Below are 57,671 nucleotides of genomic sequence, written 5' to 3'. Positions count from 1 at the left end.
TTGTTGGATTACGCACAAGTGGGTTCTGATTTGGTGTTGGTGTGTAACTTGAGCAAAGTAGAGTTGTGGTCTAAAGCGAAGTACGACGAGAAGATGAATGCTATTTCTGAGGAAGACTTCTCGGATTTAGCGGAATCAGTAATGGGAGATTTTGATCTAGAAGGAGGTTTTAATGTCTAATGAACAAGTGTATCACGTGCCAGTAATGCTTCATGAATGCATGGAAGCTTTGGATATTAAGCCGGATGGGGTTTATGTAGATGTGACTTTCGGTGGTGGAGGTCATTCTCGTGAGATTTTAAAGCGATTAGGTCCTAAAGGAAAATTGATTGCTTTTGATCAAGATCCTGATGCGATAAATAATGCTATCGATGACGAACGTTTTGTGTTGGTTCATCAAAACTTTCGTTTCTTGAAAAACTACCTGCGCCTTGAAGGTGTGAAAGAAGTTGACGGGATCTTGGGTGATCTTGGGGTTTCTTCTCATCAATTTGATGATGCAGAACGAGGTTTTTCAATTCGCTTTGATGCGGATTTGGATATGCGTATGGATCAGGTGTCTGATTGGGATGCGCGAAAAGTATTGAAAACTTATGCTGAAGAAGATTTGCATCGCATTTTCGGAATGTACGGAGAGGTACAAAATGCAAAATCTTTAGCCAAAACTATAGTTACTGCGCGATTAGCAAATGAAATCAATACGGTAGCGGAACTGAAAGAGGTGATAAAAAAGATGGTTCCGAAAGGAAAAGAACATAAATATCATGCTCAGGTTTTTCAAGCGTTGCGTATCGAGGTGAATAAGGAATTGGAAGCTTTGCAAGAGTTTTTGCTGCAAAGTATTTCTGTTCTTAAAGAAGGTGGTCGTTTGGTAATTATGTCTTACCATTCCTTGGAGGATCGTTTGGTGAAAAATTTCATGTTGAAGGGGAAGTTTAAAGGTGAGGTGGAAAAAGACTTTTTTGGCAATGAGATAAAACCATTCCGTGTAATTACACGCAAGGCGATTACAGCTTCTGAAGAAGAGTTGCAGAGAAATAACCGTTCGCGAAGTGCAAAATTGCGCGTTGCGGAAAAGATTAATAACTAGCTGGAAGCGTTATGTCGAGAAGAAATACGTTGCGTAACGAAGAGCTGAGTGAAGATGTTCAAGAGGAAATCTCGGAGTCGGTAGAGGAGAAGGTAGAGGAAACGCGTAGTTTTCTACGCAATCTATTTTCGCCGGCAAAATTGTCTACTTATTTAGTGACAAAGAATTTGCCTTTTGGTGCTTTCTTAGCATTGTTAGCGTTGTTGTATATTTCGAATCGCCATTTAGCGGAGCGTACGGTGAGACAGATTGATCGTTTGGGTAGAGAGGTGAAAGAGTTGAGTTGGGATTATAAGTCGTTGTCTGCGGAGTTGATGAAATTGACTACGCAGTCGGAGATAGCCAAAAGAGCGGATACGCTTGGTTTGAAAGAGCGTACTGAACCGCCAATTAAACTTGAAATTGTAAAAGAGGAAGAATAAGTAGTCTATTACTTAGGATGAATATAAGGAAGTCCATATTGGTGCGTGTATACCTGGCCTTTGGCTTGATGGTATTTGGAGCTTTGGCAGTTTTTGCTAAGCTTTTGCACTTGCAGTATGTGGATGGAAATAAATGGAGAACGATAGCGGATAGTTTAACTATTCAAGAGCGCGTAGTTGAGGCGGCAAGGGGAAATATTTATTCGGTAGATGGTAGTCTGTTGGCTACTTCGGTTCCGGAATATGAAATTCGTTTTGATGCGATGTCGATTCCTGTAGAATACAATGAAGTTTTCAATAATAAAGTGGATTCGTTGGCATCAAAACTAGCGGGCTTCTTTAAAGATAAATCTTCTCGTCAGTATTTGACGATTTTAAAACAGGCGAGAAGTAAAAAACAACGTTATGTGTTGTTGAAGCGTGCTGTTTCGCATCAAGATTTGAAGGTCTTAAAGACCTTTCCTTTGTTTAAAACGTTTAGAGAAGGGAAAAGAAGATACTCCAGCAGTTTGGTTTCGGTGCGACAAAACAAAAGAATTTTGCCTTTTACAAATCTTGCTGCTCGGACAATTGGTTACAAGAATGATGAGTTTAGAGTGGGGTTAGAAGGTGCTTACGGAGATTATATCGAAGGTACAAGTGGGGCGCAAATGATGCAACGTATTGCGGGCGGTGTTTGGGTTCCATTGAATAGAGAGGTGGAGGTTGCGCCAGTTGATGGGTCGGATATTATTTCGACTATCGATGTGAATATGCAGGATATGGCACAACGCGCACTGGGTAAACAAATGGTTATCAGTAATGCGGATGAGGGTTGTGTGGTGCTGATGGAAGTGCAAACTGGTGAAATTAGAGCTATAGCCAACTTTACCAAAGATAAAGACGGGGAGTATCGTGAGAAATTTAATTATGCGATAGCTCAACGTGCTGATCCAGGATCGACATTTAAATTGGCTTCGTATTTAGCCTTGCTTGATGATAGGTATGTAGACACGACGACTAAGGTTGATATTGGAAATGGAACATATAAAGTTCCTTCGCACACCATTCGTGACTCACATGCTCCTAAGAAGTCTATAGTTACGGTAAAAGAAGCTTTTGAGGAATCTTCTAACGTAGGGATTACCAAGTTGGTGAACCAGCATTACGGCGATAATCCATCGAAGTATACTTCGAAATTACATAGTTGGGGCTTACATGAGCCATTGCATTTGCAAATACCAGGAGAGGGAATTCCGGTTGTGAAAACTCCACAAAGTAAGTCCTGGAGTAAATTGTCTTTAATACAAATGGCTTACGGCTACGAACTTTTGTTGACACCATTACAGACGTTGACATTGTACAACGGGGTGGCAAATAATGGTAAAATGATTGCGCCGTTGTTTGTGAAAGAAATTAGACACTTGGGAAATACAGTTGAGCGTTTTGAAGCTCGCGTAATCAATAAGCAAATGGCGTCTCCGGAAGCTATTAGCAAAATGAAAGGAATGCTTGAAGGGGTGATGATTGAAGGTACGGGCAAGAAATTGACAAGTCCTTGGTATACAGCGGCCGGAAAAACGGGAACTGCGCAGATGGCGGATAATTCTCGTGGATACGGTGCTAGACGTTATCAATCCTCTTTTGCAGGGTATTTTCCAGCAGAGAATCCAAGGTACTCCATGATTGTGGTGATTCGTAATCCACGCAATGGATACTATGGTGGTTCGGTAGCTGGTCCGGTGTTCAAAGAATTAGCGGATATGGTGTATGCTAATGATATGAAATTGCATGGCACATTTGCGAATAAAGCTGTTAATACAGCTGGTTCACGTACGCCATTAACATTGAATGGTTCGAAAGAATCATCATTAAAGGTGTATCAAGCTTTAGGATTTAATCCTCAAAATTGGAATGTTATCAGTCAGGGCGACTCTGCGGTAGCTCATCAAGGTGTTCCATTTATGGAGGTAAATATAAAAGAAGGTTTAGTTCCAAATGTAAAAGGTATGGGCTTAGTCGATGCAATTTTTACAATGGAAAATGCAGGTTTTAAAACGAAAGTAGTTGGCAAAGGTAAAGTCATTGCGCAATCTTTAACGCCTGGACAAAGATTGAAAATAGGTTCTAATGTATCACTAGAATTGAATTGATATGATATTAAAAGAGTTGTTGCACGCTATTCCTGTTTTGCAGGTGATTGGTTCACTTGACGTGGAGGTGAATGCTATTACGTTTGACACTAGACAAGTGCAGCAAGGTTCTCTTTTTGTAGCGGTGCGTGGTGTGCATACAGACGGTCATTTGTATTTAGCGAAAGCTATTGAGAGTAATGCGGCTGTAGTTGTGCTGGAAGATTTGCCAGAAGATATTAATTCAGAAGTTACCTACATTAAAGTAAGTGATAGCGCTTATGCTTTGGGAATTATTGCAGGTAATTTTTACGGTAATCCTTCTCAAAACTTGAAACTTGTTGGTGTGACAGGTACAAATGGTAAAACTACGGTAGCAACCTTATTATTCAATCTTTTTAAACAAATGGGCTATCATGTAGGATTGCTTTCAACTGTTGAAAATAGAATTGGTTCGACTGTAGTGCCAGCGACACATACCACTCCAGACCCGGTGGCTTTGAATAAGCTATTGTGTCAAATGGTGGATGATGGATGTGACTATTGTTTTATGGAGGTGAGTTCTCATGCAATTGTGCAGCAACGAATTGTAGGTTTGCGTTTTGCTGGTGGGATTTTCACCAACATTACACACGACCATTTAGATTTCCACGGCACATTTGATAACTATATCAAAGCGAAGAAAAAATTCTTTGATGATTTGGATGGTTTTGCATTTGCCTTGACGAATGTGGATGATAAAAACGGAAACGTAATGCTTCAGAATACATTTGCGCACCGTAAAACCTATGGTCTTCAAAATATGGCTGACTTTAAAGCGAAAGTATTGGAGTCACATTTTGATGGCATGTTGTTGCAAATTGATGCGCATGATTTGTGGGTGAAATTAGTAGGGGGATTTAATGCTTATAATCTATTAGCGGTATACGCTTCTGCTATTCTGTTGGAACAGGAAACACAAAAAGTATTAGTTGCTTTAAGTGAAATTTCAGGTGCGGAAGGAAGATTCGAAACGGTTCGTTCGAAATCGGGAATTGTTGGAATTGTGGATTATGCACATACGCCTGACGCGGTGGAAAATGTGTTAGAAACAGTAAAGGATTTACGTAACGCAGGTCAGCAAATCATCACGGTATTAGGTTGTGGTGGTGACAGAGATAAAACAAAACGTCCAGAAATGGCGAATGTGGCATTGAAATACAGTGATAAATTGATTATCACGTCTGATAATCCGCGTACTGAAGATCCTGTACAGATTATCAAAGATATGGAAGTGGGAATTTCGCCAGAGAAGAAGAAAAATACGTTTAGCATTACAGATCGTCGTGAAGCTATCCGTGCTGCGGTTCATTTGGCTAATCCTGGTGATATTGTGTTGGTAGCAGGAAAAGGACACGAAAAATATCAAGAAATAAATGGGGTGCGTCATCATTTTGATGATAGAGAGGAGTTGGAAAATACATTTAACGAACAATAAGGGGAACGATGTTATATTATTTATTTGATTGGCTACAAGAAAATTGGAAGATCCCAGGATCGGGATTGTTTCAATATATTTCGTTTCGTACTGCGATGGCGGTTATTTTATCGCTTATCATTACGACAGTTTATGGTAGCCGATTGATCCGATTATTGCACAAAAAACAAGTAGGTGAAACTATTCGCGATTTAGGTTTAGAGGGGGAGAAAACGAAACAAGGTACGCCAACGATGGGTGGTTTGATTATCATCGCTGGTATTTTGATTCCCACTTTACTGTTTGCAAAAATAGACAACATTTATATCATCATTATGATTGTTACCACTCTTTGGATGGGGGCAATTGGTTTCTTAGATGATTATATCAAAGTATTTAAAAAGAATAAAGAAGGTTTAGCAGGTCGTTTTAAGGTAGTTGGTCAAGTTGGCTTAGGAATTCTAATTGCTATTACAATGTATTTCCATCCGGATATTGTAGTTCGTGAGCAAGTTTTGAATCCTACTTCGGATAAACCTGTTGAAGTGGTGGTGAATCCTAGCACGGGCGAGACAACCTATGCGGATAATGTGAAGTCTACAAAAACAAATATTCCTTTTTACAAGGATAATGAGTTCGATTATTCTAAAGTATTGACTGTGATTGGTATAGATAATCCTTGGGCAACATTTGGGTTGTTCTTGGTTGTCGTTGTTTTCATTGTTACAGCCGTTTCCAATGGTGCAAACATTACCGATGGTATTGATGGTCTTGCGACGGGTACTTCCGCCATTATTGGTATAACCATAGCGATTTTGGCGTATGTTTCGGGTAACATTATTTTCTCTGACTACCTGAATATTATGTATATCCCTAATTCGGGTGAGCTGGTGATTTTTGCGGGAGCATTTGTGGGAGCGTGTACTGGATTTTTGTGGTACAATGCTTTTCCTGCGCAAGTCTTCATGGGAGATACAGGGTCATTAGCTATCGGTGGTATTATTGCGGCATTTGCGATTTTGATTCGTAAAGAATTGTTGATTCCAATCTTATGTGGTGTGTTTTTGATCGAAAATCTTTCTGTGATTTTACAAGTATCGTACTTCAAATACACCAAGAAAAGATTTGGTGAAGGCAGACGAATCTTTTTGATGTCGCCATTACATCACCATTATCAAAAGAAAGGTTATCACGAGGCTAAAATCGTTACGCGTTTTGTAATTGTGGGGGTGATCTTAGCGATTTTGACAATAGTAACATTAAAAGTTAGATAATATGGGAAATATAGCAAATACCTATTATCCGCAGTCGGGACGTTTGGTAATCCTTGGGGCAGGTGAAAGCGGAGTTGGAGCTGCCATATTGGGTAAAGACAAAGGCTTTGATGTTTTTGTATCGGATATGGGGAGTATTGCTGATTCATATCAAGCAATATTAGAAGAAGAAGGAATTGCTTTTGAATCTGGACAGCATACAGAAGATTTGATTTTGAATGCTGCTGTTATTGTCAAAAGTCCCGGTATTCCTGAAAAGGCGCCTTTGATTAAGAAGCTTCGTTCTTTGAATATACCTGTGATCTCAGAAATTGAGTATGCAGCACAATATACAGATGCAAAATTAATTTGTATCACAGGGTCAAATGGTAAGTCGACGACGACAATGTTGACCTATTACATGCTCCAAAAAGCGGGACAAAATGTAGGTCTTGCGGGTAACATTGGCAAAAGCTTCGCTTTGCAGGTGGCTCGTGAATCTTATGATACGTATGTGTTAGAAATTTCCAGTTTTATGTTGGATGATATGTATCATTTCCGTGCGGATGTAGCCGTGATATTAAATATTACACCGGACCATTTGGACCGCTATGAATACAAGATGGAGAATTATGTGAATTCTAAATTCCGCATGATTCAAAATCAACGTCCTGAAGACTATTTCATCTACTGTTTGGATGATGAAGAAACGGTAAAAGCGTTGCCAAGATTTGAAATAAAAGCACAGCAATTGCCTATGACACAAGAGCAGATTGTTGAAATCGGTGCTTATTTGGACGAAAATAAAAATGTGAAAATTAACTTACCTAATAGAGACGAGTTTGAGATGAATATTGAAGAGTTATCATTACAAGGAAAGCACAATGTCTATAATAATATGGCATCTGGCTTAATTGCCAAAGTGCAAGAATTACGCAACCAAAGCATGAAAGAAAGCATGGGATCGTATGTGAATATTGAGCATAGATTAGAACATGTCGCGCTGATTGGTGGTGTAAATTACATTAACGATTCTAAGGCTACGAATGTGAATTCCGTGTGGTACGCTTTGGAAAGCTTCTCTACAAACATCGTTCTGTTATTAGGTGGAGTAGATAAAGGAAACGATTACGATATGCTTCGTGATTTGGTAAAACAAAAAGTAAAAGCAATTATCTGTATCGGTAAAGACACTTCTCGTATTCACGATGCTTTCGAAGATGAAGTTGAGGTAATTGTAAACAGTTCTTCGATGGATGATGCTGTAAACATTGCATCGCATATTGCAGAAAAAGGTGATACTGTATTGTTGTCTCCAGCTTGTGCAAGTTTCGATTGGTTCAAAAATTACGAAGAAAGAGGCGATAAATTTAAGGAAGCTGTAATGGCATTATAGTTTAGTTATGGAGCAAATCTTTTCAAAACTAAAAGGCGATAAATGGATCTGGATTATCGTGATAATCTTATCAGGATGGTCTTTGCTTGCTGTATATAGTTCGGTAGGTACTTTGGCTTATAAAGAAGGCAAAGGAACAGAATTGTATTTGGTGAAGCACTTCTCCATTATTGCTGTGGGTTTAGTTTTGATGTATTTGTCTCATAAACTCGATTACAGATGGTACGCTGGTATATCGAAAATCTTAATGGTAATTACTATTCCATTGTTGTTTTATACGTTGATTTTCGGTAACAATGTGAACGACGCTTCACGTTGGGTTACCATTCCAGTAATTAATCAGACCTTTCAAACATCCGATTTAGCAAAATTGGCTTTGATTACGTTTTTGGCGCGAATGCTTTCACGTAAAGCGCACGAAATTAAGGATTTGAAAAAATCATTTATCCCAATCATGGGAACTGTTTGTGCGGTTTTTGTTTTGATTGCATGGGCCAATTTATCGACAGCATTGATGTTGTTTGGAACGAGTGTATTGTTGCTGTTGATAGGTCGTGTAAGTGCAAAGCAAATTGGAATTGTATGTGTGGGCGGAGGAGTGCTTTTGGCGCTAGTTATTCTATTAGGTCCTCGCCGTGCTACATATATGAGCCGTATTGAAGGTTTCTTCAAAACAGAAAAAGTGGATGGTGTTGCTGCGACAGTGCCATTTCAAGAAGATAAAAACTTCCAAGCTAATAATGCAAAAATTGCGATAGCAACAGGCGGTTTGTTTGGAAAAGGACCAGGAAATAGTATTCAACGTAATGTGTTGCCGCACCCATATTCGGATTTCATCTTTGCAATCATTATCGAAGAATATGGAACTATTGGTGGAGTCATTTTGATCATGCTGTATTTGGCTTTGATGTATCGTGTGATTCGTATTGTGACATTAAGTCCGCGAGCGTTCGGTGCTTTTTTGGCGGCAGGATTAGGATTTAGTCTAACTATTCAGGCCTTAGCAAATATGGCGGTAGCTGTTGGTTTAGGACCAGTAACAGGGGTGCCATTGCCATTGGTAAGTATGGGTGGTACGTCGATATTATTTACAAGTGTTGCATTAGGTATTATTCTTTCGGTAAGTAGAAGTATCGAGGAATTAAAAAATAAAGAGGAGTTGCAGGAAGGTAATATTACTGCTCCAAAAACAGCTTCTCCTAAAAAAGTGGTAGTAGGTACAGTATAAAGAAAATTGATTATGGCGCATAAAGTAATCATAAGTGGTGGTGGAACTGGAGGGCATATCTTTCCGGCAATTGCAATAGCGAATGCCTTGCGCCGTATCGAACCTGATATTGAGATCTTATTTGTAGGTGCAAACGGTAAGATGGAAATGGAGAAAGTACCTGCTGCTGGATATACAATCGTTGGGTTAGATATTCAAGGTTTTAATCGTTCTTCATTATTGAAGAACATTTCTCTTCCTTTCAAAATGATTAATAGTCTGTTGAAAGCGAGAAAAATAATAAAGGATTTCAAAGCCGATGTTGCAGTAGGTGTTGGTGGATATGCTTCAGGTCCATTGTTGATGATGGCAAACATGATGGGCTTGCCTACGTTGATCCAGGAGCAAAATTCTTTTGCAGGTAAGACGAATAAGAGTTTAGGAGGTAAGGCAAAGAAAGTTTGCGTAGCCTATGAAGGTATGGACAAGTTTTTTCCTGCGGAAAAAGTGTTGTTGACAGGAAATCCCATTCGTCGTCCTTCGGTAGATATCGAAGGCAAAAAAGGCGAAGCATTGGTTTTCTTTGAGTTGGAAGCAGGAAAGAAAACAATTCTGGTAACAGGAGGAAGTCTTGGGGCTGGAACATTGAATGACTGTGTTAAGCAAGCATTTGAAAAATTCAAAGACGCAGATGTGCAAGTCATTTGGCAGTGTGGAAGCTATTATCATGAAACATTGAATAAAGAAATTCAAGATTTACCTTACAATGTGAAAATGATGCCGTTTTTACAACGTATGGATTATGCATATGCCGCTGCCGATTTGATTATCGCGAGAGCGGGTGCTGGTACAATTTCAGAATTGTGCGTAGTAGGCAAACCCGTGATTTTGGTGCCATCACCGAATGTTGCCGAAGATCACCAAACTAAAAATGCAATGGCATTAGTGAATAAAAATGCCGCATTGATAGTGAAAGATGTAGAAGCTCGTCATCATTTAGTAGACAAAGCTTTAGCATTATTGAAGGATGAAAGTAAAATGAACGACTTAGCAGATAACATCAAAAGGCTAGCCTTATTGGATGCAGATGATGTAATTGCTCATGAGGTTTTAAAAATAATAAAATAAGGGAATGATAAATATTGATCAAGTAAAGCAAGTTTATCTTATCGGTATCGGTGGTATTGGTATGAGTGGTTTGGCACGTTACTTCCAACATTTGGGATGTAAAGTGTCGGGTTATGATCGTACAGAGACAGATTTAACTATTGCCTTAGTAGAAGAAGGTATTGATATTATTTATCAAGATGACGCGAGTTTAATTCCTTCGGGATTTGCTCAACCTTCGGAAGAAAGTTTAGTGATTTTCACACCTGCTATTCCAAAGGATTCGAAAATCAAGCATTATTTTATTGATAAAGGATTTGAGCTTTTTAAGCGTTCGCAAGTTTTAGGTTTTATCAGTGCGAGCCGTTTCACTATTGGTGTAGCAGGTACGCATGGTAAGACGACGACTTCGACTATGATTGCCCATATCTTGAAAGATTCTGGATATGATTGTTCGGCTTTCTTAGGTGGTATTAGTTCTAATTATAATACGAATGTATTGTACGGAAATAATAATGTAGTCGTAGTTGAAGCGGATGAGTACGATCGTTCATTCTTGACGTTGCATCCAAATATTGCAGTTGTGACTTCTGCCGATGCTGATCACTTGGATATTTACGGAGATGAATCGCATTTGATCGAGTCATTTCAAATGTATTTAGACAGAGTGGTAGAAGGTGGTCATCGTATCGTGAAAAAAGGATTGCCATTCTCTGGAGATATTTCTTATTCAAAAGACGAGCAAGCGGATGCGCATGCAGAGAATATTAAAGTAGTGGATGGCGAATTCTATTTTGATTATGTGAAAGGGGATTTTCGTATCGAGCATATCAAAATGGGAATTGCGGGGCTTCACAATATTGAAAATGCTGTGGCAGCTATTACAGTTGCTTTGTTACTTAAGATTGAACAAGATAAAATTGTTGCAGCATTAGCGAATTTTAGAGGAGCTAAAAGACGTTTTGAATATATCGTTCGTAACGAAAAGTCAATTTATATAGATGATTATGCACACCATCCAGAAGAGTTGCGCGCATTTTTATCATCCTTGCATAAGTTGTACCCTAATAAAAAACTAACAGTGGTATTCCAGCCACACTTATTCTCACGTACGCGTGATTTCGTGGATGGATTTGCAGAAGTTTTGGGTATGGCGGACGAATTATTGTTGATGGAAATTTACCCAGCGCGTGAATTACCCATTGAAGGTGTTACTTCTTCTTGGTTATTGGATAAAGTAAAATCAGACAACAAGCGCGTGGTATCTCCAGAGGAAGTGTTGGGTTTCATCAAAAATGAAAAGCCAGAATTAGTAGTAACGGTAGGAGCAGGAGATATTGATAGATTAATAAAACCATTGAAAGCAATTTTAGAACAATAATATGAAGAATATCAGATGGGGGCTAGTTTTCTATACTTTCCTTGGCATTGCGGCCTTGGCTGGTTTGATCGTGCTCATGAGTCTGATTAATCATAAAGATGCTGCTCAGGTTTGCAAATCTTTGAAAGTAAATGTGGAAGGTAAAGAAACTTTTATTGACCAACATGATATTTCAAAAATGATTAACAATCAATTCGGTACCATTACAGGTAAAGAATTGAAAACTATAAAGTTTGAAGAAATAGAACAAGCTATTGAAAAGTTACCATATGTGTCAAATGCCGAGATTCATACCGACATGGATGGGACAGTCAATGTCAATGTTCAACAGCGTGAAGTCGTTTTGCGTGTGATTAACCAGGATGGACGCGAGTTTTATGTGGATACAAAGGGACATAAAATTCCAGTAACATTGAAATATGTGCCCCATGTGTTGGTGGCTAATGGTAAAATCCGTGAAAGTTACACGAAGCCGTTGGAGCAAGTAGAAACCAAAATGGTGAAAGACCTAGTCCACATCGTGGACCATGTGAAGGGCAATGATTTGTGGGAAAATCAGATTGTTCAGATTTATGTTAATGAACAGAATGATATTGAATTAATTCCACGTGTAGGCAAAGAAGTGTTGGTTATCGGCTCAGCAGATTCTTTGGATTACAAACTCAAAAGATTGGAAATGTATTATAAAAATATATTGCCAAAAGTAGGAACAGAAGCGTACGCTAAAGTGAATGTGAAGTACGGCGGACAAATCATCTGTGAACGGAGAGAAGGATGGTACATGGATAGCTTGCAGATGAAAATTAACATGAAAAATTAAAAATACAGCATATGAAACCAAGAATTACAGACAATGAAAAAGAAAATCCGATCATCGTTGGTTTAGATATCGGTACGACAAAGATTTGTGTTACTGTAGGACGACGCAGTGGTACAAACAAAATTGAATTATTAGGTGTGGGTAAGGCAGAATCTGCTGGTGTGAACCGTGGGGTGGTTGCTAATATTCAAAAGACTGTATTTAGTATCCGTGAAGCTGTTTCTTTGGCAGAAGGACAGTCCAATGTGGATATTAAAGTAGTTAATGTTGGTATCGCCGGTCAACATATCAAAAGTATTCAACATCGTGGTATTTTAACTAAGAACGATGATGATGAAATCAACCGTATGGATGTAGAGCGTTTGATTTCTGATATGTATAAATTGGTTTTGCCTCCGGGTGAAGAAATTATTCATGTGTTGCCTCAAGAGTTTACGATTGATAATGAACCAGGTATCAAAGAACCAATTGGGATGGCTGGTCGTCGCATGGAAGCTAATTTCCATATCATCTCAGGTCGTGTAACTGATATTAAAAACATCAAGAAATGTGTGGATAACTCTGATTTAGAGGTATCTTCATTAGTACTTGAGCCGTTAGCATCATCCGAAGCTGTATTGGATGAAGAAGAAAAAATGGCTGGTGTAGTTCTTGTTGATATTGGTGGTGGTACTACTGATGTGGCAATTTTCCACGAAGGTATTATCCGTCATACTGCTGTAATTCCATTAGGAGGTAATATTGTCACAGAAGATATTCGTCAAGGTTGTGCTGTCCTTAGAAATCAAGCTGAGCAATTAAAAGTAAGATACGGATCAGCTTTAGCTGATGAAAATAAAGAAAACGAAGTTATCTGCGTTCCAGGTATTCGTGGTCGTGATTCGAAAGAAATCTCCGTTAAAAATTTAGCTTACATCATACAAGCTAGAATGGAAGAGATCATTGAGCACGTGTATTACGAAATTAAATCTTCTGGTTATGAGGATAAATTAATTGCCGGTATCGTGATTACAGGTGGTGGTGCGCAATTGAAACACTTGGTTCAATTGGTAGAGTACATCACAGGTATCGATTGTCGTATTGGTTATCCAAATGAATATTTGGCGAAAACTGACATGTTGAACAAACAAACATTGGAAGAGATGAAATCCCCAATGTATGCGACAAGTATTGGTTTGTTGATTAAAGGTATTCAAGCTGTCGAAGACGAGCAAGAAATGGCTTTTGAAGAGCGTGAACTTAAAAAACCACGTAAAGAGCAAGTGAAAGAAATTGCCGACAAACAAAGCAAAAAAGAGAGTTGGTTTACAAAAATTATCTCAGAATTTATCAAGGATAATCAAGAAATAGACGACGAAACTTTTATCGGGAAAAAATAATTTTTCCACAACGGAATGAGTTTTCCACAATTTCACAAATGTGGAAAACTCTTGTTAAGATTTTGGTATTATTACATTCGAATTGTTGAGTTTGGTTTGATAGGTAAGCTTGGCAGTTCTTTAAAAATAGGATATTATTATGTCGATACAATTTGAAATGTTAAAGGAGCAATCATCTATAATCAAGGTTATAGGTGTTGGTGGTGGCGGTGGTAATGCCGTTAATCACATGTACAAGCAAGGGATCAGTGGAGTTGATTTTATAGTGTGTAATACCGATGCGCAAGCATTGGAATTAAGTCCTATTCCTAACAAAGTACAATTGGGAGCTAGTCTTACTGAAGGTATGGGTGCTGGTGCCGATCCTGATGTAGGTGAAAACTCTGCTATCGAAAGTATTGATGATATCAAAAGAATGCTAGGTACCAATACCAAAATGTTATTTATAACTGCTGGTATGGGTGGTGGTACAGGTACCGGAGCAAGTCCCGTGTTAGCTAAAGCAGCTAAAGAAATGGGTATCCTTACTGTAGCGATTATCACAACTCCTTTCACATTCGAAGGTAAAAAACGTCGTTCTCAAGCTGAAGAAGGTTTGAATGAATTGCGCAAATATGTGGATTCATACTTAGTAATCTCGAATGATAGATTGCGTGAGATCTTCGGAAACTTAACTATGACTGCTGCTTTTGCTAAAGCAGATGATATATTGACTACTGCTGCGAAAGGTATTGCCGAAATTATTACTATTCCTGGTTACGTAAACGTCGATTTCAAAGATGTACGTACAGTGATGAATGATAGTGGTGTCGCTATTATGGGTAACCATATCGCTACAGGCGATGATCGTGCTATTAAAGCGGTAACAGGTGCATTAGCTTCTCCATTATTGAAAGATAATGAGATTGAAGGTGCTCGTTACATTTTATTAAATATTACTTCTGGTAGAAAAGAAGTAACTATGGATGAGGTGGCTATTATTACTGACTATATTCAAGAGAAAGCTGGTTTAACAGCGGACTTAATCTGGGGTAACTGTATCGACGAAAACCTAGAAGAAGACTTGTCTGTAACCATTATTGCTACTGGTTTCCAAACTGCCGAAGAACGTCAAAAAGAAAGAGAAAACGAAAAAGTTGCTTTGCCTTTGACTCCTGAAACAGTTCATTCTTTTGTGAAACCTGTTTCTCAAAATCAATTTGCTGAAAAGTCTGCAGCTCCAGTAACATCGACTTATGTAACTCCTGTTACTCCTACGAATGTTGCTCAGCCTGCAACTGCTCCTCAAGTTGATTTATTCAATCCTATTAAATCAAATAATGTTTCTAATGTTGCCGTACAAGAGTCAAATGTAGTACGTCATACGTTAGATGTTCAAGAAGAAATTACTGCAGAGGAAAATACGGAAGATAACGGTGGTTTTGAATTGAAAACTTCACCTTCTGTATTTGAATTTAAATTACCTACAGTATTCGATGCTTATGATGAAAAGGTGAACGAAGAAGTAGAAGAAGAGGTTAATAATATTGTTGAAACAAATCATACTTCTACATTTACACACAATACTGTGAAGGTAGAAGAAGAAGTAAATTTCGAAGACCAACTTTTGAAAACTAAAGAGCGTATCCTACGTCTTAAAGAGTTGAGTATGAAATTAAAATCTTCCAACGGTTTACAAGAATTAGAAAACGAGCCGGCTTATAAAAGAAAACAAAAGTCTTTGGATGATGTACCTCATTCATCTGATTCACAAGTTTCACGTTTCACGTTATCATTCGATGATGGTGTGACAGAGATTCGTTCCAATAATTCATTCTTACATGACAATGTAGATTAATATACCCCAAAATATATTATAATAGAAAGGCTCAACATATGTTGAGCCTTTCCTATTTTTATAAAAAGTAATATTATTTTATTATGTGTTTTGTGCGTGTAGTTTAAATAATTCTATTAATTCAGGGATATTAGTAACACCTAATTTTTCGAAAATACGGCTCTTGTACGTACTCACAGTAGACGAACTCAAATCTAGTAGGTTTGACACTTCTAATATTCCATGACCTTCAATGAGATGTTTAGCTACATCCATTTCGCGGTTAGATAATTTATTAAGAGGATTAACCTTGTCGATGCTTGATTTGGTGCTTGTCAATTTTTGTATGTACAAATCACGTACAGCGGGAGACATATAATTTCCTCTTTCTTGAATGCTTGTAATGGCGTTATTCAGCTCCTCCATGGCTGTGTTTTTATTCAAATACCCAGCAGCTCCTGCTTCAATATAACGAAGGGCGTAAATGTTCTCATCATAGGAGGAGAAAACTAATATTTTGATATCAGATTGTAAATCTAAAATTTCTTTAATTACGTTAATATTGTTTCCACCAGGCATATTGATATCCAAAAGAAGAAGATCAAAGCGTTTGAAATTCAGATGCGAATACACTTCCTTGATAGTGGAGGCATGCGTAATTTGCGCGTCTTTGAAAGACTCGTTTATGGCTACAGCAGTACCGAAACGTACTATACTGTGGTCGTCTGCAATAAGTATACTGTTCATATGGTGATTTGGTGTGTTGTTTTTTATTTATACTTTTCTTAAAATAGGAAAAATTTTATTATTTTAAAATAATAATAACGAGTAAATGTAACCATTTTAAGTGATATAAATTTACGGTTATAATTGTATTATCAAATTTAGAACTTTTATAGTTATTTTTGTTTCATTAAAATAAAAAATTTATGGGATTTATAAAGGAATTTAAGGAATTTGCAATGCGCGGCAATGTCATTGATTTGGCTGTCGGTGTAGTAATTGGTGGTGCATTTGGTAAGATTGTAACATCATTAGTGGATGATTTGATCATGCCCGTGATTGGAGTAATTACAGGAGGAGTAGATTTTTCAGAAAAAGTTATCACTTTAAAAGAGGCAGTTCTCAATCCAGATGGGTCAGTGTTGAATCCGGCAGTTACGTTGAATTATGGTAACTTTATTAATGTAGTAATTCAATTTTTAATTATTGCATTTTGTATTTTTGTGGTTATAAAAGCCTTAAATTCTTTGAAGAAAAAAGATGAAGCACCAGCAGATGCTCCTGCTCCAGCTCCTTCAAATGAAGAAGTACTTCTTACGGAAATTAGAGATTTATTAAAAAATAAATAGTTTTTACTGTTACTAAGAAAGAAAAAAGTTCACAATATGCTGTGAACTTTTTTCTTTGATATACTTGTATATATTGAAATTATACAGTACTTTTGCATTCCTCTTAGAGGGTAATATTGGTTAATAGAGAAAAATAAATAAAGATAATAGAGCGTCATGAAAAGAACATTTCAGCCTTCGCAAAGAAAAAGAAGAAATAAACACGGTTTTAGAGAGCGTATGAGCACAGCTAATGGTAGAAGAGTATTAGCTTCTCGTAGAGCAAAAGGTAGAAAACGTCTAACAGTTTCTGACGAATACCGTCACAAAGGCTAATTCTTTTCTTTAGCGCCGGTGACTTTTACTGTGGCTATATTCCGGCCAAACTAGTCATCTAATGAAAAAAACATTTACGAAAGAAGAACGACTGTGTAGTAGGAGAAAAATTGATTCTCTTTTCCATAGTGGTTCTTCTTTTATCGTTTACCCTTTCCGGGTGGTATATTTAGTTGGTGCTTTACAGCCTTCATCTACTCCTGTTGAGGTAATTCTTTCTGTTTCCAAACGTCGATTCAAAAGAGCACATGATCGTAATCGTATCAAAAGATTGATGCGTGAAGTGTATCGTCTGCAAAAAAATGAAATCTTATATGAGGAAGTGAATAAACTCTCCTTACATTTGGATATGGCAATTCAATATGTTGGTAAAGAAGAATTGAGTTATGAATTGTTATTTGTCAAAATGAATAAGACATTAAAACAGTTGGTGCATGAAATTTCTTCTTAGCATATGGAATTTTTTACTGTGGTGTTTGAAACACCTTTTTTTGTTTATAATAAAAGTTTATCAGCTTTTTATTTCACCGTTGTTGGGAGCTAATTGTCGTTATACACCGACTTGTTCGCAATATGGCAAAGAGTCGATAACGAAGTACGGTCCTTTTAAAGGAGGCTGGCTCACAATTAAACGTATAGCTAGTTGTAATCCCTGGGGTGGACATGGACATGATCCTGTTCCTTAATTGATTAAGTTATAATGAGTACGTATATTTTGCAAATAGATACAGCAACAGAAGTTTGCTCGATATCATTAAGTCTGGATGGACAAGTAATAGATCAAATAGATGCGGCAGAACCAAATTTGCATGCCACTAAATTGACCTTGTTTATCGACGAGCTTTTGCAAAGAACAAATATTACTTATGCACAACTTGCAGCTGTTGCAGTAAGTAAAGGTCCAGGTTCCTACACAGGCTTACGAATTGGAGTGTCTACTGCAAAAGGATTATGTTATGCATTAGATATTCCCTTGTTGGCTATTAATACTTTAGAAAGTATGTATAGAGGCTTTACGAAATCATCTATACAGTCTGAAGTAATATATGTTCCGATGCTGGATGCGCGTCGTATGGAAGTGTACATGATGGTTTTTAATGGTCAAGGAAAGGTAGTAGAGGAGACAAAGGCAGAGATTATTGATGCGGATACTTTTTCTGATTATTCTAATTATCAGCTGCGTTTATTTGGTTCTGGTGCTGCGAAATTGAAAGATTTATTATCGGATCAGGCTAATATCGCGATTGACACAACTTATAAACATTCATCAGCATATCTATCTGCTGCTGCGTTTGAGAAGTATACGAATCAAGAATTCGAAGATTTGATTTACTTCGAGCCTTATTACTTAAAAGAATTTATAGCGACTACACCTAAAGCGAATAAGCTATAACCACTTCTTTCTTTTGAACCAAAGGTAAATTATTAGGCTTAATCCCAACATAGAACAAAGTACTATAGGGTAACCATATTCCCAATGCAACTCGGGCATGATGTCAAAATTCATCCCGTACACGCCTACAATAAATGTCAATGGCATAAAGAATACCGAGATAATGGTCAGTATGCGCATTATCTCATTAGTATGATTGGATTCTATATTGAAATAAATAGATAAGAGTTGTGCTGTATTTTCGGAAGCGTTGCGATACAAAGTACTCGTTCTCGAAAATAAATCACGAAGGTCTTGGGTGTAAATATTTCTGTATTCTGGTAAATGAAAATAATCCACTATATCTTTATACAAAACCAAAATAGAACGAATTACATCAATCTGTCGCTTGATATAATATAGTTTTTTGAGGAAAGGCTTGCGCTTCTGATGTAGAAATACAATCTCCTCGTACTCATCCAATTTTGTCGCCATTTCTCCTAATACCATTGTCTCAAATGATTTCAAGGCTTCAGAAACTAACGTATTAACAAGTGATTTACTGGAGGACAGCACCTTGCTCTTGCTGTCTAGACGTTGAATGTGCTCTAAAAAGGGAATTTGACTTCTATGGGTGGTGATTACGAAATTCTGTCCATAGAAAATGGAAATTCTATCCGTAATTTCAGTCAATGAATCGGACGCTTCTTCCAATTTGGGAGGTGTGGAGCGGATAATCAAAAAATGATAATTCTCAAATTCTTCTATTTTGGGAAGATGACCAATTTCCAAGCAGTCTTTTATGGAAGCTTCTCGCAGATTGAATTTTTCTTTCAACTCTTTGAAATCTTCTAAAGTAGGATTGGTGATATCTATCCATTCAAAAGGATGCGATTCAGCAGACAAGATGTGAACTATCATAATTGTTGTTTATAATTTAAAAATAAAACAAAAAGGGATTTAATCCATCGATTAAATCCCTTTTTGTTTTATAGCTGTAAGCTATATTATTTTTTGTCTGTTTTTTTAGCTTTATATTCTTTGTTTAAAGCGGCAACAACTTCTTTTGTGATGTCTAATTTTTCATCCGCGTAAATTACTGCAGGATTCGTTTTAGAGTAAGTTAACACATATTGGTAACCATTATCTTTTGCGTGTTTAGTCAAGTACTCTGTGATAGAGTTGTACACTGCAGTCATTTCAGATTGCTCATCTTGTGCTAAAGATGCAGAAGCATTTTGATTTAATTGCGCTAATTCTTGTTGTTTACGGGCTAATCTTTCTTCTGTTGCTTGACGCTCCGAAGCACTCATTGTCGCAGCTTTTTGTTCTGCCTCAGCTAATTCTCTTTGAAAAGCTTGACCTTTAGACTGTAAATTTTCTTGCGCTTTTTTTGCTTTACCTTCTAATTTCGCTTTAGCATCTTTGAAATATTCGTATTGAGCAGATAAAGTGTCCGCGTTTACGTAAACAATTTTATCAGCAGTTTTAGTTGCAGGTGCAGTAGATGAAGTGCTATCACCTTTTGCTGCTGTAGTATTTGATGTATTTTGACCACATGATGCAGCTCCAGCTACAATAGCGATACCTAAAGTGATTTTCGATAAGTTTGATAAAAATCTATTCATTTGATGTCTATTTTCAGTTTAAGGAACAAACCTACTATAAAAAAATTAAAATTCCATTTTTTGTTATTTTTTTCATTCTAGTCCGACTAAAATACCTGTTTTTCATCGTGTGAAATGGTTGTTTAAGTCCCTTATTTTTATTAACTTTGAATGTTAAATTAATCAGATTTTTTTTAATTCATGAGCGAAGAAAAAAACAATCCTACGACGTATTCAGCGGATAATATTCAGGTTTTAGAAGGTTTAGAAGCGGTACGTAAGAGACCTTCCATGTATATTGGTGATACAGGACCCAAAGGTTTGCACCACTTAGTATATGAGGTAGTCGATAACTCTATCGATGAGGCAGTTGCAGGATATTGTAATGATATTGTTGTTACTATTTTAGAAGATAATTCGATCTCCGTAAAAGATAATGGTCGTGGTATTCCGACAGGAATCAACAAAAAAGAAAATAAATCAGCTTTGGAGTTGGTTATGACTGTTCTTCACGCCGGAGGTAAATTCGATAAAGATACATACAAAGTTTCAGGTGGTTTGCACGGTGTAGGTGTTTCCTGTGTGAATGCATTATCTACGCACTTGAAAGCAGAAGTTCACCGCGATGGTAAAATATATAACCAAGAATATGAGCGCGGTAAACCTATGTATGAGGTGAAAGAAGTAGGTGTTTCTGACAAAACAGGAACTATTGTTACTTTCTCGCCAGATCCAGAGATTTTCACACAAACTACTATTTACAACTACGATACATTAGCGAATCGTCTTCGTGAGCTATCATTCTTAAATAAAGGTGTTACATTAACCCTAATTGATAAGCGTGAGCAAAATGAAGACGGTACAGATCGTACGGATGTATTCCATTCTGAAGGTGGTTTGCAAGAATTTGTTAAATTCTTAGACGGAACACGTTCAGCGTTGATTCCTGAACCCATTTATTTGGAAGGTATCAAACAAGGAATTCCAGTAGAGTTATCTTTCCAATATAATGATACATATTCAGAAAACGTTCACTCTTACGTAAACAATATCAATACCATTGAAGGTGGTACCCATGTTGCTGGTTTCCGTAGAGGTTTGACACGTATTTTGAAAAAATATGCTGATGATTCTGGCTTATTGAAAAACTCTAAAGTAGAGGTAACAGGTGATGACTTCCGTGAAGGTCTTACTGCTGTAATTTCGGTTAAAGTTGCTGAACCTCAATTCGAAGGTCAGACAAAAACGAAATTAGGTAATACCGAAGTAATGGGCGCGGTAGATGTTGCTGTTGGAGAGATTCTAGGTCAATATTTGGAAGAAAATCCGAAAGAAGCTAAGACTATTGTTCAGAAAGTAATTATTGCGGCACAAGCTAGAGCGGCGGCACGTAAAGCACGTGAGTTAGTTCAGCGTAAGACGGTAATGAGCGGTTCGGGTTTGCCTGGTAAATTAGCTGACTGTTCGAGCAATGACCCTGCATTATGTGAGATATTCTTCGTCGAGGGAGATTCGGCGGGTGGTACGGCTAAGCAAGGTCGTGATCGTAATTATCAAGCGATTATGCCTCTTCGTGGTAAAATCTTGAACGTAGAAAAGGCTATGGAGCACAAAATCTACGAAAACGAAGAGATCAAAAATATGTTTACAGCTTTGGGTGTTTCGGTAGGAACCGAAGATGATCCAAAGGCTTTGAACTTGGCAAAACTTCGTTATCACAAGATTATCATCATGACCGATGCCGATGTCGATGGTAGCCACATTGCTACGTTGATTTTGACATTCTATTTCAGATACATGCGTGAGCTAATTGAGAGAGGCTATATTTACATTGCTACACCTCCGTTATATTTGGTGAAGAAAGGTAAAGAGCACGAATATGCTTGGACAGAAGATCAACGTTTGGCAGCTATCCAACGTTTGAAAGGTTCTGGTAAAGAAGATTCTGTAAGTGTACAACGTTACAAAGGTCTTGGTGAGATGAACGCTGAACAATTGTGGGATACAACTATGAATCCTGAACACCGTACGTTGAGACAAGTTACAATTGAAAACGCGGCAGAGTGTGATCGTGTATTCTCAATGTTGATGGGAGATGAGGTAGCTCCGCGTCGTGAGTTTATTGAGAAAAATGCCAGATACGCACGAATTGATGCATAATTCGCAGAAAATATAATAGGAAAGACCAGTCAATGACTGGTCTTTTTTGCTAAAGTATATTTTCTTTTAAATTAATTATATTTCAATATTTGGTTTTTCTTTATTAAATTTAATATAACCTCAAAGCCTAATAAATGATCACACGTATACTATTTATCTTATTGTTACCAGTGCAACTGTGTGCCCAAACTTTTAATGCGGCACCTTTTCATGGAATGGGAAATACGGGGTTAGCGAGTGAATCCCTTTATAGTATTACGTGTAATGCAGCAGGCTTGGCTGATCTTAGTTCTACGCACTTAGCTACAACATATCAACCACATTTCATGACCAAAGATCTTCGAACACAGGCGGCATATTTGGGAGTGCCTTTAAAGCATATCGGGGCGATTGGGCTGGGGATAAGGAATTACGGGATAGCTCAAGTTTCATCCTTCCTTACAGGAAATCTTGTTTATGCTAGAAGTTTTGGTGGCGTTTTTTCAACTTCGGTTTCTGCCAACTATCATCGTTTTCATGTTCAGGATTATGTGAATGATAATGCTTTCTCTCTTGATTTGGGAGCCTTGATCAAGCTAGGAGAGAAAGTTAATGTTGGGTTGCTATTTAGAAATACCACACTCACAAAATTCAAAGACGATACTGAACAATATTTACCAACGGAAGCAGCAGCAGGATTTCTTTATAAAATTTCGAATATATTGTCTTTGACAACAGATGTGTATTACGAATTTGATCAGGGGATAAATATCAGGTCTGGCATAGCGTATTCCACTGCAGATATAGTAATTCTTCGAGCGGGAGCCAGCTCTAACCCCATGCAATATTTTGGAGGGATTGGATTGAAATGGAATAGGTTTCAGTTTGATGTTTCTTCTGCTTTCCATACCAGATTAGGCTCTTCACCACAAATTGCTTTGGCTAATGCGTTTTAGTATTTTCTTTTGGACTTTTCTATTCTTTTTCGTAAATCCGATATTATTTGCGCAAGAATTGGAGTCTAATTTTGAAGAACTTTTACTGGAGCAGATTAGCGAAGATTTGGGTGAAAATGTTGATGTCAGTGAGGTAATGGAGCGCTTGTATAGTATTATGAAAAATCCTCTGGATTTGAATAAAGTAACCAATGAGGAATTATCATCGATTTTATTTCTCTCTCCGCAGCAAGTCAACAATATTATCCTTCATCGTGAATTATCGGGAGATTTTATCAATGTGTTGGAACTGCAAGGTATTGTAGGTCTGGATTTGCAGACCATTACTTTACTCAGACAGTTTGTGTTTGTCGGGCAAAAATCTTCTTTGAAAGATTTGTCTTGGAGAAGCATTGGAAAAGAAGACGAGCATAGTTTGATGCTACGCTTTGGTCGGACTTTGGAAAAGCTACAAGGGTATTCCATTACAGATGAAAATCGTTCCAGATATTTGGGTGACCCTAACGCATATTCGTTGCGATACCGATGGAATTATCAACAAAAAATTAAGATTGGTCTGAATGCAGAGAAAGATGCAGGTGAACCTTTCTTTACCTTGGCTCAAAAGCGAGGTTTTGATTTTTATTCAGGCTATCTCGAAATCAATGATGTAAATAAAACTATACGTAAAGTTGTAATAGGCGATTTCGCTATACAAAGTGGACAAGGATTGGTGATTTGGAATGGGTTGAGTTTTGACAAAGGCGCGTGGATAGGTGCAGTCGCAAAGCAAGGTATTGGTTTGAGGTCTTATTCTTCGATGAATGAAAATAACTTTCATCGAGGCATTGCTACACAACTCGCTTTTAAACGATTCACAGTAATACCATTCATGGCTTACAATCACTTGAGTGGAAATATAGAAAAGACTGATCATACGAACCTGATAAAGACCATAAATAGTTCTGGTTTGCATCGTACTCCAACAGAACAATCTTATCGAGATGCTATCAAACAATTCGTCGTGGGCTCGGATATAACTTATCAATATAAGCGTTTGAAATTAGGAATTACAGGATTATATACAAGGTATAAAGGGGAAATTATTAGAGGCAATGAAGTTAGAAATCAATATGATTTTGAAGGGAAAGATTTGCTCCAGGTCGGAATAAATTATAAATACAACTTCCGTAATTTTTATCTATTTGGTGAAACAGCACACAGTATAGATGCAGGTTTAGCAACCGTAAATGGCATTATTGCCAGTCTTCATCCCAAAGTTTCAGCTTTTGTAAACTATAGAAACTTTCAGCGAAATTACCATAGTTTTTTTGCTCAAAATGTTTCAGAAGGTTCTAATATTTCGAATGAAAAAGGGTTGTATACTGGCGTGGTTTATCATGTTACTAGAAAGTTTGAATGGGTTAATTATGTGGATATGTTTAAGTTTCCGTGGCTTCGATTCCGTGTGGATGGTCCAAATCAAGGGTGGATTTTTTGTCGCAGGCGACTTACTCTTGGTACAAGCGAGGAAAGTTTTGGTTCGCTATCGCTATAGAATTAAACAAGAAAATCTAGCATTGCCTAAAGCAAATGAAAATATCTTAGCAGATGTGGTTCGAAATCAAGTTCGATTGGAATATCAGTACAAGCTAAATGAAATTTGGAATATCAAGACTCGCGCAGAGTTGTCCCTCTTTGAAAAAGAATTAGACAATCGAAGTGAAGGTTATATGATCTTTCAAGATATGTCTTGGAAAGGACTTCGTAACAAGTTGAATTTGAATGTTCGGGCTTCCTATTTTAATACTAGGGATTATGATTCTAGGATCTATTCTTATGAAAGCGATGTGCTTTATGCTTCTAGTTTTCCGATGTATTATGATAAGGGAATTCGGACCTATTTGAATGCGCGGTACAGATTATTCAAGTCCACGGATATTTGGTTTCGATATGCTTTGACACAGTATTTTAATCGAGAAAATGTTGGGTCTGGCTTAGATTTAATTGAAGGTAATAAGAAGACGGACATTAAATTGCAAGTGAGATGGCAATGGTAAAAGCCGATATTTTAGATTTGACTATCGGCAAAGTTCCTATGCTGAAAGCCTTATTGCTATATATAACGGGCATTCTTATTGCTGTTGGCTCAAATTCCGGTCTGTCACCGAAAATTCTATTAATTGGAATAGGATTGCTATTGTTCCTCTTTGTTGTGCTATCTTATTTCAAAAGCTTTTCTCAAAAGTATCTATTCAGCATTTGCTTTAGTGGGATAGTTATTTTTTATGGTTATTATCAGTATGCGAGTACTCAGTCCAAGCACATCAAAAACTATCATTCTTCCTATCCTGCGTTACAATATGTCGGAATTGTGGATGACGAACCTATTTATAAAGAGAAAACGATTAGGTTTCCTGTGAAACTGCAAGTAGCTTCGGATTCAGCGCAATCCAGCGTGGTTTCTGGAAAACTGATGTTGACAATTCTTCGGGATTCTCTAAAAGACCAACAATTTAACTACGGTGATAAGATGGCTTTCGTAAATAAACTTAATGCGGTTAATCCACCTTTTAATCCCAAAGAATTTGATTATAAAGCCTATTTAGCTAACAAAGGCATTGAAGCACAATGTCTCTTGAATTCGGAAGAAGTTGAAATCTTGGATAAAGGATTCGGGAATAAGTTGATAGCGTATTCTTTAGATTTGCGAACTCAACTTATTGCTAAATTTCGAAATTACATAAAGGAGGATGAAGCCTTTAATGTGGCTGTTGCTTTGATATTCGGATATCGTTCCCAAATCGATCAAAGTACCATTTCGGCATTCACCAGTACGGGTACCATTCATGTATTGAGTGTATCGGGATTGCACGTGAGTTTGGTTTTTGCTTTATTGAATTTTGTGTTTCGTTGGATGGACCGATTTCCGTATGGAAGATTGCTAAAATCAATTATCATTCTTTTGGCGATATGGGCTTATGTAATCTTGACAGGTATGAGTCCACCTATATTGAGAGCAGGAATTATGATTTCGTTTTTTGTGAGTTCCATCCTTATTAATCGAAAGCAAATCCCTTTGAATACCTTGGCGGCTTCGGCTTTGTTTATTTTGTTGTTCTCGCCAAATTATTTATTTGATGTAGGTTTTCAGTTGTCGTATATGGCAATTTTGGGAATAATTTTGCTATATCCAATTCTCAAGAACTATTATCTCACACAAAATAAATGGTTCAACTATGTGCTTGAATATGTCTATGTTTCCATTGCAGCACAGTTATTTACTTTGCCATTGACACTTTATTATTTTGGGCAATTTCCGAACTACTTTTTGTTAGCAAATCTGTTTATTGCGATTCCAAGTACATTGATAATGTATGTAGGGATAGGCTTGGTAATGATTCCATTGGAATGGACTAATCAACTTTTGGGGAAAATTGTGGAGTGGTTGCTCAATTTTATGATGAGTGGGTTGAAAGGGATTGAACAGCTACCTGCTGCGGTAGTGCATGGTGTGGATTGGCACTGGAGCCAGGTTTTCATTCTGGGAATAGGAATTTTGGCATTGGTCGTTGCTTTAAATTCAAAAGTTGCCAAAGGTTTTATAGTACTGATGAGTGCTCTCTTTGTCTTAACGATGTTTAATAGTTACAACTTCTATCAAAAATCTAATTACTCAGCATTAAAATTTTATAATACACGTTCGGAGATCGGCATTTCTCTCATAAAGGACAACAAGGTTATGCTGTATTCTACGTTGGATTCATTGCAGCATAGTACCTTACAATTTAGTGTCTTGCCAGATTTAAGACTTTATTCTTCGGAAGATAAAATGGGATTTACATCTATCGCCGCTAACGAAAGACAAAATAGATTGATCGAGTTAGGTAAATATAAAATCTTAATTCTGGAGATTAAAACATTAGAGCTTCCTTCAGAAGTTGATTTTGTGTTGTGGCGTAAAAACAATTACACCGACATAAATAACTTACATTCCCTAAATCCCAAAGCTATCATCATCGTTGATGGCAGCAACAGCGATAAAACAATAACACGATTAAAAAATGCGTTGGAAAGTAATTCAGACAGACTTTATATTCTAAAAAATAATTTTGCTTATGTTTGGCAAGAGGAATAAACATGAGCACTACGATTCATTCCATACTAAAACAATATTGGGGTTATGACGAGTTCAGGCCTTTGCAAGAGGATATTATACAGTCCGTATTGCAAGGTAAAGATACTTTGGCGCTGATGCCTACGGGCGGTGGTAAATCCATTTGTTTTCAAGTACCTGCTATGGTGAATGAAGGAATTTGTATTGTTATTTCGCCTTTGATTGCATTGATGAAAGACCAAATCGAAAATTTGCGAAGCAAAGGTATCGAAGCTATTGCGATTTATTCGGGTATGAATTATCGCGAAGTGGATATCGCTTTGGATAATTGCATTTTTGGGAAAATTAAATTTCTATATATCGCACCCGAACGGTTTTATTCTGATTTGGTGCGCGAGCGCATTAAGTATATGAAGGTCAATTTGTTTGCTATTGATGAGGCGCATTGTATTTCCCAATGGGGATATGATTTTCGTCCTTCCTATTTGCAATTGGCTGATTTGCGTGAAGCACATCCAAATATTCCAATTTTGGCTTTAACTGCTTCTGCTACGCCGAGAGTAGTTGAAGATATGCAGAAAAGGCTCAATTTCCGACAAAAGAATGTGTTCTCCAAGAGCTTTGCCCGACCCAATTTGGGTTATATGGCCTTGAACGAGGAAAACAAAATGAACCGTATGTTGCGAATTGTAAAGAAGATTGGTGGTTCGGGTGTGGTTTATGTGCGTAATCGACGAGAAACGCAGGAAGTTGCTCGTTTTTTGTTGAATCATGGGGTACCTTCTGATTTTTATCATGCAGGCTTGACAATGAAGGAACGAGAGTCCAAACAGAATGCTTGGACTTCTAATAAAACTCGGGTTATTGTGGCAACAAATGCTTTTGGAATGGGCATTGATAAGCCAGATGTCCGTTTTGTGATTCATATCGATATTCCAGATTCGTTGGAAGCTTATTACCAAGAAGCGGGTCGAGCAGGTCGAGATGGAAAAAGGGCTTTCCCAGTATTACTTTATCAGCAGGAGGATAGGGATAAGTTGTGGAAAAATTTTCAGGATAGTTTTCCTTCGGTTCAACTTATACAGCAAACCTATCATTATTTAGCCAATCATTACCAGATTGCCTATGGCGCAGGAAAAAATATCACTGTAGATTTTGACTTGGTAGAATTTGTTAAAAAATACAAATTAGAAGTGGTTCCGACGATGAGTGCGCTGAAATTTCTAGAGCGCGATGGTTGGTTGAGTTTATCGGAAGCTGTATTTATTCCATCACGATTCAAATTTGAAATTGATTTTCAAGATTTGTATAAATTTCAGGTGCAGGCAGCGAAATATGATCCTTTGATCAAAGCGATATTACGCACTTACGGTGGTGTTTTTGATTTTTATGTGCCTATCAATGAATTTGAGTTTGCGAAAAAATTGGGTGTTCCTTATGAAACCATCGTGCAAATGCTCGATGGTTTAGAAAAACAACAAGTTGGTTCATACTTAAAGAGCACCGATAAGCCTCAATTGACCTTTCTGCAGCCTCGGGTGGATTATAAAAATCTGTTTATTGATACGGAATTTATTCGAGAACGTAAAGATGTTAAAGAAGAGCAGATTAAAGCTATTTATCATTTTCTGGACACCAAAGAATGCAGAAGTAACGCAATTCTAGCATATTTTGGAGAAAGGAATACGAAACCTTGCGGAGAATGTGATTTATGTCTAAAACGTAAACACGTAGAAGGAATAGATGCAAAGATTGAACAAGAAATTCGAGTTCTTTTATTAGAAAAGCCGATGTCATTGCATGAACTCATCGATGCATTGACAGTAGGTGATGATGCTAAAAAATTGTCTGTATTGCGGGAATTGATTGATGAAGGTAAAGTATCCTTATTAACTGATAACTACCATTGGAAGGCCAATTAGGTTTATTGTAATTCAATCACAACTCCTTTAAAATTAATAGATTAAAGTTTCTTGTTTTCCAAAAAAAATGATAGCTTTATTATAACCAAAATAAACTTTTTTTATGGAAAACTTAATGATTTACTTGCCAGCAGCGCTCGCTGTTTTGGGGTTACTATTCATGGTTTCAAAAGCTAGTTGGGTCAATAAACAAGACTCAGGAGAAAGTAAGATGCAATTTATTTCCAAAAGTATCAAGGAAGGCGCAATGGCATTCTTACAAGCGGAGTACCGTATTCTATTAATTTTTGTGGTTATTGCAGCGATTGCATTATTTTTTGTCTCTACAATGGTGGAGACCACACATTGGATTATTGTAGTTGCCTTTGTGTTTGGCGCATTTTTCTCTGCTTTGGCAGGAAATATAGGGATGCGCATTGCTACGAGTGCCAATGTACGCACGACACAGGCGGCCCGTACAAGTCTTCCGCAGGCGTTAAAAGTTTCTTTTTCGGGTGGAACGGTAATGGGTTTAGGTGTTGCAGGCTTGGCTGTTTTAGGGTTAAGTGTATTTTTTCTACTCTTCCTAAAAATGTTTGTAACAGGCAATGGTAGTTTTTATAACGAAATGACCATTGTTTTAGAAGCTTTAGCTGGATTCTCTTTAGGAGCAGAATCTATTGCTTTATTTGCACGTGTAGGTGGTGGAATTTACACCAAAGCCGCTGACGTAGGAGCAGATTTAGTAGGTAAGGTAGAAGCTGGAATTCCAGAAGATGATCCGCGTAATCCAGCAACAATTGCGGATAATGTGGGTGATAATGTAGGAGATGTAGCTGGAATGGGTGCCGATTTATTTGGTTCGTATGTGGCTACGGTTTTAGCTTCTATGGTATTGGGAAATTATATTATCAAAGATATGGCGGAAGCCAATGGTGGCGTTTTTACAGATGCTTTCAATGGTATGGGCCCCATTTTATTACCTATCGTCATCGCTGGAGTAGGTATTTTGGCTTCTATTATTGGGACTTTCTTCGTAAAAGTTTCTTCTAATGATGCGAAAGAAAATCAAGTGCAAGGCGCTTTGAATTTAGGTAATTGGATTTCTATAATCCTTACCGTAATCGCTTGTTTCTTTTTAATTAGATATATGCTTCCTGAAGTTATTCAAATGAAATTTTTTGGAGAAGGCTATAAGGATATTGATCGAATGAATGTGTTTTATTCCACAATTGTTGGCTTGGCAGTAGGTGGATTGATTTCTGCATTTACAGAATATTATACTGGATTGGGTAAAAAACCGGTATTGAATATTGTTCGAAATTCTTCAACTGGAGCGGCCACCAATATTATTGCAGGCTTGGCGAATGGTATGATTTCGACTTTTTCGTCGGTACTATTATTTGCATTAGCCATTTGGGGTTCGTATTCTTTAGCAGGTTTCTATGGGGTCGCTATTGCGGCTTCGGCAATGATGGCGACAACAGCGATGCAATTGGCCATTGATGCTTTTGGACCAATAGCAGATAATGCAGGAGGAATTGCAGAAATGAGCGAATTGCCAAAAGAGGTACGCCAACGTACGGATGTGTTGGATTCTGTAGGAAATACCACTGCTGCGGTAGGTAAGGGATTTGCTATAGCTTCTGCGGCGTTGACAGCCTTGGCTTTATTTGCTGCATATGTGACTTTCACGGGTATAGACGGAATTAATATTTTCAAAGCGGATGTATTGGCTGCTTTATTTATCGGAGGTATGATTCCTGTCGTTTTCTCCGCTTTAGCGATGCAATCTGTGGGTAAGGCGGCAATGGATATGGTAAACGAAGTCCGTCGCCAATTCCGTGAGATACCAGGCATTTTGGAAGGAACGGGCAAGCCAGAATATGGAAAATGTGTGGATATATCTACAAAAGCTGCCTTACGCGAAATGATGCTGCCAGGCGCAATTACGATTGTGACTCCAATTATTGTAGGTTTTGTAATGGGGGCAGAGGCATTAGGTGCTTATATGGCTGGTGTTGCCGTATCTGGTGTCATGTGGGCTATTTTCCAAAATAATGCGGGTGGATCTTGGGATAATGCCAAAAAATCTTTTGAAGCTGGTGTAGAAATAAATGGCGAAATGACGTTCAAAGGTTCGGATGCACATAAAGCTGCTGTTACTGGTGATACTGTAGGTGATCCTTTCAAAGATACTTCTGGTCCTTCTATGAATATCTTGATTAAATTAACATGTTTGGTAGGGTTGGTGATTGCACCAATATTAGGAGGTCATACACTGAGCAACGCTAAAAAAGATAAGGTGGTAGATTCAAAAGAAAAGATTGTTCGAGTAGAACAGAAAAGATAAGAAGATGAAAATTCCCTTTGTTTATTCAAAGGGACTTTTCTTTTAACCAACCTAACTTATAGCACTATCGTTAATACTTTATTTTCAGAACGTGCACTTACCGAAGGTTCGTACATACATTCTACGGTTGTAATTCCTGAATTGAATACACCGACATTGTTTGCTTTGATTTCATATTCTAATTCTGTCAATCCTTTTTTCAAATTGTCATAGAAATAATTCGTAGAAGCATCTTTGCTCATGAAATAATAACCTTGCCACCATTTGTAACCTGACGGTTGATAGATATGTTCTACACCTGATGGTCTAGCATCCTTGATATGCACATATTGTAAAGGATTGTCGTTTACGACCGTTATTTTAACTTTGATGCGTTCGCCCAATTTCGCTTCCGAAGTTTCTACCCATTTGCCATTTCTTTCGACCAAGTATTGCTTGTTTACTGAAATATCTTTTAGTGTTTTTTGAATGACTTCTAATGGACTGAAATACTGATGAACAATATTTCCAAAAATTGTTCTTTCGTTATTGTTTTGAATTTTGACTTGTTTGTCTGTAGTTAATTCTGCTTTGCTTAGCGATTTTGTGAACTGACCTAGAACAGATTTATTTTGTTCAATTGGAGTATTATCTACCCAAACATTTACGGTATTTTCTACACTAAAATCTTTTTGATTGTTAGCCAATAATAGCGCATAAACTGCATCTACTGTCATCCATGTTGTTTGCCAATGATTGGCTTGTTTGCTGTAGAATAACCATTGTGAGATATCGAGCAATTTGCTTGGATCATGCAATTTATATGCTTCGACCATGTACGATTGTAGGCTGCTGCTATTGAAATAAGAATTGTTGGATTCCCAATACATGCCTTTTTCCGAATCGAAAATAGCTTCTTGTGTGATACGGTTTTTAAGTTCATTGGATGTTTTACCCGTTCCAAACAATTGACTCGAAACCCAAGATTTGGCGGCTAAACCTGCTGGTTGATTGGCTGTGGTTAAGGATGATTTTTGCAATACAGCTTGTATTTTTTCTACTTTTTGTTTATCCAAAGGATTAGTTCCATTCCAATAATGACGCGCGTACAGATAATCTAAAGCATTATGGTAATTGTATTTTGGATTAAAAATCGTGGAGTCGCTATCCAAATACGTAACTAACTTTTGTGCAATTGCCTTCATGTTAGCATTAATCAATGTGTGGTCAAGTAATAACGCTTTACCCATCACTTCCAAGATACGTGTAGAAATGTAGATGTTTTCTTTACCGCCATCAAACCATGCATAGCCTCCCGAAGGCATCTGATTTTTGCTGATTTTTTGTTCTATGCTTTTTAATTCTTGTTGCATGCTGGAACTAAATAACTGCGCTATGGCTTTTAGTTTAGCTTCATCATGTTGTATATCCCGAAGCCAAGGCATTTCCTCTAATTTCAATAGAGACAAAGTCGCATTATCTTCTAATCTTCCATTTGCTTCAGTGGTATTTAAAGATTTGAAATAGGTTGCAATCGCTGGAAAATTTTTTCCAATGTATTCCACCATTTTTAACCCAAACCATTTACTAACGATTTGCTCATTGCATTCGTAAGGATAGTTTTTCAAATAATCCAATGCCGAAATAATCTCTAGTATTGGATTGCTTTGTACCTGAATACGTGCTTGCAAATTGTCTTTATTGGCAGCTCCAATATTATATTCATGCGTCTGATTTGGTTTTAATACAATTTTTTCGGTTTCCGAAACTAAAATTCTATTTGGAAGGATTGCTAATTCTTGTTGTTCTCCATCAGAAAATTCTTCGCCAGCTGCAACCATTTTGATATGTACGGTAGGGTAGTCTTTTGGAACAATGACATCCCATTCTACTAGGGTATTTTTCGAAGCGTCAGCTTCAAAAGATTTGGTGCTATTTTCGGTAATAAATTGTGTGGTAATATCGTCGTTTGTCTCCGGATTGATGATTTGAATACGTGCATTACCCTTTTGTACTTGTTTACTTAGGTTTTGGATTTGAGTTTTCAGCGTGATTTTATCGCCTTCACGGAAGTAGCGCGGAAGATTCGGTCTGACCATCAACTGCTTTTGTGTCTGCGTGAAAAATGTAGCCGAACCTGATTGTAATGTTTTGCTGTGCGCAAATAAAAGCAATTTCCACTTCGTCAAAGCTTCTGGTGAATCAAATTCAAAAGATACATTTCCCTCCGCATCGGTATAAAGCGTCGGGTAGAAGAAAGCTGTTTCTCGTAAGTTTGTTCGAGCTTGTACGTTGTTGAGTTGTTTTTGATTGTCTTTATTTTTTAATGCTTCTACTTCAGCTCTTAGATTAGGGTCTTTTAATTCGTCATATAGTGCAACGCTTTGGAATACGGCTTCTCCTTCGACTCCATTTGTGGAACCAGTTGCGAAGCCAGAAACATCACTTGATAATGTAACTGAGCCAGTCATCGCTACTTTATTTTGAATTCCATAACCACGAACTACCACTTCCTCTATTGTATTGCTATCATCATCGAAATTTCTTCTTAAATAATTGTATTCTTGCGGAATCCATAAGTTATAGGTGCGTGGAATTGATATTGAATTTCCTGTTTCAGAGTAATTAGATGGTTTATTAAATAAAGTATGGCTGACACCTTGCTGATTGAATTCTCTTAAGATATAGTAATATTGAATTCTGAAATAATCATAATACAGTGAGAATTGCGATGGAAAAGAATTACTGGCGAAAGCATCCAAGGAACTGTCGTACATGCTGGCTAAGAATTCAGCGGAAAGGTTATTATCTTTAGCTTTCAACGTAAAACGCCATTTTTCTTTTTGCCCTGGGCTTATTTTATCTCTGAATGTATGTGCTGTAATCTTTATATTTTTATCGTTCTCCAAAACAGGCACATAGATATCATAATGTTGTAACTGGTTATTCTTAACGAAAAGTGCGGTAATAGAGACCGTCGGAGACACCATTTTATCGGTAAGTTTAAAATTATACGTAACTTCTCTATTTTTCCATTTCAAAACTTGAGTAGGTTGTTTTTTACTTCCAAAGCTTTCAAATAAAAATAGATTTGCTGGATTTTCTACATCCGTCTGGAAAGTAATTTTTACGTTGTCGCCAACGGTATATGTATTCTTATCCAATTTGAAGGAAAAGAAATTAGCATTATTTACTTTTTTTGTCTGTGCATCATAAATCGCTATATCTGCAAAATTTCGGATAGTATCGGTGCCTTGAATACTGTAAGCTTCCACCTCATAAATCCCTTTTTTAAATAAGTTGGAATCTATTTTGACCAAAGATGTGTCCTTGGTGTCAAAATCATACGAAGCAATAAGCGTTCTAGATTTTTCTTTAATCGTTTGTTCATCAAAATACAAGGGGAAGTATTTTTCATATTCCTGATTTTGAAGCAGGTGATAATTGACATCTTTAAAATATTGACTAAACTTATAAGTAATAGGTTTTTTTTGCCTGTCTATTTTAAAAATTCTGACTTTGCCGGCAAACTTTAACGGATGTCCATGTTGATTCAAGGTAACGATATTGATTTTAGACCATTTTCCTTCTTCTAGTTTTTGCTCGGTGTTTATTGTTAATCTCCATGCTTTGGTTGTAAAATTGTACCCATCCGAAGCTTGTTGCATTTCTCCCGACTGATTGGTTACTTCTACGGAATAGTTTAATCTAAAATCATTGAGTCGACTAAAGACAGTATCCGATAAAGGAATTTTAATGTAAAATTTTCCTTCATCGTTGGTTTGAATTAAGGAGTCTATGTAATTAATATTTTTGTAAGTTTTGTTATTATAAAAATTTACCTTATATCTCACTGAGGCATCGGATAATTTAGCTCCTGCTAAGGATTCTACTTTACCAACAAAAACGGCGGTATCTGTGTGCGTATAGGTTTCTTTATTTTGCTCAAATTCTACTTTGAAAGTTGGACGTTTATATTCTTCTACACGAAAATAGTGACTTCCTGATTCATTATTTCTTGTTTTTAACTCAAGACGAAATGAACCCGATAATTTCTGCGCAGGAATTTTGAATTTTCCATTGATAGAACCAAATTCATTCGTTGTCAATGATAATGAATCAATTTTTTGGTGATTAGCGTCTAACAATGACACATTAATTTTTTCATTCGTAAGTACACGACCTTTAATTTTATGATTGTTGTACAAAATTGATTTAAAATAAATTTCTTGTCCAGGTCGGTAAATTGCTCGATCAGACATAGTTTGAAATTGTGTACTCCCATCTGAATCGTCGTCCTCATCCAAATGCTCTGGAACTTCATTTAAATCCATTAAATCAATAAGTTGATTCTCTTCAGGAAGAAATATTTCTAAGTCATCTAAATCATTATGTTTTGTACTGGAATAAGATTTATAGAAAAATTCACCTTTTTTATCTGTTTTAAGCTTTGTAATTAGCTCAATATTTTTATTTATGATTTTGTATAAATTCAGCGATTTATTGGCATAAGGAGCACCTGTTTTTCGATTAATCAACAAGGCTTTGTACATGTCATAATCATCTGTTTCCGTGTCTAAGGAAGCAGATAAAAAAATATCAGAAACGATAAGGTTCGAAGTGACTACTTTTTTTTTTTCTCCGTCATTTTTGAATTCGGCATTGTTTGATGCTATAATCTTGTAATGGCCGTATGGAAGCGGATTCAACTTATAAATCGTAATATGATTCTCGAAATCGTCAAATGATTTTAAATTCTTTGATTCTTCATACATCAATGGGGCATCGATACTAGTCAAATAGGTAAGTGAATCATAGTTTACCTTCCAATCTTTATAATCTTTTGGTGTGTTCGTGGTTTTGTACACGCGTATATAGAGATTATCTGCATTTCTAGCTGTTAGTTTTATAGGGATATAGGTATTTGATGGCTCAAAAACATTATGTTGTATTTCTAATTCCGTTTGTTTTATTCTTTTTTCAAGTGTCAAACAGTTTTCAATCCATGGGGAATTGGGATAGTTTGATTTGGCTTTTTGAATGTACTGATATGCTTTTGCTTTGTCTTTATTATAATAGCTATTGGCAATTTGGTATAGCAAATAGGCATTGTAATCAGAGGAATGGTTGTTGATGATTTGTTCAACTTGCGGAATCCAGTCTTGTCTCCAATTATTAATTTGGATTGTTCTTGTCAAAAGATAACCAGTGGCATCATTAAAATTATGTTTTTTATTTAGAGCCAAAATATTTTGTCGTAGTATATCATACTCCTTTGTTTTGGATATCTGCTTCAGAAAATCCAAATACTGATAAGACAAGAAATGATAAATAGTTGGTGTAAGCGAAAGATTTTGTACTTCACTAAATAGGTCAATGAACTTGTCAGATTTATGGGGAATAATTAACGTCTCATTTTTGATGGATTCTTTGAAAACGGAATCAATGATTTGAAGTTTTTGAGCTGCTGTTGCCATTAGATAATTATCAGCACTTTTGGTTTTGTAAGTGTTGGCATTTGACCAAAGGAACATAGCGTAATAATTATTTATAATACCTTTTTCTATAGTGTTACTCTGAGCAATTGATTCTTTAAAATATTTATTGATACTAATGAATGCTTGTTCTCCTGTTTGATTTATGGTTTTAACTTGATTTTCGGCTAGTATGGCTCGTATCCACTCTGCAGAATTTCCTTGTTTCTTCGCATGAGTTTTTATGAGTGCAAGATAAGGAAGCGTTTGCTCATAGTTTTTGATGGTTAGAAGACTTTCCACCTCATCCCATTTTTCTGCAATGAATTTGTTGTCAAACTCTTGTCCAAATAATCTGATGGGCAATAAAAGAATAAATAACCAAAATATTTTTTTCATAATTAGGTCTTAAAAATTGTACATCTGAATGTTTAACAGATGGATGCAAAATATCTTACTATTCCATAAGATATGGATAATTATTTTTTTATATCCTTTAATATGTCAATAAACAATTGAATTCCAGGGTTTCTGTTTTCTTGACTCCAGGCCAAATAAAGAGTGGTTCGCTGTGGAATGTGTGTGAGTTCAATAAAATCCACATCCGCATTATATCCTTTCTTTAAGGAAGAAGGCACAATAGCAATCCCTAAACCTTGTGAGACAAGATTAAAAATAGACAAAGCATTTACCGTGCGAAGGGCAACTTTTGGCTCAAATTGATGATCTCTAAAAATACTCATGACGAGGTCGTAATATGAAGCGCTGTACTGTTTTGAAAATAGAATAAAGGATTCTTCTTTAAAATCAAGTAAGTTAATTTTCTTCTTATTGCTTAGTAGATGATTTTTCGGAACTACTAAGGCAAAGTTTTCGGTTAAGATAGGTAATGTCGCAATATCGAGTGGATAGCTTTCCGTACGAACAAAACCAAAGTCAAGCTCATTTTTGAGCAACATCTCCATTTGTATTTCGTTGCTCAGTTCGTTTAGCGTTACATCGATTAGAGGTTGTTTTGCTTTCAATTTTACCAACAATTCTGGAAGAATGGTTTGTACGGCAGAACCAATAAAACCCAATTTGAGCGTGGTTATTTTTCCCTCGCCAATTTTTTGCACCTGCGTGTGCATATTATTCAGCTGATTAAACAGCATTTCCACTTCTTGCTTTAGATATTGTCCAGCCTCGGTCAGTTTGACGGTGCGTTTTCCACGTTCAAACAAGGTCGTTTTATAAATTTCTTCCATTTGTTTGATTTGCCGGGTCAAACCCGGTTGGGAAATAAATAATCTTTCTGCTGCTTTTCTGAAGTGTAATTCTTCTGCCAATACATGAAAATAATGTAAATGACGGAGTTCTATTTGATAATTCATAGTTATCAATTATTGATGTAATTAGTATTACTAGTTATCAAAAGTAGCAAGTAATTTTGATATAGTAAGCTTAAAGACTATGAAAACTTTCAAATACGGTGACGATTATTTAAAAAGCTCTATCGCAATTGCGATTGCAAGGGGCGAAATACAAGGTAATTTATCAACAGAAACGATTGAAAATATCAATCGCAGTGCGGCATATGTGCAAAAGATTGTGGATAAAGGTGATGTCGTGTATGGTATCAACACAGGATTTGGTCCCTTGTGCACGACCTTAATTGATGCCGATGATACCCGAAAACTGCAAGAGAATATATTGAAAAGTCACGCCGTAGGATTAGGAGAACCTATTGATAAAGAGCTTTCGAAATTAATGCTTATTCTGAAAGTTCATGCTCTAGCCAAAGGATTTTCAGGCGTACAATTAACAACGGTTCAGCGTATAATCTGGCATATTGAGCAAGATGTTATTCCCGTAGTTCCGAAACAAGGTTCGGTAGGGGCTTCGGGAGATTTGGCTCCGTTGTCACATTTATTTTTACCCTTGATTGGATTAGGTAAAGTTTATTATAAGAATGACATACGAAATACGGTAGATGTATTGAATGAATTCGAATTGCAACCAGTTCAACTCGGTGCAAAAGAAGGTTTAGCTTTAATAAATGGGACACAATTTATGGCGGCTCATGCAGTCAAAGCTGTGGTCGAAATGAGTCGTGTGTTGGATACCGCGGATTTAGTTGCTACGCTGATGATTGAAGGTTTGAATGGTTCGATTAAACCTTTTTTTAAAGAGTTACACCAATTGCGTGATTATAAAGGAAACTCGTATGTGGCTTCAAAGATTTTTAATCTGCTATCGGGGTCATCTATTTTAGAATCACATAAAAATTGTTCGCGGGTGCAGGACCCTTATTCGTTACGTTGTATTCCACAAGTACATGGTGCGTCTCGAAATGCTTGGTTGCATCTGAAGGATATTATTGAAACGGAAATCAATGCCGTGACGGATAATCCCATTATTATCAATGATGAATTGACCATTAGTGGAGGCTCGTTTCATGGCCAACCAATTGCTTTGCCTATGGATTATGCGACGTTGGCAGTTTCGGAGATAGGAAATATTTCTGACAGAAGAGTATATCTCTCATTGGAAGGAGAAACCAATGGTGTACCGAAATTGTTGATGAAAGTGACTGGGTTAAACTCAGGTTTTATGATTTTACAATACACGACCGCAGCAATTGCTAGTGAAAATAAGGGTTTGTGTTTTCCATCAAGTGCCGATAGTATTCCAACTTCGTTGGGGCAGGAAGACCATGTGAGTATGGGCTCGATTTCTGGAAGAAGGCTATTACAAGTTATCGACAATGTGGATAAGATCTTGAGTATAGAGCTGCTTTGTGCGGCGCAGGCCAAAGATTTCCACTATCCATTAGTTTCTACACCAATTATTGAGCAGATTCATCAACATATACGGACCCGAATTCCACATTTGGAAGAAGACCAACCGATGCAGGATATTTTGGATGCGGGATTAAATATGTTGAAATCAGGCGAATTGTTGGCGATAGCCAAGAAAGTAGCAACCCAAGAAGGAGCACCTTATAAAGAAATCTACGGGGATTATTTTGATAATTATTAAGATGAAAAAACTAATTGGTCCTATCTCACAGCTTTTGACCATGCGCGCTTTACCCTTGAAAGGGGCGTTAGCTGATAATCAATTGGAAATTATTTCCCATGCGGGACTTTATATTGAAAATGAATATATCGTGGAGGTGGGGGATTATCAACTGCTGGAAGAAAAATATAAACATGTAGAACAAGTCATATTGGAGGCCGATATGGTTTGTCTTCCCTCATATGTAGATTGTCATACGCATATTGCTTTTGCAGGTAATCGTGCGAACGATTTTGCCTTGCGGAATGCAGGAAGTTCCTATTTAGAAATAGCCGCAGCAGGTGGTGGAATTTGGAGTACGGTACAACATACTAGAGCTTGTGATGAGGAACTCCTCACGCAATTAATCGTCATGCGTGCAAACAGTCTTTTGCAACAAGGTATTACAACAGTTGAAGTCAAAAGTGGATATGGCTTGAATGTAGAACAGGAAGTGAAAACACTACGGGCGATTAAGGAAGCTAACAAACAAACTGCAGTAGATTTAATTCCGACTTGTTTGGCAGCACATATGACACCGAGAGATTTCGAAGGAACTTCGGAAGAATATTTAAAATATATTCAAGAATTATTCCCAATAATAAAAGCGGAAAATCTGACCAATAGAATTGATGCTTTTATCGAACAATCTGCTTTTTCAGCTGAAGAAATACGAAACTATTTAGCGAAAGCTAATGAATGGGTTTTTGATATTACATTACATGCAGATCAGTTTACGACTTCGGGTTCAGCTTTGGCGGTAGAAGTTGGAGCCGTTTCGGCTGATCACTTGGAAGCTTCCACAGAAAGGGAAATTCAATTATTAGCGGCTTCGGACGTTGTTGCGGTGGCTTTGCCAGCAGCTTCCATAGGATTGGGCTGTGCTTTTACACCTGCAAGGGCTTTACTGGATGCAGGTGCTTCGTTGGCTATCGCAACAGATTGGAATCCCGGTTCTGCACCGATGGGGCAGTTAGTGGCGTCGGCTAGCATTTTGGCTACGATGCAAAAATTAAGTAATGCTGAGGTTTTAGCTGCGCTTACTTATCGAGCAGCTCATGCTTTACGATTGTCGGACAGAGGTCGATTAGTAGAAGGGCAATTAGCCGATTTTACCCTTTATTCGACCAATAATTATCAAAACATTACCTATCTACAAGGTGCTTTGCAACCTTCTTCCGTATGGAAAAATGGACAAGAAGTGTATTCTCAACAAGCTTAATTTGTTCTTATGACAACATTTCAACAACAGATATTACAAGGAATTCCAACTATTTTACCTCCTAAAAAGGAACGTGATGAAAGTGTAAGTCATGCGCCAAAACGTAAGGCTATCCTTTCTTTGGAAGAAGAAAAATTAGCCGTTCAAAATGCGTTGCGTTATTTCAAAAAGGAATGGCACGAAGAGCTGGGCGCTGAGTTTTTAGCCGAATTAAGAACATATGGACGAATTTATATGTATCGTTTTCGTCCAGAATATGAAATGTACGCGCGGCCTATTTCGGAATATCCTGCCAAATGCCAACAAGCAGCGGCTATTATGCTAATGATTCAAAATAATCTAGATCCAGCTGTAGCCCAGCACCCCCACGAATTGATTACCTACGGGGGAAATGGAGCTGTATTCCAAAACTGGGCACAATATCTCCTGACGATGAAATATCTGGCTGAAATGACAGAAGAGCAGACTCTGCATATGTACTCTGGTCATCCTATGGGATTGTTTCCATCTTCTAAAAACGCACCTCGAGTAGTGGTAACTAACGGCATGATGATTCCGAATTATTCCAAACCTGATGATTGGGAACGATTTAACGCCTTGGGTGTAACTCAATATGGTCAAATGACAGCTGGTTCGTATATGTATATTGGTCCGCAAGGTATTGTGCATGGCACGACTATCACAGTAATGAATGCTTTTCGAAAAGTTCTGCAAGCAGGAGAAAATATTAAAGGAAAAGTTTTTGTGACCTCTGGATTGGGTGGAATGAGTGGTGCGCAACCCAAAGCGGGAAATATTGCCGGCTGTATTACGGTTTGTGCGGAAGTTAATCCTGTCGCTGCTAATAAAAGACATGAACAAGGTTGGGTGGATGAGTTATTTTACACATTGGATGAATTGACAGCTCGAGTAAAACAAGCTATTATCAATAAAGAGGTCGTTTCTTTAGCTTATGTAGGAAATGTAGTGGATATTTGGGAAGAATTTTATGCCCAAAATATTCACATTACGGTTGGCTCAGACCAAACTTCGTTGCACAATCCATGGTCGGGTGGTTATTATCCTGTTGGATTATCATATGAAGAATCGAATGATTTAATTGCGAATCATCCTGAAAAATTCAAAGCAGAAGTTCAGAATACACTTATCAGGCATGCAGCAATTATAAATAAGCATGCTTCTCGTGGAACCTACTTTTTTGATTATGGTAATGCATTCTTATTGGAAGCAAGCCGAGCAGAAGCAGATGTGATGGCTCCAGATGGTCTAACTTTCAAATACCCCTCTTATGTCCAAGATATTTTGGGACCTATGTGTTTTGATTATGGATTTGGTCCTTTCCGTTGGGTGTGTACCTCAGGCGATGCAGATGATTTGCGTTTAACGGATAAATTGGCTTTAGAAGTTTTATTAGAATTAAGAGAGGGAGCTTCACAGAATATCGCGCAGCAAATGGATGATAATATCCAATGGATTCGCGAAGCGGAACAAAATAAGTTGGTCGTAGGTTCACAAGCTCGGATATTGTATGCGGATGCTTTAGGACGTATGCGAATTGCAGAAGCTTTTAATGCTGCGGTACGAAATGGTAGAGTTAAAGCTCCAGTAGTATTAGGAAGAGATCATCATGATGTTAGTGGAACAGATTCTCCTTATCGTGAGACAAGCAACATCTACGATGGCAGTCGATTTACGGCAGATATGGCTATTCACAATGTTATTGGTGATAGTTTCAGAGGTGCAACGTGGGTGTCTATTCATAATGGCGGTGGTGTCGGCTGGGGCGAAGTGATCAATGGAGGTTTTGGAATGGTCTTGGATGGGACTGAAGAGGCTGATGAAAAATTGAAACAAATGCTGTTCTTCGATGTTAATAATGGTATAGCACGTCGTGCTTGGGCTAGGAATAAGGAAGCTATGGAAGCTATTGAAACCGAATTAGAAAGAACGCACAGTTTGAAAATCACAAAAGCCCAATTGGTAGATACTTCATTGTTGGAAAAAATCTTTTCGTAATGGATACATTCAAAAATTTATATACTAAGACTGATTCTTCTTTATGGAAAGGTAGAATTGATGGTGAACAACCGGGATTTCAGCGGTGGCATCAGATAGTTTCCTGTGTAGATTTAAATGAGGTTCAATCTTTAGATAATGCAGTAGTGATTTTAGGTTTTTGTTGTGATGAAGGAGTACGCCGAAATCAAGGTCGTGAAGGCGCAAAAGCGGCTCCTGATTATTTACGGAAAATATTAGCCAATCTACCAGTACATTTTATTCCAGAAATTGCTTTAGTGGACGCTGGAAATATAAATACCAATGGTTACGATTTAGAATCAGCACAAGAAGCTTTAGTTATGGCTGTTCAAAAAATCAGAACTCTTGGAGGAAAACCACTTTTAATAGGTGGTGGTCATGAAATTACTTACGGTCATTTTAAGGGACTTCATCAGCCTAATAGAAAAACTGGTATAATTAATTTAGATGCGCATTTAGATATGCGTCCCTTGCTCGATGGGAAGGGAAATTCGGGAACGAGCTTCTATCAATTGAATAAAGAATTATTTGATAATGGTGAAAAGCTGAAATACTTAGCTATAGGAATTCAAGAAATTTCAAATACAAAAGGTTTGATTGATTATGCCCAAACTCAAGGTGTAGAAATTATTAATTCTAATGAGATCTATGCTGAAAACTTAGCGTCTATTCAAAATAAAATAAAACACTTTGCTGATCAAGTAGATGAATTGTACTTAACCATTGATATGGATGCATTTTCGGCAGCTTTTGCTCCTGGCGTAAGTGCTGTAGCATATAATGGAATAATTCCCGATGTTACTTTCTATAATATGTTGGATTTTATCTATCAACAACCCAAGTTAATAAATCTTGATATTGCCGAACTCAATCCGCGCTTTGATTTGGATGAACGAACTGCACGTTTGGCTGCGAATTTAATCTTTCAGTACCTTCAGAAATTTTAACTATTTTTAGGTTAAAATTTTTGAACTATGTCAAACATTGATTTCATCAGAGAAGAGACTGCTGCGAATATTGGTAATTTCTTGGTAGGAAGGCTGCTGCCATTCCGTCAAAAACGTTCTATAGGTCCATTTGTTTTCATAGATCATATGGGACCTGCATGTTTGGCAGATCACGAAAATTTAGATATTGGTCCGCATCCACATATTGGACTTTCAACTTTAACTTATCTTTTTGAAGGTTCTATTTTTCATCGCGATAGTTTGGGTACAGCTATGGAAATTACGCCGGGAGCTGTGAATTGGATGACAGGGGGAAAGGGCGTGACACATTCCGAACGTACTCCTGAACATTTGCGTCAGCGTGATAAATTTCTTCATGGTTTACAAATTTGGGTGGCTTTACCCAAAGCATTAGAATTTATGGAACCCGAATTTCATCACACCGAAGCAAAGGACATTCCTGCTTGGGAAGAAAATGGCGTAAAATATAAACTAGTCGCTGGTGAGGCCTTCGGTAAAAAATCGCCAGTGCCTGTGTATAGCAAATTGTACATGATAGAAATAAAAACTACGGAGGAAGCATTGATTGATATTCGTGGAGAATTATATGGCGAAAGTGGCTTGTATATTTTGGAAGGGGAAATCGAAAGTAACGGACATCAATATGGTGCAAAGCAAATTTTGATTACCAAAGATGCACATTTGTGTTCATTCACTATGAAAGCTAATACGACCGTTTATATTTTTGGTGGAGAACCATTTCCTGAAGAACGATTTATCTATTGGAATTTTGTAGCGACAGATAAGCAAACGATCGAAGAAGCTAAAGAACGTTGGAAAAATCACCAATTTCCAACCGTCCCTGGTGATGATGGCTATGTACCGTTGCCAGGGTATTAATAAAATTTTTTAAAGTGCTGTAGTTATACAGCACTTTTTTATGGAATTTGATTTAAAATGGCATCATTCAAAAATAATATCTCTTAGTTTATATTGTTAAAAATAGTTAAAGAATTAAAATTTAACTGTTTTTTAATAAATGTTAACAACTAAATTTTTAGTTTTATCCATTATAAACTTAATGCGCCAATTGAATGAATTCTAATCAATTAATGTCTTTTTTGGCATTTGTTCTATTTTTCAGCATTTCTTCTTCGTTTGCTCAAATCAAATTATCAGGAACAATTGCGGATGCTATGGACAATGTTAAATTACAAAAAGCTACTATTGCCTTATTGAATCCCAAAGATTCCATCCTTATGAAATTTTCCCGAACGAATGAAAGTGGAAATTTTACTATTCCAAAATTAGACACAGGTCAATACAAGATGATTGTATCTTATCCTCAATATGCGGATTATGTACAAGATGTGCATATCCTTGAGGATCAAAATTTGGGACAGATAAAATTATCTAAGGCTTTTTTATTGCTCGAAGAAGTTGCGGTGACTGGAAAACTTCCCATTATCATCAAAGGAGATACTATTGAATATAATGCCGCAAGTTTTAAAGTAGATAAGGATGCAAAAGTCGAAGATTTGCTTAAAGTGTTGCCCGGAATGACAATTGATGCTGATGGAAAAATTACAGCGCAAGGAAAAGAAGTCAAGAAGGTGCTGTTGGACGGGGAAGAGTTTTTTGGTAATGATCCTACATTAATAACAAAAAATATCCGTGCGGATATGGTGGACAAGGTGCAGGTTTATGAAAAAAAATCAGATTTGAACGATCGCACAGGAGTGGATGATGGCGAGCGAACACAAACAGTTAATATTACTTTAAAAGAAGATAAAAAGAAAGGTGCTTTTGGGCAGGTGTTGAGTGGGTATGGGGCAGATAATTACTATGGCGTAAAAGGTATGGTCAATAAGTTTAAAGGAGCCCAAAAAATCGCCGCTTATGCCATATCAGCTAATGATGGGATGGTCAGTCTTGGGTTTGAGGATGGACAAAAATATGGTGCAGAGGGTGGTCTAGAAATGATGGAAGATGGAGGTTATTACTTTAGTTCATCTGGATCAAGTGATGGAATGGATTCTTGGTCTGGTGCTTATAGAGGTAATGGTGTTCCTAATGCCTTGAATTTAGGAGCTAGCTATACAGACAAGTTCAAAGGTGATAAACATAAATTAAACGTGAATTACCGAAGAGGACAAATGGAAGTGGAAAATAATAGTGGAAGCTTTGTACAAAATAACCTTCCGCAGTTGGCTAGTATTCAACAATCCACTGGTTTTTCATTGAACGAAAACACATCACATAATGCAAATATGCGTTATGATTTGAAAGTTGATTCCACATCTGATATGACTTTAAAGTTTGGTTACAACAAAATTAATAGAGATAATTTCAGCAGGAATAATTCATTAGAACGAAATTTGGAGGATAAGCTTTTGAATGATATCTATTCAACCAATGATAATACGAGTATAAATGAGACGTTGAATGCTAACGTTATGTTTACCAAACGTTTCAAAAAATTGAGAAGATCATTGACCTTAAATACTTCTATTTCTTCTAATAACACAGATGGTGTATCTAATTATTTTTCGAAATCGAATTTATATCAAACAAATGATTCTTTATTAATTGATCAATTAAAAAATAATGTTTGGGAGAATAGGAACGTAAATGCTTCCCTTAATTATACGGAGCCATTGACAAAGGATCTTACTGCTACCATTGGGTATACCATAGGAAAAATTGATTCGTACACTTTGAATCAATCATTTAACAAAAATGAAGGAACGGGTAAATATGATATTCTTGACCAAAGTCTTTTAAATGACTTTGATAATAGCAACTTCAGAAATTCTGTTAATACAGGGGTGAATTTTAAAAAGACCAAATTCACGCTAAATATGAGTAATACGCTTTCTTTCGAATCGCTAAAAAGAAATTATAACAACCTCAATCATGCGTTAAATAGAGATCAAGTCATTGTTAATCCTTCGGTTTCACTGAATTACCAAATAACTAAAAGCAAAAGTTTGTATTTGAGTTACTATGGTCGTACGGTACAACCCGATTTGGGACAATTTGAACCATTAAAACAAAATGATAATCCTTTAGTCAACTTTTTGGATAATCCAGACCTAGAATCAGGATTCAATAATAGCATATATGGATATTTCAATTCGTACAAACAGTTGAAAGATATAAGTGTATATTTCGGAGCTGATTTTAACCAATATATAAATCCAATAAATAGTAAAGTTACTTTTTATACTGAAACAGGGAAAAGAGATATTAAATATGTGAATGTGAATAAATCAAACATTTCATCAAGTATGTATGGGGGATACCGTCGACCTATTTGGAAAAAAATTGCCTTAAGTATGAATGTTGGAGCTAATTTGGGTTATCAGAATAACTATAATTATTTGGCGTTGCCAAACACAGATTCACAACTCAATAATACAGAAAACTATTCGTTGAGTCCAAATATAGGCTTTAGTACCTATAAAGCTAACAAATGGTCTTTTCATGCGAATATAAGTCCGGGTTACCGTATTTCAAAATCCACATTACAGCCTGATTTGGATATCAATAATTTTATATTGAGTTCATATTTAGATTTGAGTTATACATTCCCTAAAGATTATAAAATAGTAATGAATATGCAGCAATCACATGAAGCGGCTACTAAAACTTTACCAGAATTCAATGTGGTCAATGTCTCAGGTTATGTATCTAAAAAATTCTTGAAGGATAAATCTCTAGAAGCACAATTTTTTGTGAATGATTTATTAAATAAAAATACAGGTGTCAGAAGATATCAATCAGGTTATACCTTCTCACAATCTACTAATGATGCGTTGAGAAGATACGGTATGTTTAAGTTGATTTACAATTTTACAACAATGAAAGGAGATAATTAAGATGAAGCAGCTATTCTATATAATGCTAACAATATTGTGTTTTGAAAAAGTAAGTGCTCAATATGCATATTTCCCTGTAAGTGGCACAGTTACTTATGAACGCAAATTTCATTTACAAAACTACCTAAAGAAAAAATTGGGCAGTAAGGCGGATATTGATTTCTGGGACAAAAGTACGTTAGATTATCTGCAAAAACATGGTCCTACCGAACTGGTTACCCATCATACTTTAAAATTTAATGGTATGGAAACGGTATTTGAGACGGTGAAGGAAGACTATCCCTCGACTTATCGTAATGCGATGTGGTATATTCCCTTAAGAGCAGAAACCAAAACCTATGTCAATTATGACAAAGGAATCTTTCACAAGTTGCTTCCTTTTGGGGATGAAGAATTGATTTTGGCAGATTCAGTTCCTTATGTGAAATGGAAATACACAGACGAATATCGCAATATTGCAGGGTATGACTGTCGACGTGCAAACGGGTTGATTCAGGATTCGATATACGTTGTGGCTTTTTTTACGAATCAATTAGAAGCGCCAGCTGGACCAGAGTTGATTCAGGGTTTACCTGGTACCATTCTCGGCGTGTCCATTCCTTCTTTCAATATCAACATGTTTGCTACTAAAGTAGAGCTTAATAATGATGTAGTTTCTTCGACGCTGACCAAAAAGAAAAAAGTAGTTCCTGAATCAAAAGAAGCTATTATTAAAAAACTTAAAACATCCGCATATGATTATTTAGATGATAAGAGGTTTCAAGAGCAGTGGAGCAAGATAATTTTTTAGTTTAAATAAAAATCGGCGTCCAATTTGAACGCCGATTTTGTTATAATGATTTACGAACAATTTCGAAGGTTTTATCGATATCCTCTACGGTTACCGTTAGATGCGGTCTGAAACGCACACTTTTCTCACCACAGCCTAAAATCAGAAGTTTGTTTTCCATGGTTTTATTAATGAAAGCATCTCGATTTTCTACGGTGTCAAAATCAAATGCACATAAAAGACCTTTTCCACGTGGATTAGATAAGCGAGGATGTTCTTCAACTAATTTCGTTATTTGCTGAAGCAAATATTTACCCATTTCATCTGCTTTAGCAACAAGGTTTTCTTTTTCTATGACTTCTAGAATCAATTTGAAACGCACCATATCTACCAAGTTTCCACCAAAAGTCGAATTGATACGGCTTGATTCTTTAAAAACATTCTTTTCTACTCTATCGATTTTTTCACGATTAGCTAAGATACCGCACACTTGAGTTTTCTTACCAAAGGCAATGATGTCTGGAATAATGTCGTAATGTTCATAACACCACATTTTACCCGTCATCCCGATACCTGTTTGGACTTCGTCCAAGATCAGCAAAATATCATGCTCATCACAGATGCGACGCAGTTCTTGGAAAAACTCCTTACGAAAATGATTATCACCTCCTTCAGCCTGAATAGATTCAATAATAAGGCAGGCTACGTCCGTAGGATTTTTAGAGATAGCTTCATTAATCTGAACTAAAGCTTGATTCTCGATTGCTATCGTTGCAATCAAATTTTCTTCCGTAATCGGGAAATGAAGTTTTGGGTTTATAATACGCGGCCAATCAAATTTTGGAAAGTATTGATATTTACGCGGGTCCTTCGTATTAGTCAAAGACAGGGTATATCCGGATCTTCCATGGAATGCTTGTTTGAAATGAATGACTTGGGAAGCTTCTTTCTCGATTCCTTTACTTAGATTAAGTCTTGTTTTCCAGTCGAAAGCCACTTTCAAGGCATTTTCTACAGCTAAGGTTCCACCGTCTATAAAGAAAGCATAGCTTAATTCTTTGGGTATTGCTACACGTTCAAAAGTTTTTAAAAATTCCGCATAGCTCTCTGTATAAATATCAGACAACGCTAATTTGTTGATAGCCGCTGCCTCTAATTGTTTCGAGTTTTCTAAAATATAAGGATGATTGTAGCCGATAGGAGAGGATGCAAACATGCTGAACATATCCAGATATTCGTTTCCATCTGTATCGATCACATACGATTTGAAGGACTTGCTAAGGTCCATAGTGAATGGTAAGCCATCCGCTAATATATGTTGAGCTAATATTTCATGCGTCTTGTTCATAATGTAGTGTTTATTTAGGTTAGGTTTATAAATCGAATTTTATGCCTTGTGCTAAAGGTAAATTTGTGGTGTAATTAATGGTGTTTGTTTGTCTACGCATATACGCTTTCCAAGCATCTGAACCCGACTCACGGCCACCTCCGGTTTCTTTTTCACCACCGAAAGCCCCACCGATTTCAGCACCCGAAGTACCAATGTTTACATTGGCAATACCACAGTCAGAGCCATTCTGGCTTAAGAATAATTCGCTTTCACGAAGATTTGTCGTCATTATCGCAGAGGATAAACCTTGTTTTACATTGTTTTGTAAGGCAATGGCATTTTGAACTTCTCCGGTATATTTTATTAAATAAAGAATAGGGGCAAAAGTCTCTGTTTGAACGATGTCGTAGTGGTTTTCTACTTCAGCAATCACAGGGGTCACGTAGCAACCGCTTTCATAGCCTTCTCCTTCAAGCACTTTACCTTCTGCTAAAATATTTCCACCTTCTTCTTTAATTTTATCTAAAGCTTTCAGGTACATATCTACTGCCGCCTTATCAATAAGTGGTCCCATATGGTTATTACTATCCAATGGATCGCCGATTTTGATTTGTTTATATGCTTCGACCAAAGATTCTTTCACTTTATCGTAAACTTCTTCGTGTACTATTAATCTGCGTGTACTTGTGCAACGTTGACCGGCAGTTCCGACTGCACCGAAAACAGCACCAATAATTGTCATTTTTAAATCCGCCGAAGGAGTTACGATGATGGCATTGTTCCCGCCTAATTCCAATAAGGATTTACCTAGGCGATTAGCTACAGTTACCGCCACTTGTTTACCCATGCGTGTTGAGCCTGTAGCAGAGACTAGTGCGATTCTTTCGTCTTCAGCTATCCATTTACCAACATCTGCATCGCCTGTTACCAACGAAGAAATGCCTTCAGGCAAATCATTTTCTTTCAAGATGTCGGCTATGATTTTTTGACAAGCTACAGCACATAACGGTGTTTTTTCCGAAGGTTTCCACACAATAACGTCCCCACAAACCAAAGCTAAAGCCGCATTCCAGGCCCAAACGGCAACAGGAAAGTTGAAAGCCGTAATGATACCTACTATCCCTAAGGGATGATATTGATCGTACATGCGGTGTCCAGGTCTTTCGGAATGGATTGTATTTCCGTACAATTGTCTGGATAGTCCTACCGCAAAATCACAAATGTCAATCATCTCTTGTACTTCACCAAGTCCTTCCTGGTAAGATTTGCCCATCTCATAAGATACCAATTTGCCAAGCGTTGCTTTTTCTTTACGGAGTCTATCTCCAAGTTGACGAATGATCTCACCGCGTTTAGGTGCAGGAATGTCTCGCCAAAATAGCTTTGCTTTCTCCGCTTCGTGAATTACTTTTTCGTATTCATGTTTAGTACTTGCTACCACGCTAGCAATATATTTTCCATTGGTAGGAGAATAAGAATCAATGTTGATTCCGCTAGCAAACCAGATAGAACCCGTGGAAGTTCCTAAGTTATTCTCTATTACTCCTAATGACGATAGTTCTTTTAGATTCATAAAATTATGTCGAATATTCTTTTAATGTATAAATATACCGAATAAAAACTTAAAATCAATACTTTTTATCGAATAAAACTTAATTATTAAGTTCATGATAAAGGAAATTTATTTCTGTTATTTTCTTATTTCTAAAAATATACCTAGAACTAGCGAGTGGTAAAAGAAAAAAATAGCGCAAACGTTTGATGTTCTTCCAGATTTTTTATTCAAACAAAAAAGATATAATATTGAATATGATTATGTATTACATAGTATAATAATACATAACGCAGTATAACTATCTGAAAAATCAAATTATAAACTTATTCAGCTATTACTATACTAACCAAAGTTAGAGATCATAGAAGTCGCATCTACTTTTAATGTTTTTTGTTCTTTTTGTCCTCGCTATCTGGAAGTGAAGCCTGGGGAAAGAATAAAGTTATTACGCTGTCTTCGCTGAAACTGAGACCCGATACAGTTAATCAAGATTCTGTTAATTTTTTAAAAAAGCTACAAACCATTAATAAGAGAACTTCTGTTGGTGATAGTGCAAATATGGTTATTGTAGAAACGAAGCCTTTTGTATCCCCGCAGCAAGTTATTAAAGGAATGATTCCGGGTGTGATCGTTAATGAAAACACATACGAACCAGGTAGAGAGCAGAGTTTGTTAGTTCGGGGGTTGAAAAGTCCTTTGATTTATAAGTCTGATTTGCACAATCAACAGCCATTGTACATCCTTGATGGTATTCCACTCATTGGCGATCCCCCATTTGTGTACGACATCAAAAAATACGATAATATCAATATTGGTCCAGCAACGAATCAATTCGCTACTTCGGATATGGACAATATCAAGTCTATCGAAGTCATCAAAGATCCAGCAATTTTAGCACAGTATGGTCCTTTGGCAACTAATGGTGTCGTATTGATAACCACAAAAAAGGCTGTAGTTGGAGATAGACAGATTAGCATCAATAGTTTTTTAGGTTCTAGTCTGATAGAAAGTATTACCCCTGTAAATGGCGATTACGAAAATAGGTTCAGATCACAATTCTATGCAAAATACGCTACTTCAGCGCAAAAGCTAAATTATGCGGGTTATTTAAGAGATTCCACGAATACCGATTATTACGGACCTACCAATTGGCATAAAGCTTATTACGATAATAGCTTAACACATAATGTGAATTTGTCTATTACAGGTGGTTCTGAAAGGGCAAACTTCAAATTTTATGGTGGTGTAAATTCTCTTCCAGGAAGTGCTGAAAGCACAAAGTTAGATCGCTATAATGGTGTTTTCTACATTAATATGGTTCCTTTCAAGTGGCTTTCCTTAGCCAGTATGGTCAATGTTACTCGATTGGATCGTGATCGAAATAAATCTTTTCGAGATAGATACAACGAAACAGGCTATTTGCCAGATGTAACTACCCCGCTTCCTCCCGGAGGATCAGTTTATCAAGGCTTCTTGAATGAATATCAAAAAGTCATTGATAACAATATCAACAACATGACAAAGGGATATATCAGTTTGAATTTTGATATCCTAAAAAACTTGAGTTATAAAGCCCAATTCTCCTTTGATTACAATCAATCCATCCGTGACGTATTCTGGCCAACCACTTTGATGGAGACAATCAATTTTGTTTCGAATTATTTTGGTTATAACCAGCGTTTCAACCTAACTAACCGATTGAATTATAAAATCGATTTGACTTCCAATCATAGCTTGTCATTCGATTTAGGGCACGTGTATTGGGCTGATAAAAACAAATACAATTATGCAACAGCATATGATGGACCAAGTGATTTTATCAAAGTGAATGTGGTTCAGGTAAATGCGAGTGAAGGAGGGTATTTGTCACCTGTAGGTTTTATGACTTACCGTTATACAGATGATATCGAACATAAGCTGTCTTCTTTCTTTGGGAATGTAAAATATACTTACAAAGACTTTTTGGATATCAATTATACATTGAGAACGGACGGTTCTTCCAATCGCACTCCGGATAAAAGATGGTATATCAGCTCTGGTCTTTCGGCCGAATTGGATTTATTATCCTTTGTTAAACCAAGTGATAACTTAAATAAACTTCGATTAGGTGCTTCCTTTGCAAGAATTGGTGAAACTTTTTTGACTGATCAATATGCATATGGTCCGCAATACCGTACGGATTTGGGTTGGGACAAAGAGCCTAATATGATTTCTTACAATGGTTTTGCGACAGTATCTCGTCCATATACTATGGGGTGGGCCTCATGGACGAGCTGTAGCGGCAATTGATGGTGATTTGTCCACTTTTTGGCATACACAATGGAACGGCGCTAACCCTCCTCCTCCGCACCATATTATTATAGATATGAATGAGGAGTTGAATGTAAAAGGCTTCTACTTTTATGCGCGTCAAAATAGTGCGAATGGACGTTCTCGTAAAGTTGAAATATTAGTGTCTTCGGACAATCAAAATTGGACTAACCTAGGAACTTTTGATATGGCAAATGTTATTACCCGTCAAGAAGTAGTGCTGCCAAGCCTAACTAAATTTAGATATGTTCGCTTCAACTTCAATGAGCCTACAAATTATGCAGGTGGGGTACATGCTACAATGGCCGAGATAGGTACTTTTTATGACGAATAAGAAATTTAATTATGAAAAAAAATCTTTTTAAATATTTGATATTATTATGGACGATTATACTGTACAATTCTTGTACAGTGTATGACAATCCAGCTCCGTATTTTGAGGATAGTGAGGAAGAAGTAACTCCTCCTCAAAGAAAAATTTTGCTTATATCTATTGATGGTTTGGTAGGACGTGAACTAGAAAAATCAATACCTAAAAATCTTCAATCATTAATAGACAAAGGGAAGTTTACATTTAACTCTATCAGTGATGAAAAAAGTAATCCTGTATCAACATGGACCACCATGATGACGGGTGTTAATTCATCAATACATCATGTAGAAGATGAAACTTTTACAGCAAAAGCTGATGCTAGTGATCAACATGCTGAAATAGCTTTTGCCCCAACATTTTTTTATAGATTCTTTGCCACTAGACCAGAATACAATACAACAATAGTTTCTTCATGGGAACCGTTAGTTCTAAATTATTGGTAGAAGCAGAGACACAAGTGATTACGAATAGTGATGAAATTACGAGGGATTCAGCGGTATTTCAATTAGCCAATGAGGATCCAGAAGTGATGGTTGTTCAATTTCGTGATGTTTTCTTTGCTGGTCAAGGTAAGGGTTTTACTGTTGAAAATCAAGAGTATGCTAATGCTATAGAGAAAGTGGATGGTTATATAGGTGAGATTATGAAAGCACTTTCTGCCCGTGAAAACTATGACAAAGAAGAGTGGATTGTAATGGTGACTTCTAACCAAGGCGGTTCGCCAGATGGTACATCGGGTTCTGACGCATTCCAAGATAGAAACACATTTACTATTTTACATTATAAAAATTTTACTAAACAAGAAATTAAGCCGGCTCTAATAGGCTCAACGAATTTCTCTCAATATGCTGGTGTGAGTGATGATTATATTGCAAATGTTGCAGAAGCGGCAGATGGTAATGAGTATAATTTCAACTCTAGCGAAATGAGCGTAGAGTTTAAATTCAAGAAAAATCAGCATATCAACCATACAAGTCAAGCGTTTGTGATAGGAAAAACTTCTAGAGAGAATCATAGCGGATCAGGTAAAGGTTGGGGGATTGCTACAGCGAATAATAAGCTGATTTTTTATATAACTTTTGATGATGATGTGAAATACGAGTACAATTTTGGTGCTGATATTAACGATTTTAAATGGCATCATATTGCATTCTCACTGAAAAAAACAGCAGAAAAGACAGTTCAATTAACTCTATTTAATGATGGTACAACAGCAAATACCGCTACAATTACCACGACTGGATCTGTTAATGGTACATTTACTACCTCAGCGCCATTATTTATTGGTGTTAGAAAGGGACATAATGGTAGTGCGTTAGCAAAAGATGATTTACAATTTGCAGATTTGAGAATATACAATAAAGCAATAGATAATAGGGATGCATCTAGATTAGCATGTTATATAAATGAAATTAATAATGATGATCCATTATTTTCAGCTCAAATAGGTTCTTATAAATTAGATAATGTTATAAATAATTCTTTCGAAAATGATATTGCTGATAAACCAATATTAAGATTTACAACAAATAGTATTTCCAAATCTGATGTATCGTTAATATCTACAAAGTGTAATGCAGATGATTTAAATAATATCTTGATAACTAGCCAAGATTATGTTACGATGATTTTCTATTGGTTAAGAATTACTCCTGAACCAGGATGGAATCTCAAAGGAGCTAAAGTGTTAAATACTTTTGAGAGTGAGTTTATTAATGTTAAAAAATAACCTAACCAAATAAGATTTTAATTATGAAATGTATTCGCTTATTATATAGTGTACTATTTATATCGGGAATGCTTATGTCATGTTCGAAAGAAGAATTAATTCTTTTGGACAAGACTCCGATGTTTGAAGATGATGGCTCACCTAGAATCATTGCTAGACCTGAAAATGTAATTGTAGAAGGAGAATTAAATCGTAAAATTAGGATAACTTGGCCAGAGGTTTCCAAAAATGTGACTTCTGCCAAAGTGGTTATTACTAAGGCTGATTTTGTAAATGAAATTACTGTAACAGATTTTAATCCTGATATTATATTCCAATCCGAAGATATGGAAGAATATAAAGTGGATATTACTTATTTCGGGAAGGATGAATCTTCTAGTAAAACGCATAGTATTTTTGTAAGTCCCAAAGATTATGAAGTAAATATCATTGGAGAAAATATGGTTGCAGAAGGTGTGCGCGGAAAAGCTAGATTTTCTTTTACCAAACTGTTGATGCGGGAGTATACTTATACGATTTCTTATAACTATGATGGAAAAGATGTAGTGAAGCAATTTAATTCTGGAGTTGATACCGTTGATACTTTTGTTCTGGATGAAATTGAGGATGAAAATCATATTTATAATTTTAAAGTTAAGATCAATGATAAAGTGTTTGATCACAATTCGTATGAATTTACAGCTAGTATTAAGCCTTCACCTGTTCCTTATTTGGTGATTAGTGAAACATTGACTGCCAAACAGTATTACGGAGGAGCATTATTGAGTTGGACAAATCGTTCTTTACGTTCGGACAAAGTTGTGGTTAAATATAGAGTGGGGGGCAGGAAATTACACGCATTAAAGAATCGGATTTATATACAGATACCTTATTGATTTTGGGTTTGCCATCCGAGCCAACAAATATTGAATATTATACAGCTGGTATTGAAGACGAAAGAACCGAATCTAGATATACGACAGTTAGTGGAACTCCTTTTATACATTTTAATACTGCAGCACTTAAATCGGATTGGATTGTAAATGTATCTTCTAATGTCATTGGAGATGGTATTGGAGGACCTGGGCTAATTGATGGTGTTCCAGGTACGTATTGGCACACTCCTTATGACGGATCTACTGATTATCCACATTGGGAGCATTTCAATTTCCCAAATCTCATTTGATTACTAGTTTTAGTTTACAGAATCGTAATAATACTACGCCCAACGTATATAAGGATTTTGATATTCAAACAAGTGTCGATGGAGTAAATTGGGTAACTCATGAATTCTTTTCAAATAGTAATCGTGCTAGTGGCGCTATGGTGGATTATTCATTGGCAAATCCATTAGCGACTAAATATGTAAGACTTTATTTTAAAAATTCGCTAACAGGTCACGCGTTTATGAACTTGGCTGAAGTTAATTTCTCAGCCTATCCTGAAAATTAAGCATAATTTAACATCTACCTATAAGGCGGTCTTGGCAACAAGATTTCCTTTTTTAATTTTTATCCC

46 protein-coding genes (1 of these 46 running past the window's edge) are annotated in these 57,671 nt (G+C 36.8%); 39 read left to right on the top strand and 7 right to left on the bottom strand.

Translation table 11 applies throughout. The features are described from left to right. The 13 genes from mraZ to ftsZ form a co-directional block, all read left to right on the top strand. Nucleotides 1-180, top strand: partial view of a division/cell wall cluster transcriptional repressor MraZ gene (mraZ, locus tag G5B32_RS09035; RefSeq protein ID WP_165291221.1) — the 3' end only. Its footprint begins 294 nt before the window's first position; only the last 180 of its 474 coding nucleotides appear in the window; the start codon falls outside the window, past its left edge; its stop codon occupies nt 178-180. Beyond that, on the top strand, nt 173-1,090 hold the full coding sequence (gene rsmH / locus G5B32_RS09030; RefSeq protein WP_165291220.1) for a 16S rRNA (cytosine(1402)-N(4))-methyltransferase RsmH: 918 nt from the start codon (nt 173-175) through the stop codon (nt 1,088-1,090). The genes mraZ and rsmH overlap by 8 nt, the downstream gene beginning before the upstream one ends. 11 nt (nt 1,091-1,101) lie before the next feature. Beyond that, entirely contained in the window at nt 1,102-1,512 is a 411-nt protein-coding gene (locus G5B32_RS09025) for an FtsL-like putative cell division protein (protein WP_165291219.1), read from the top strand. A gap of 17 nt (nt 1,513-1,529) precedes the next feature. Further along, nucleotides 1,530-3,644, top strand: a complete 2,115-nt coding sequence (locus G5B32_RS09020; RefSeq protein ID WP_165291218.1) for a penicillin-binding protein — start codon at nt 1,530-1,532, stop codon at nt 3,642-3,644. 1 nt (nt 3,645) lies between these two features. Beyond that, nucleotides 3,646-5,100 carry a UDP-N-acetylmuramoyl-L-alanyl-D-glutamate--2,6-diaminopimelate ligase gene (locus G5B32_RS09015; protein WP_165291217.1) on the top strand — a complete coding sequence of 485 codons (1,455 nt, stop codon included), beginning with the start codon at nt 3,646-3,648 and terminating at the stop codon, nt 5,098-5,100. Between the two features lie 8 nt (nt 5,101-5,108). After that, on the top strand, nt 5,109-6,353 hold the full coding sequence (gene mraY, locus G5B32_RS09010) for a phospho-N-acetylmuramoyl-pentapeptide-transferase (protein WP_165291216.1): 1,245 nt from the start codon (nt 5,109-5,111) through the stop codon (nt 6,351-6,353). 1 nt (nt 6,354) lies between these two features. Beyond that, nucleotides 6,355-7,728, top strand: a complete 1,374-nt coding sequence (gene murD / locus G5B32_RS09005; protein ID WP_165291215.1) for a UDP-N-acetylmuramoyl-L-alanine--D-glutamate ligase — start codon at nt 6,355-6,357, stop codon at nt 7,726-7,728. 7 nt (nt 7,729-7,735) lie between these two features. Continuing rightward, the gene (locus G5B32_RS09000; RefSeq protein ID WP_165291214.1) at nt 7,736-8,956 is read left to right on the top strand and encodes an FtsW/RodA/SpoVE family cell cycle protein; all 1,221 of its coding nucleotides are present in this window, start codon (nt 7,736-7,738) and stop codon (nt 8,954-8,956) included. Nucleotides 8,957-8,968: 12 nt separating this feature from the next. Then, the gene (murG, locus tag G5B32_RS08995; protein WP_165291213.1) at nt 8,969-10,063 is read left to right on the top strand and encodes an undecaprenyldiphospho-muramoylpentapeptide beta-N-acetylglucosaminyltransferase; all 1,095 of its coding nucleotides are present in this window, start codon (nt 8,969-8,971) and stop codon (nt 10,061-10,063) included. Nucleotides 10,064-10,070: 7 nt separating this feature from the next. Further along, entirely contained in the window at nt 10,071-11,423 is a 1,353-nt protein-coding gene (gene murC / locus G5B32_RS08990) for a UDP-N-acetylmuramate--L-alanine ligase (RefSeq protein WP_165291223.1), read from the top strand. 1 nt (nt 11,424) lies between these two features. Continuing rightward, a complete protein-coding gene (locus tag G5B32_RS08985; RefSeq protein ID WP_165291212.1) occupies nt 11,425-12,243 on the top strand; it encodes an FtsQ-type POTRA domain-containing protein in 819 nt (272 codons plus the stop codon). Nucleotides 12,244-12,254: 11 nt separating this feature from the next. Next, the gene (ftsA, locus tag G5B32_RS08980) at nt 12,255-13,622 is read left to right on the top strand and encodes a cell division protein FtsA (RefSeq protein WP_165291211.1); all 1,368 of its coding nucleotides are present in this window, start codon (nt 12,255-12,257) and stop codon (nt 13,620-13,622) included. A gap of 139 nt (nt 13,623-13,761) precedes the next feature. Continuing rightward, a complete protein-coding gene (gene ftsZ, locus G5B32_RS08975) occupies nt 13,762-15,459 on the top strand; it encodes a cell division protein FtsZ (RefSeq protein WP_165291210.1) in 1,698 nt (565 codons plus the stop codon). An 81-nt stretch (nt 15,460-15,540) separates the two neighbouring features. Here ftsZ and G5B32_RS08970 read toward each other — a convergent pair whose 3' ends face one another. Beyond that, nucleotides 15,541-16,185 (bottom strand): response regulator transcription factor, encoded by a 645-nt coding sequence (locus G5B32_RS08970; RefSeq protein ID WP_165291209.1) that lies wholly within the window; start codon nt 16,183-16,185, stop codon nt 15,541-15,543. Nucleotides 16,186-16,367: 182 nt separating this feature from the next. On the opposite strand from G5B32_RS08970, the gene mscL reads away from it, so the two are divergent. The 5 genes from mscL (at nt 16,368) to tsaB (ending at nt 18,498) form a co-directional block, all read left to right on the top strand. Then, complete coding sequence (gene mscL, locus G5B32_RS08965) at nt 16,368-16,790, top strand: large-conductance mechanosensitive channel protein MscL (RefSeq protein WP_165291208.1); 423 nt, start codon at nt 16,368-16,370, stop codon at nt 16,788-16,790. 156 nt (nt 16,791-16,946) lie between these two features. Next, nucleotides 16,947-17,105, top strand: coding sequence for a 50S ribosomal protein L34 (gene rpmH / locus G5B32_RS08960; protein ID WP_003002285.1), 159 nt, complete (start codon nt 16,947-16,949; stop codon nt 17,103-17,105). Between the two features lie 61 nt (nt 17,106-17,166). Then, nucleotides 17,167-17,556 (top strand): ribonuclease P protein component, encoded by a 390-nt coding sequence (rnpA, locus tag G5B32_RS08955; RefSeq protein ID WP_165291207.1) that lies wholly within the window; start codon nt 17,167-17,169, stop codon nt 17,554-17,556. Beyond that, complete coding sequence (gene yidD / locus G5B32_RS08950) at nt 17,540-17,791, top strand: membrane protein insertion efficiency factor YidD (RefSeq protein ID WP_165291206.1); 252 nt, start codon at nt 17,540-17,542, stop codon at nt 17,789-17,791. The genes rnpA and yidD overlap by 17 nt, the downstream gene beginning before the upstream one ends. 14 nt (nt 17,792-17,805) lie before the next feature. Then, a complete protein-coding gene (gene tsaB, locus G5B32_RS08945) occupies nt 17,806-18,498 on the top strand; it encodes a tRNA (adenosine(37)-N6)-threonylcarbamoyltransferase complex dimerization subunit type 1 TsaB (RefSeq protein WP_165291205.1) in 693 nt (230 codons plus the stop codon). Here the strand turns inward: tsaB and G5B32_RS08940 are convergent. Together G5B32_RS08940 and G5B32_RS08935 are read right to left on the bottom strand one after the other, a co-directional pair. Next, the gene (locus G5B32_RS08940; RefSeq protein ID WP_165291204.1) at nt 18,493-19,398 is read right to left on the bottom strand and encodes a CorA family divalent cation transporter; all 906 of its coding nucleotides are present in this window, start codon (nt 19,396-19,398) and stop codon (nt 18,493-18,495) included. The two genes, tsaB and G5B32_RS08940, sit on opposite strands and share 6 nt — an antisense overlap. 86 nt (nt 19,399-19,484) lie before the next feature. Beyond that, nucleotides 19,485-20,105, bottom strand: coding sequence for an OmpH family outer membrane protein (locus G5B32_RS08935; RefSeq protein ID WP_165291203.1), 621 nt, complete (start codon nt 20,103-20,105; stop codon nt 19,485-19,487). Between the two features lie 180 nt (nt 20,106-20,285). On the opposite strand from G5B32_RS08935, the gene gyrB reads away from it, so the two are divergent. From gyrB to G5B32_RS08900, 7 genes are all read left to right on the top strand, one after another. Then, complete coding sequence (gene gyrB / locus G5B32_RS08930; protein ID WP_165291202.1) at nt 20,286-22,244, top strand: DNA topoisomerase (ATP-hydrolyzing) subunit B; 1,959 nt, start codon at nt 20,286-20,288, stop codon at nt 22,242-22,244. A 134-nt stretch (nt 22,245-22,378) separates the two neighbouring features. Further along, complete coding sequence (locus G5B32_RS08925) at nt 22,379-23,179, top strand: DNA-binding protein (protein WP_165291201.1); 801 nt, start codon at nt 22,379-22,381, stop codon at nt 23,177-23,179. Then, on the top strand, nt 23,169-24,716 hold the full coding sequence (locus tag G5B32_RS08920) for a ComEA family DNA-binding protein (protein WP_165291200.1): 1,548 nt from the start codon (nt 23,169-23,171) through the stop codon (nt 24,714-24,716). Before G5B32_RS08925 ends, G5B32_RS08920 begins: the two co-directional genes overlap by 11 nt. Beyond that, nucleotides 24,631-25,218, top strand: a complete 588-nt coding sequence (locus tag G5B32_RS08915) for a hypothetical protein (protein ID WP_165291199.1) — start codon at nt 24,631-24,633, stop codon at nt 25,216-25,218. The genes G5B32_RS08920 and G5B32_RS08915 overlap by 86 nt, the downstream gene beginning before the upstream one ends. Beyond that, nucleotides 25,206-27,296 carry a ComEC/Rec2 family competence protein gene (locus G5B32_RS08910; RefSeq protein ID WP_165291198.1) on the top strand — a complete coding sequence of 697 codons (2,091 nt, stop codon included), beginning with the start codon at nt 25,206-25,208 and terminating at the stop codon, nt 27,294-27,296. The genes G5B32_RS08915 and G5B32_RS08910 overlap by 13 nt, the downstream gene beginning before the upstream one ends. A gap of 2 nt (nt 27,297-27,298) precedes the next feature. After that, a complete protein-coding gene (locus G5B32_RS08905) occupies nt 27,299-29,197 on the top strand; it encodes an ATP-dependent DNA helicase RecQ (RefSeq protein WP_165291197.1) in 1,899 nt (632 codons plus the stop codon). Between the two features lie 103 nt (nt 29,198-29,300). Continuing rightward, a complete protein-coding gene (locus G5B32_RS08900) occupies nt 29,301-31,529 on the top strand; it encodes a sodium-translocating pyrophosphatase (RefSeq protein ID WP_165291196.1) in 2,229 nt (742 codons plus the stop codon). Between the two features lie 56 nt (nt 31,530-31,585). Here G5B32_RS08900 and G5B32_RS08895 read toward each other — a convergent pair whose 3' ends face one another. Together G5B32_RS08895 and G5B32_RS08890 are read right to left on the bottom strand one after the other, a co-directional pair. Next, a complete protein-coding gene (locus G5B32_RS08895; protein WP_165291195.1) occupies nt 31,586-37,381 on the bottom strand; it encodes an MG2 domain-containing protein in 5,796 nt (1,931 codons plus the stop codon). 80 nt (nt 37,382-37,461) lie between these two features. Continuing rightward, entirely contained in the window at nt 37,462-38,355 is an 894-nt protein-coding gene (locus tag G5B32_RS08890) for a LysR family transcriptional regulator (protein ID WP_165291194.1), read from the bottom strand. Nucleotides 38,356-38,434: 79 nt separating this feature from the next. Between G5B32_RS08890 and hutH the strand changes: the two genes are divergently transcribed. From hutH to G5B32_RS08855, 7 genes are all read left to right on the top strand, one after another. After that, nucleotides 38,435-40,003: a histidine ammonia-lyase gene (hutH, locus tag G5B32_RS08885; RefSeq protein ID WP_165291193.1), complete on the top strand. Its 1,569-nt coding sequence runs from the start codon at nt 38,435-38,437 to the stop codon at nt 40,001-40,003. A 1-nt stretch (nt 40,004) separates the two neighbouring features. Beyond that, nucleotides 40,005-41,243: an imidazolonepropionase gene (gene hutI, locus G5B32_RS08880; protein WP_165291192.1), complete on the top strand. Its 1,239-nt coding sequence runs from the start codon at nt 40,005-40,007 to the stop codon at nt 41,241-41,243. Between the two features lie 9 nt (nt 41,244-41,252). Further along, the gene (locus G5B32_RS08875) at nt 41,253-43,259 is read left to right on the top strand and encodes a urocanate hydratase (RefSeq protein WP_165291191.1); all 2,007 of its coding nucleotides are present in this window, start codon (nt 41,253-41,255) and stop codon (nt 43,257-43,259) included. Beyond that, entirely contained in the window at nt 43,259-44,227 is a 969-nt protein-coding gene (hutG, locus tag G5B32_RS08870; protein ID WP_165291190.1) for a formimidoylglutamase, read from the top strand. Before G5B32_RS08875 ends, hutG begins: the two co-directional genes overlap by 1 nt. A gap of 27 nt (nt 44,228-44,254) precedes the next feature. Then, nucleotides 44,255-45,127, top strand: a complete 873-nt coding sequence (locus G5B32_RS08865) for a pirin family protein (protein WP_165291189.1) — start codon at nt 44,255-44,257, stop codon at nt 45,125-45,127. A 194-nt stretch (nt 45,128-45,321) separates the two neighbouring features. After that, nucleotides 45,322-48,108 carry an outer membrane beta-barrel protein gene (locus tag G5B32_RS08860; protein ID WP_165291188.1) on the top strand — a complete coding sequence of 929 codons (2,787 nt, stop codon included), beginning with the start codon at nt 45,322-45,324 and terminating at the stop codon, nt 48,106-48,108. Between the two features lie 22 nt (nt 48,109-48,130). Beyond that, nucleotides 48,131-48,898 (top strand): GLPGLI family protein, encoded by a 768-nt coding sequence (locus G5B32_RS08855; protein ID WP_240899034.1) that lies wholly within the window; start codon nt 48,131-48,133, stop codon nt 48,896-48,898. Between the two features lie 40 nt (nt 48,899-48,938). On the opposite strand, the gene lat is transcribed toward G5B32_RS08855, so the two are convergent. Continuing rightward, a complete protein-coding gene (gene lat, locus G5B32_RS08850; protein WP_165291186.1) occupies nt 48,939-50,225 on the bottom strand; it encodes an L-lysine 6-transaminase in 1,287 nt (428 codons plus the stop codon). 25 nt (nt 50,226-50,250) lie between these two features. After that, a complete protein-coding gene (locus G5B32_RS08845) occupies nt 50,251-51,780 on the bottom strand; it encodes an aldehyde dehydrogenase family protein (RefSeq protein WP_165291185.1) in 1,530 nt (509 codons plus the stop codon). A 540-nt stretch (nt 51,781-52,320) separates the two neighbouring features. Between G5B32_RS08845 and G5B32_RS08840 the strand changes: the two genes are divergently transcribed. The 7 genes from G5B32_RS08840 (at nt 52,321) to G5B32_RS08810 (ending at nt 57,605) form a co-directional block, all read left to right on the top strand. After that, nucleotides 52,321-54,051, top strand: coding sequence for a TonB-dependent receptor plug domain-containing protein (locus G5B32_RS08840; RefSeq protein ID WP_206366855.1), 1,731 nt, complete (start codon nt 52,321-52,323; stop codon nt 54,049-54,051). Continuing rightward, nucleotides 53,987-54,406 (top strand): discoidin domain-containing protein, encoded by a 420-nt coding sequence (locus tag G5B32_RS08835; protein ID WP_206366854.1) that lies wholly within the window; start codon nt 53,987-53,989, stop codon nt 54,404-54,406. Before G5B32_RS08840 ends, G5B32_RS08835 begins: the two co-directional genes overlap by 65 nt. Before the next feature lie 11 nt (nt 54,407-54,417). Then, on the top strand, nt 54,418-54,888 hold the full coding sequence (locus G5B32_RS08830; RefSeq protein WP_165291182.1) for a hypothetical protein: 471 nt from the start codon (nt 54,418-54,420) through the stop codon (nt 54,886-54,888). Then, nucleotides 54,858-56,174 carry a LamG-like jellyroll fold domain-containing protein gene (locus G5B32_RS08825; protein WP_165291181.1) on the top strand — a complete coding sequence of 439 codons (1,317 nt, stop codon included), beginning with the start codon at nt 54,858-54,860 and terminating at the stop codon, nt 56,172-56,174. The genes G5B32_RS08830 and G5B32_RS08825 overlap by 31 nt, the downstream gene beginning before the upstream one ends. Before the next feature lie 74 nt (nt 56,175-56,248). After that, nucleotides 56,249-57,049 (top strand): hypothetical protein, encoded by an 801-nt coding sequence (locus G5B32_RS08820; protein WP_165291180.1) that lies wholly within the window; start codon nt 56,249-56,251, stop codon nt 57,047-57,049. Between the two features lie 2 nt (nt 57,050-57,051). Next, nucleotides 57,052-57,339 carry a hypothetical protein gene (locus G5B32_RS08815; protein ID WP_165291179.1) on the top strand — a complete coding sequence of 96 codons (288 nt, stop codon included), beginning with the start codon at nt 57,052-57,054 and terminating at the stop codon, nt 57,337-57,339. Then, complete coding sequence (locus tag G5B32_RS08810; RefSeq protein WP_165291178.1) at nt 57,336-57,605, top strand: discoidin domain-containing protein; 270 nt, start codon at nt 57,336-57,338, stop codon at nt 57,603-57,605. The genes G5B32_RS08815 and G5B32_RS08810 overlap by 4 nt, the downstream gene beginning before the upstream one ends. Nucleotides 57,606-57,671 lie beyond the last annotated feature (66 nt).

Origin of the sequence: Sphingobacterium sp. SGL-16 (genome assembly GCF_011043515.1) — a bacterium.
GTDB classification, from domain to species: Bacteria; Bacteroidota; Bacteroidia; order Sphingobacteriales; family Sphingobacteriaceae; genus Sphingobacterium; species Sphingobacterium litopenaei.
The sequence above is the reverse complement of the archived record's forward strand: the minus strand, read 5'-3'. Positions and strand labels throughout refer to the sequence as shown.

Bases quoted from the DNA above. Each gene is read 5' to 3' on its own strand.
- rsmH (WP_165291220.1), top strand. From the start codon at position 173: ATGTCTAATGAACAAGTGTATCACGTGCCAGTAATGCTTCATGAATGC.
- G5B32_RS09025 (WP_165291219.1), top strand. From the start codon at position 1,102: ATGTCGAGAAGAAATACGTTGCGTAACGAAGAGCTGAGTGAAGATGTT.
- G5B32_RS09020 (WP_165291218.1), top strand. From the start codon at position 1,530: ATGAATATAAGGAAGTCCATATTGGTGCGTGTATACCTGGCCTTTGGC.
- G5B32_RS09015 (WP_165291217.1), top strand. From the start codon at position 3,646: ATGATATTAAAAGAGTTGTTGCACGCTATTCCTGTTTTGCAGGTGATT.
- mraY (WP_165291216.1), top strand. From the start codon at position 5,109: ATGTTATATTATTTATTTGATTGGCTACAAGAAAATTGGAAGATCCCA.
- murD (WP_165291215.1), top strand. From the start codon at position 6,355: ATGGGAAATATAGCAAATACCTATTATCCGCAGTCGGGACGTTTGGTA.
- G5B32_RS09000 (WP_165291214.1), top strand. From the start codon at position 7,736: ATGGAGCAAATCTTTTCAAAACTAAAAGGCGATAAATGGATCTGGATT.
- murG (WP_165291213.1), top strand. From the start codon at position 8,969: ATGGCGCATAAAGTAATCATAAGTGGTGGTGGAACTGGAGGGCATATC.
- G5B32_RS08985 (WP_165291212.1), top strand. From the start codon at position 11,425: ATGAAGAATATCAGATGGGGGCTAGTTTTCTATACTTTCCTTGGCATT.
- ftsA (WP_165291211.1), top strand. From the start codon at position 12,255: ATGAAACCAAGAATTACAGACAATGAAAAAGAAAATCCGATCATCGTT.
- ftsZ (WP_165291210.1), top strand. From the start codon at position 13,762: ATGTCGATACAATTTGAAATGTTAAAGGAGCAATCATCTATAATCAAG.
- G5B32_RS08970 (WP_165291209.1), bottom strand. From the start codon at position 16,185: ATGAACAGTATACTTATTGCAGACGACCACAGTATAGTACGTTTCGGT.
- mscL (WP_165291208.1), top strand. From the start codon at position 16,368: ATGGGATTTATAAAGGAATTTAAGGAATTTGCAATGCGCGGCAATGTC.
- rpmH (WP_003002285.1), top strand. From the start codon at position 16,947: ATGAAAAGAACATTTCAGCCTTCGCAAAGAAAAAGAAGAAATAAACAC.
- rnpA (WP_165291207.1), top strand. From the start codon at position 17,167: ATGAAAAAAACATTTACGAAAGAAGAACGACTGTGTAGTAGGAGAAAA.
- yidD (WP_165291206.1), top strand. From the start codon at position 17,540: ATGAAATTTCTTCTTAGCATATGGAATTTTTTACTGTGGTGTTTGAAA.
- tsaB (WP_165291205.1), top strand. From the start codon at position 17,806: ATGAGTACGTATATTTTGCAAATAGATACAGCAACAGAAGTTTGCTCG.
- G5B32_RS08940 (WP_165291204.1), bottom strand. From the start codon at position 19,398: ATGATAGTTCACATCTTGTCTGCTGAATCGCATCCTTTTGAATGGATA.
- G5B32_RS08935 (WP_165291203.1), bottom strand. From the start codon at position 20,105: ATGAATAGATTTTTATCAAACTTATCGAAAATCACTTTAGGTATCGCT.
- gyrB (WP_165291202.1), top strand. From the start codon at position 20,286: ATGAGCGAAGAAAAAAACAATCCTACGACGTATTCAGCGGATAATATT.
- G5B32_RS08925 (WP_165291201.1), top strand. From the start codon at position 22,379: ATGATCACACGTATACTATTTATCTTATTGTTACCAGTGCAACTGTGT.
- G5B32_RS08920 (WP_165291200.1), top strand. From the start codon at position 23,169: ATGCGTTTTAGTATTTTCTTTTGGACTTTTCTATTCTTTTTCGTAAAT.
- G5B32_RS08915 (WP_165291199.1), top strand. From the start codon at position 24,631: ATGGTCCAAATCAAGGGTGGATTTTTTGTCGCAGGCGACTTACTCTTG.
- G5B32_RS08910 (WP_165291198.1), top strand. From the start codon at position 25,206: ATGGCAATGGTAAAAGCCGATATTTTAGATTTGACTATCGGCAAAGTT.
- G5B32_RS08905 (WP_165291197.1), top strand. From the start codon at position 27,299: ATGAGCACTACGATTCATTCCATACTAAAACAATATTGGGGTTATGAC.
- G5B32_RS08900 (WP_165291196.1), top strand. From the start codon at position 29,301: ATGGAAAACTTAATGATTTACTTGCCAGCAGCGCTCGCTGTTTTGGGG.
- G5B32_RS08895 (WP_165291195.1), bottom strand. From the start codon at position 37,381: ATGAAAAAAATATTTTGGTTATTTATTCTTTTATTGCCCATCAGATTA.
- G5B32_RS08890 (WP_165291194.1), bottom strand. From the start codon at position 38,355: ATGAATTATCAAATAGAACTCCGTCATTTACATTATTTTCATGTATTG.
- hutH (WP_165291193.1), top strand. From the start codon at position 38,435: ATGAAAACTTTCAAATACGGTGACGATTATTTAAAAAGCTCTATCGCA.
- hutI (WP_165291192.1), top strand. From the start codon at position 40,005: ATGAAAAAACTAATTGGTCCTATCTCACAGCTTTTGACCATGCGCGCT.
- G5B32_RS08875 (WP_165291191.1), top strand. From the start codon at position 41,253: ATGACAACATTTCAACAACAGATATTACAAGGAATTCCAACTATTTTA.
- hutG (WP_165291190.1), top strand. From the start codon at position 43,259: ATGGATACATTCAAAAATTTATATACTAAGACTGATTCTTCTTTATGG.
- G5B32_RS08865 (WP_165291189.1), top strand. From the start codon at position 44,255: ATGTCAAACATTGATTTCATCAGAGAAGAGACTGCTGCGAATATTGGT.
- G5B32_RS08860 (WP_165291188.1), top strand. From the start codon at position 45,322: ATGAATTCTAATCAATTAATGTCTTTTTTGGCATTTGTTCTATTTTTC.
- G5B32_RS08855 (WP_240899034.1), top strand. From the start codon at position 48,131: ATGCTAACAATATTGTGTTTTGAAAAAGTAAGTGCTCAATATGCATAT.
- lat (WP_165291186.1), bottom strand. From the start codon at position 50,225: ATGAACAAGACGCATGAAATATTAGCTCAACATATATTAGCGGATGGC.
- G5B32_RS08845 (WP_165291185.1), bottom strand. From the start codon at position 51,780: ATGAATCTAAAAGAACTATCGTCATTAGGAGTAATAGAGAATAACTTA.
- G5B32_RS08840 (WP_206366855.1), top strand. From the start codon at position 52,321: ATGGTTATTGTAGAAACGAAGCCTTTTGTATCCCCGCAGCAAGTTATT.
- G5B32_RS08830 (WP_165291182.1), top strand. From the start codon at position 54,418: ATGAAAAAAAATCTTTTTAAATATTTGATATTATTATGGACGATTATA.
- G5B32_RS08825 (WP_165291181.1), top strand. From the start codon at position 54,858: ATGGGAACCGTTAGTTCTAAATTATTGGTAGAAGCAGAGACACAAGTG.
- G5B32_RS08820 (WP_165291180.1), top strand. From the start codon at position 56,249: ATGTCATGTTCGAAAGAAGAATTAATTCTTTTGGACAAGACTCCGATG.